Origin of the sequence: Pantoea sp. Acro-807, assembly GCF_011752675.1 — a bacterium.
Lineage (GTDB): Bacteria > Pseudomonadota > Gammaproteobacteria > Enterobacterales > Enterobacteriaceae > Pantoea > Pantoea eucrina.
The window spans coordinates 1-56,331 of sequence record NZ_VWXE01000011.1 but is presented as its reverse complement, the minus strand read 5'-3'; the positions used below and the strand labels follow the sequence as shown (position 1 = coordinate 56,331).

The window sequence follows — 56,331 nt, the reverse complement described above, 5'->3', positions numbered from 1 at the left end:
GAAGAAATCCGCGACGAAATCAGCGAAGCCGCCACCGTGAGTGATATTCGCAGCAGGACTGGCGATAAGGCGTAAATATGGGAAAAATACTGCGAATTGCGAGCCTGGAAGAAAGCGGCATTCTTAATAGCCACTTCCAGAAGGAATATGACAAGCTGCCGTCAAATGCTACCCGGCGCGCGTGTCTGCATTCGGTTGTGCGTTCAGGTCACGCTGCTGAATTGATGGGGCTTGCACCGATGATCGCCATGCTGGAGGCGAACTTAGGCCAGAAGTTCCTGAAAATGTCTAAACAGGAGCGTCTGCAGCGACTGCTGACGTTAATCAGCGCCGTTACGGGTGAAGATGTACCTGTTGTGGCTCCTGCCCCTGCCCCTGCGCCAGCAGCAACAGCAGAACTGGTAACGCCACCAGCTGAACCAGCCCCTGTGACGCGGGTTTCTTCTGTACAGGAAGCGCCACCAGCGGCTGAACAACCCGCTGAGCCTGTGCCAGAAGCCAGCGAACTCCCTGTTATTACACGGGACGAGGAAACGAACTCAACCGAAAGGCTGGATAATCCGCCTAAACAGGTTCCGTCGTCGTTAACCAAAGCCCGCAGGTTGCACCGCAGCGGCCAGAAGTAAGCAAATCAGACACCCCGTTCACATGAGCGGGGTGTTTTCCATTCTTCCCCGCATACATTTGTCCATCAGTTCCCTTGCCATAACGCATACAGAACGCTGCTCAATCTCTTTCGTCTGGCGGCGGTGTTTCGTGGCGCTGGCGACAATCAGCGAGTCGTAATCAATATCCGAACGTCCGCGTGCTTTGAAGATGTAGCCGTTTACCGCATCCAGCCTGTACTTACGCGGATAGGCTTCAGGATGTACCCGGCATTGTGCAAACGGAGAGCGGACAAAGGAGCGCAGGATATTAGAGACGATACCGGGGTTTACTGTTAAATGCGGGTACTCTGTTTCCACCAGCCTGGTTACTTCTGCAACCGTCATGTAGCAGCGACGACGAATTAACAGATCGGCTATCTCAATACTGCTTACCTTTTTGTCCATGTAGCGCTCCGGTTGAATTAAAACCACGCTATTCTAAGGTTTGTCTAATCCGCACAAGTCTTAACGTCGTCGATTTTGGATTTTTTGACAGGGCTGGCGTGTTTTCAGGAGCAATCTGACTCGGATTTACAGATGCCTTTACTGGCTGGTGGTGCAGCATTACAGAATGGCTTTGGCTCTGCATTCCCGTACAGCGGCATAATTACCGCCCGAATCAGAGCCATCATTTAATGCAGGTTTGGCGCTAATACACGCGATATCTGGAAGGGGTGTTTTAGAATTGCGAGTGTTTTCAGAGTATGTAGGATGCAGCAACAGGCGGGTAAGAAAGCGCCCCCATTAGGGGGCTTAACTTTCTACTTCTTCTTTGGAGCGGTTTTAGCATGCTTCTTTTGGAGATCTTCGTTTGCCTGACGGGCATCTTTCATGGCCGTCGGCGTCAGCGCACCCATAACAGGGTTTGTAGGCTGCGGGATTTTAGTCTTGGGTGCCGGAGCACGGGCAAACCATTCAGTGGTATAGGATAGTTTTACTGTGTTAGCCAAATCGAACTTAGTATCGAACTGCAGTCCGGTGATAGCAAAATCGGGATCGTTTACCGTGATGATAAACTCACCCGGAAAGCATTTATCCGTTCTGGTGGTTCCGTATGCAACAATGACAGCGTGATCTTCAGGGCTGTTTTTCAACACCAATGCTGGCCGGAGCTTGCCCGGAGCGTCTGGCGTATCATGGTTTGGGATCATAGACCATACGATCGAACCAGGCGTTGCCAGTGGGTGAAAAGGGTTACTGGTTAAACTTTGATTATTATTAGCTGCCATGTGATCTCCATTAGAACAGGCTATTTACAAATCTCTCCTCCGGTATATCGCTGGCCTTGCTGGCTTCACGGATAATCTGGATTTGAGCTGGTGTAAGCTGCTCATCGTCAGGCTGATAGGTTGGCAGAAAGTTATCCGCCAGCGTTCGCAGCGCGAGATGTGCAACTTCGGTTTGGCTCAGGCCTAACCCGTTCATCAGCAGATTCATTGTCTCTTCGCTGACGCCTGTGGGTGAGTCCTGGCGTTTTAATCTAAATAAAAAACTATGTGCTTGTTTTTCTGCGGTATGCATACGTGTCGTGGTGTTCTTGGTCATTTTGGTACTCCGATATCTTTTAGGTCGTTAAGCGGGCAGCTTGCTCAAGAGGGAAAAGAGATAAAACACTCCTGAGGCCGTTATCACGCTTAGACAGCCAGGCATTGCGCCAGACCTATTACTTATGGGAGAGCACCTACTGTCAGGTGCTGATCTGATTTCCTGCATCGACGTTTAGAGGTTTCATAGCTGTTTCCTATTGGGGTGTGGGATATAGTTTTAATGTGCAACTAAAAGATATCAAAAGTATATGCCCTAGTCAAATGGCAGATATACTTTTGATATAGATTTTAGCGGTAGCTTTTTAGCAGATGGCTGACAGTGTTCGACCAGTTGGTTACAGTGTCACGGGCTAAGCGGTGGATTACCTCACTGTAAAGGTTATCCGGTAACGGTTCCCCGGTTTCATCCTCAAACCGTAATCCTTCTGTCGTGCCTGACTTACTCATATTCACGCTGTAATCAAACTTGCCCGTTGCCTCGTACATGCCTATCTGCTGCTGAGCCTGCCAGGTAAAGCGCACGCCACAACCTTTCCTGATCTCAAACACTACGGTCCCTTCCACCAGCATCGCTGACTGCTTCTCACCTGTAGGCAGTGACTTATTGCGGCATGCCACCGATGTGACTTTGCAGTGATCCGCGCGCCATCCCAGCAGCTCCAGCCCTTTGAGTTTTACCGTCTCCATTAAATCAGTCTCCAGTCACTTGCCAGCAGATCGGCGGTTACGGGCGTCCAGTCAGCCGTTGTCAGCTGCTCGGTGTTGGTCAGAACGAACTGAGGCATGCGCGTTACTGACGCCTGCGGATCGTGGTCAAAGAATCGCGCCGGCACGCCGTACATATCGGTGCCGTTCAGCGGGTGCCGTGTGGTGCCTCTGTTAAGGCGCAGATGCGTTCCCTCTCCCCACGCTTTACGGGCCACTTTTGCGCCGTCAGAGAGCCACACATGCGCGACGGCCATAGGTGCGCCCTCTTCCCTGAATTTCAGCATGCCCTCGTCTATCAGCTGCTCACTGCGCAGGATCAAATCGTTAAGTTTCAGCATGGCCAGACAGGCAGCATGATTAAGCGATTCCCCGCGGGCGGTCATGGTCAGTGCGCCTTTGCTCACCGTGGCTGACCAGTCTGTTGCGGTCTGTGACTGGTGCGTTACCACAAAGCCCAGGTGCTCCAGAACGTTCAGCAGCGCCATATAGTCGCCGGTATAGTTGCCAGCAGCGCCGGCAATCATGCCAATCATTCCGTTTATTTGTTGATCGTTCATCGTTTAGTAACCCCGCTTGCTTTTGCGCTTGTGGGCGCTCTGTCTGCGCTTCTGCGCGGTCAGCCGTTCACGTTCGCGGTGCTGATGCGCTTCTTCCATGCTGGTGGCCAGCCGCTGTATTCCTTCCTCGGCGGTCAGCTGCGGGCGGTCCGGCAGCTGCAGCGACCTGACCTGCAGCACGGGAACGGTTGGCGGCCGGCGCGTCAGCCAAGTGAGACTTCCCATTAATGCGCCCATCAGTGCGATCTTTTTCATGCTCTCTCTCTGTCGTGCAGGCGTGAAGAATCCCCGGCGATTGCCGGTGATTAAAATTCACCTGATTAATTCCGGCGCCGGGTGCGCACGGGGATGTTCTGAGACCTGTCCCGGCGGCTGGCCGGGTGGCTATGTAGGCATTGTGCTGGCCGGATTTGAACCGGCGACCTTTCGCTTGTCCCTTTCACCGCCCTGCAGGCCGAATAAAAGAGCGAACGCTGCTGCCGCTGAGCTACAACACAACGATAAAAGCCCGTCTGCCGGCGCTTTTACCGTTGGCCTGTATCAGCTGGCCACCAGCTGCGCGATCAGCCATTTATGACCGGCAAACAGTCCGGCATTCAGCAGCAGATGAAACATGACAAACTGCATCGCTCTGACTGTTTTGGTGTACATGCTGGTGTCCATACTGCTTAAACCCTGATTAGCTGACTGAATTGCTCTAATCATGCCTGAATTTTCATGTCAGCGCTTATGCGTGCGTATCTGTTATGCGTTAGTGGTGGCCGGTGCCATACCCGGCAAGTAACCTCTCAAGCGACTGGTCAACTCGGTTACTGGCGGCTTAAACCCCTATGCGGTGCGATTGATGAAGCGGGGGCCAGTCTTGCGATCGCAGCAGCAACTGCGAATGCACCACAACGGAAAGAGCACTGAGCGGCTAATGCGCTTTCCTGTTGGGTTGTTGTGCTATTTGCGGCGCTTTTTCTTCGCGTCGCGGCGACAGGCTTTAATAACCGTTTCCAAGCCGTAGATGACCACCAGCGTGTAAATGATGGTGAGGACTGGATGCTCTGCAGTAAACGCTAAAAACGGCATATCGTGTCCTGTTTGTTAGGGATGCTGTCTCTTCCAGCTGTCAGAACTACTCGCCCCGGCGCTCAACCGGAAGATGACAGAAGTATGGCTGGATGACATTACGTGTTGACCGGATAACCTGTTAGCTTCAAAGGAATTAAAAGCCAGACTCCGCACTCACATATCCCAAGTGACCCACTTTCGACCACCAGCAGGGGGCGCTGGCTTTAATGCAACTGGTCTGTACTGAAACTGGCAGTGACGGCTGGATTTGAACCAGCGACCTTCCGTACTCCTGAGTTAAAGCCGGACGCTCATTCCCCTGAGCTACGTCACCATAAACGAGTTGCTGTGATCGGTTTCCGTTAGCGCGATTGTTCAATGAGGCGGGAGTGATACCCGCTTTGCCTTCGCAGCCCATCGCTGACTGCCGGCGTCGATTCGCCGGCAGGGCTTTCGCCCCGTGGATTAACTCCACAACTCCTACGGTGTGTTAAAGCAATCACCACAACGGTCGAGAGCACTGGCTAACCAGGCGCGTGGCGTCATCTGTCATTCACCACTCAATACTCTCGCCGTTGTGTGCTGGTCTTTCCCAGCTGCCACGAACTTTTTTTAGGTCTGCCGCTGACCTTGCCCTGCCACCAGCCAAATTAGCCGGTAAGCAGCGCGTCGCCTGGTGTTGACGTGTAGTGCATGGGGGCTGGTGCCTTCAGCTGTCCGATACGGAACCTACGGACGGGGATATTGACTGCGTACCAGAAGCTAATGCCTGAGTTCCGCCCCGCGTGCGCATAGCCGCATTCCCCCATTTGTGAGCGTGCTGCCAGAGGTAGTTACACCCGTCGCCAGGCAGCAAAAGGATGCCAGCACGCTCACAAATGGCGATCCCTTACGGGGATCAGGCGGGAACTTGTTTAAGCCTCACGGGGCGTTCTATGCGCGGGATAGTCCAAAACCGCGTTCACTGCCGTGACAGGAGGGGCTACATGCCGTTCACCCTACTCATAACACGCCCGGAAAATATGGAGACTACCGGGAGCGGCCCGTTACGAACTGGTGCAGGCTGGCGGAATTGAACCGCCGACAATGAAACACTCTACCGACTGAGCTAAGCCTGCTGAATTAGTGCCGGTGCATACCCGGCGCGGACACTTAGGCATCTGGTCAACCTGTCCGCTTGCGTAAACAACAGGGAAGGAACCACCCCTGCCAGATTTGCAATGCGTCTGCCTCGCTGCTGAATCCTCTCTCCGATTCAGCCGTGAGCACACGTCATGCACTCACGGTTAAACCTGAAAAAAAAGCCCGAAAACTATCGGGCATAAATATCTACTCACAGCGCAAAAACCACTCGGGAATGGGCTTTGCGCTGTAAAAATTGCGGACTCAACATAGGTTTAATGCTTAATCCGCCAAATACCAATTCAGATAACTATCAACGATTATGGGCGTTGCCAGCGGGTAGGAATGTACACAATGAGGAGATCTGAATCAATTAAAATCTAAGATATCTCTTAGATTTTCATATTTAATGAATGCTGGTAATTACGTCAGGTTAGCGACGTTTGAGGTTGTTATTTTTAATAGGCTCAATATCACCATTGGATTTTGACCAGGTGATGCACCAGCTGTTAACCGCAGCGCGGATCTCGTCTACCGTGGCCTCGCTCAGCCCTTTAACCTTCACCAGTTCCGGCGGCAACTCACCGCCCACCGCTGCCACCGTGTCATAACCGGCTTTTACCAGGGCGTTAAGCGCGCGCGCCGGGATAGCCAGCTCGGAGACCGGCGCGGCCTTACCGTCTATGATGCGCTGGTGGAGTCGCGGGAAGTCCAGCGCCAGGCGGGCCATGATGCGTACATGCAGTTCATCGTTGATGGCCGTGTCCCACATAGGGAGTAAATCAGGCAGAATGCGGAATACCGGATTACCCCATATACCCGGCACAACATCCATTGCCAGCATCATCGCCGTGCGGATCTGATAGTGGAAATTTGCCGTCTCAATGGACACGTCACGGATGCCGTGAAATACGCTGAGCCCGAAGTGGTAATTGTAGATATAGCAGCCCACGTCGCCGCTGCCGTCCGGCAGCTGCAGAAGGAATTGCGCCACATCTTCCTGCCCGTCGTGAAACTCCACGCGCTCTTTGAGATTGTTATGCAGAGCCGTCAGTTTAATCAGCTCATTGGCTGTTTCAGCCCGCATGCGGCGCTCTTTACCTACCTCTTTATCTGCAATGTTCAGTTTATGCTGCAGCTCCTGAACCAGCGCGCTCTGCTTTTTGCGGTCTGCGCGGTGCTGGGAAATGGTTTTGTCGCGCTCCTGCAGATCTGCCGCCAGGCGTTCAGGATTCTTGCGGCGGTAGTGTGCAAATTCCTGATTCAGAGTGGTCAGCGCCAGCTGCGCGGTAACCAGCGCATCTGAGTTGCGATCACGGGCGTTTTCAGCATTGATAGCGCGATTTTCGGCCTCACCTTCACGAATACGGGCTTCCTGAATGGCTTCATCAGCGGCGTTCTTCGCCTCAAGGCGAATCTGAGCTATCTCTGCGGCCAGCACGGAATGACTGTCCAGCTCCTGCTGTACGTGCTCCAGCGCCTCTGCCAGCACGTTGTAGGTATCAGCTTCGTGGTTAAGGCGCAGGTTGATATCAATCTGCACCTGTTCCAGCGCGGACAGGCAGTTATCCAGCAGGCGTTTTTCAAGATCGTCGAGTTTCAGGCGCTTGCGCATAGAACTCAGTTGGCCATAGGCCGTTACAAACGTCTGGTGAAGTACTTCATCGTCAACGGGGCATTCAGGGAGTTTCTGCAGCTGCTGGAGAACATTTTGAGAAGTCATGGTTGGTTTCAGTTCCGCTGTAAATTTGCGGCAGATGATAACCTGGAATTGACCACTCTCTAAGAATTTTCTTAGATTTTATTTATAAAAACAGAAGAGCTAAAGCGGTGGCAAAGCAGAACGCCCTGCCACCAGCAGGGATTACACCAGTTTAAGCGCCACCAGCACGCCTGCTACAGCAACGGCCATCAAAAGCATATGCAGCAGCGCGGACGGCGCTTTGATCGCTCCGCTTTCATACTCTGCCTGAGACATACGCCCCAGGTAACTGTGCGACACCAGAACGGCGTTTTCATCAAAGCCCAGCTGCAGGCGCACGTCCTGCAATGTCGGGCGCGTAACCTGACGCGAGACAAGCTGTACCACGCCGGAGCGCATCTTACCGTTATCACCCATATAGCAGATCGAATGGTAGTGAAGCTGTGTATTACGCCCGATCACTGAATGGCCACCCAGTCATGAACACGCATATCGTCCACGCTCAGGCAGTGAATTTCTTCACCGCCGTCAGGGCGAGTCAATCGCAGCACGTCGTCGCCTTCGTGCTCTTGCTCCAGTGACACGAAATACCCCGCTGGCCAAGCCTCGCGGCGCATCAGAAGTTCGGGATCTTCTTTCATCTGAAGTAAGGCCTGACTGTGACAGCACGCAATGGCACCGATACCAATTTTCCCCAAACCCTCGATCTGTGCCACCGTCATGCGTGCTCGTCCTTCTGTAAATGATTTTCGTAAGATATAGCCGATACCTTTAACGCCACCGTAGTAGTTCAGCTGGCGATTGTTCATGCCGCATCGCGCCATGAGTTCCTTTTTCGGTACCCCGAACATGCCTGTTTCCAGTGCCAGTTCGGCAAATACTGCGAGCCCCAGCCCTAAGTTGCTGCGCGTCTTAGCGCGTCGCGCATAGTGTTCAAACGTGGGGCATCCGGAAAAAAAGTCCGCGTCAAAAAGCACTTATTCGCTCCAGAATCCGTCGTTTTCGTGCGCGGGCATTACTCCGCCTGCTTCAAGTGCTGCGTACTGCTCTGTCACCCTGATCGTCTCTTCCGGTGAAAATGATAAAAGGACGTAAAAGCCCTGCGCTTTGAGGCGCTGCATCCACTCTATCTGCTTCTCAGAAGGCATGCGCTTACCGTGTTTTTGCTCTATGCGCATACCGTGATAGACACCAGATGGCATTTCCAGACACATATCAGGAACGCCACGCTTTGCCCCTTCTGCCTCAATCGCTGCAGCGGTTTTTTTTAGGCGGAATCCTCCGTTGGGTACGGCGTACAGGTGATCATAAATAACCCTGTTATTGCGGTGAAAATGGTCAAAAATACGAACCTGGTCGTAATGCTCTTTTTTGCCTGCCAGCAGGTCGGGGTTTTTAACGAGTGCGGCTAACGCTTTTGCGTGAACCGATACTTCTGTCAGTGCGGTTAACCAGGCGGACGCTTTGACGGATTTTACCGACGCGACACCCTCAGCTTTTTCTGCTGGTTTACTGCGTGTTTTAGGTTTTTTCTTGTAGGAGTGAAACCACTCTTCACTGAAGCGCATATCCGGAATTGTCAGCCGATGATTAAGTATTCTAAAAGATGGATTTGCGTCGGGGGGTATTTTTAACGCTGGGACGGGAAAAAACAAGCCTGTAATTGGCATCTTTCAAAGATAATGATTACAGGCCTTTATCACATTACTGGTGTGCCATCCACATCAGCATGAGGCAGCAGACGATGCCAATTGTGCTGAAACAAAGCGTGAGGAATTTGCCGATCGCATTAGCAATAGCGTCAGTGTTGACGTCATTTTCTTTGATTGAAGTGGTATTAACAAAGTCACGCTGTGCAAAATTTTTCATGCTATATTCTCTTCGTTATGTGCAGAGATGACGTCGCCAAACACAGTCTCTGCAGGTAAAAAAAAGCCCGGCCATCTGGTCGGGCTTTTTTCATGCTTACCGCCTGAGCGGATATGCAAAATCTAAGCTGTTTATAGTTTTCAGTCAACAAATATCAAAAGTTTTTGTCACTTTTCAGCTGTGGCGCGGCCTCAGCCTCTTCTTTAAGGCGTTTTAACGCATCGTCCAGGGCTATCAGCCAGCTGGCTTTATCCAGATGACGTATTCTTTCTATCCGGTATTTTGTATACGGATTAAGCACCCATACCCATCGCTTTTCATCCTGGCGATCGCGCAACGTAAATACCCCGCTCGGGTGATAAAATTGCAGGTCTGCACCGGCAGCACTGGCGTAGGCCTCTAATTCCTCCAGTTTTAAATATTTATTTTCTCGTGCCACGGTGTCTCCTAAAGTCTTCGTTTTTCTATGGACTCGTCATAGCTGACGTATAAATACGGCTCCGTATCGTCCGCTGATAACATAACGGGCAGCAGATGGTTTGCACTGTATACCGCGTCGTTCTCAGTGCGATCGTCAGCGTACAGGTGCGCTGCTACTACCGTCAGGGCTGGCCGGGAGAGCGAGTATATTTCGGCAACGTCACTTTCGACTACCTGCCCGAATTTAGTAATAGCACTTTCCAGTAAAAGTAGCTTGATTGCAGGCCACCACGGGCCAAACGCGCGGTACGCAAAGCGCGCGCTGCTGACGCGCTTCACAACGTTCTCCAGGTAGTATGCGACAAACGCCACTTCGGTACGCCCGTCCAGGGCAAGCGGCAGCAGGCTTTCTATGTAGGTCTCGGTTGGCTTAATGGTATCAATCAGTGTCGTCATGTGTGACGGCCCTTGCGGGCCGCTCCTGTGTTATGCGTTTTCGATATCCGCGCGCAGCGCATCGAGATCGTGTGAGGAAGGGATAAGCCATGCAGGCTGTGTAAACTCGTTCCCGGCTACCGGATCGGCTTCAAAGTTCCAGAATTTCGCGCCGTACTTCTCTTTCATCAGGTCGCGCACCGCTTTACGCTTGAGCACCGGCTTATCGCTGGTGTCCGTGAGCACGTAGGCGCCGCCGGCCGGGAAGTCGATTTTAAAGGTGCGGTTCATCCACTTGCGCGAGGCCACCAGCTCCTGCTCGTTTTTCAGCACCTGGAAACCGGATGCCTGTTTCTGCGCCTGCTCAGCCCGCACGGCGGTTGCCGCTGTGGTGGCCGCAAGGTTCGCTGACGCGCGGCGCTCTGCCAGTTCTTCAGGCGAGAGTTTGCCGGTCATCAGCGCCTTATAGTCCGTCCACGTCGGCGCGTGATCCCGATATCCGCCCTCCTCCATCTGCTCCAGGAAGGTATAAAGGCTGCCCACCAGCGCCTTAACCGTCCGGGAGGACAGGAAGGTTTCAGCCGTCACGTCTGATTCGCTCAGATCGCCCAGAGCCACGCTGGCGCGCAGGAACTGTGCCGCAGGCGACTCGGTAACGTTGGCCGCGTTATCAATATCGCCCATCGCTTCGTGGCGCGTTTTATCCAGCACCGTGGCAATGGTCGCCTGGATGCTTTCCGGGGTGTACTGGCGGAACTGCTGCAGCGCTGCAGCGGCGTACTGATCAGCCAGCGCCCTGACGGCTTTAACCTTGCTTTGCCCCATCCCGTCGCGCAGCTGGTTAAACATCGCCTCGTACTCGTTGCTGTTGGAAAAGCCCGACATGGCATTACGGAACTGACGGATGCTGATGCTGTTGCTCCAGAAATAACTGTCCTGGCTGGTGCCTAAGAAATAAGCCTTTGCCTCAGCGTCCGTTGCGCCGGTCACTTTGCGCCCCTGTGCGTCGCCTGCCTCAAATTCCGCTACCAGCTGGCTGAACACCTTAACGACGTCCTCCATGCCCGCCTGCTCGCCGTAGCCCTGCATTGCCGTGTTGTAGTTACCGCCAAATACAGCCTTAAATACGGCCTGCACTGAATACAGGTTTCTGGTCAGGCTGTACTGATACAGCTCGCGCTTCAGCTGCTCATCGCCGTGATCCGGATAGAGCCAGTCCTCCGCTTTAATGCTGTCCCGGACGGTAATGCCCGCGTGGATATATTCATGCTTCAGCTCGCCGGTTGCGTCGCGGTACATCCAGGCGTCCGCCTTCACGTTCATCACGCCAGCGCGAATGGCGGCGTAGAAGTCAGCGCGGCTCAGCGTGTCGGCCAGCGATACCGGATCGATACCTTTTGCCGCCTTCTGCAACGCTTTCGCCTGGTCAGTCGTGATTTCCACGCGATCGCCAACGAGATCCGACGGCATTTCCGCGAATCCGCCAATGTCCGGCCTGGTATAACAGCGAAGCGGCTTGTGGATCAGCTCAACCTCAACCGTGCCTTTTTCCGGGAAGAATTTGCGGATCTGGAAAACGCCCTTTTCCTGCTTATCTTCATCCATCCAGATTTCATAGCACGCCCCGATGCGTACCAGCTGCCCGCCGGCCAGCTTCATATACTGCTCTGGCGCACGCAGCACGTCCGGATCGACTTCCAGCGCGCCGGACAGAATGGCACGCTCAACCTCACCGCGTGAGCGCTTAATGGTGCTGGCGGCGCTTTTAGAGCGCGTCAGCGCCTTGCGTGCGCCGTTCAGCTCCTGCTCCAGCTTCTTCTGCTTCGCCAGGCCTTCTTTGAGCGCGGCACGCGCGTTACGGCGATCCTGCCCGCGCCAGTTGTCCGCAGACCGTTTGCCGTCTCTTTCGAGCTCAATGTTATAGGCCGTTTCGGCGTCTGTGACGTCTGCACGCAGCCCGTCAATGCTGCCGTTGATTTCATCAAAGGCGGCTGACAGGTCAGCGATATTCGCTTCCAGTACCTCTGTCGGCGTGGCGGCGGCAACGCTCGCTTTCAGGTAGATATCCAGCGCGGCGGCGGCTTCGCGCTCAGCCTGCTGGCGCTCCGCTTCGCGTTTAGCCTTCAGCTGTGCGTCCACGCGCGCGCGGCGTTCTTCCGGATTTGCGGCCAGCAGCAGGCTCTGCTCCTCTTTGGATTCCACATCGCCGTTTTTCATGCTGGACACGTCAGACTTCATGACGTCGTTGATCCAGTTTTTCTTACGCTGCAGCGTCTCAAGCCGGAACTCGTCAAACGAACCCTTACCGCAGTAGTAATGCACACGCATGCTGTCGCGCTCGGAGCCCACGCGGGCGCCGCGCCCGTTGCGCTGGTCAATACTGGCCGGCGTCCAGGGCAGCGTAAGATGGTGCGTGTCAGCGGTGCCTTTATGCAGGTTGATCCCCACCTCGGCCTTTTTGTTGCAGATGATGATCGGCGTTCGGCCTTCGTTGTAGTCGGCGGCGATCCCCTCCATCCCGGCAAGCGAGGCGTCATTCAGCGCGGCCTGATAGTCCTCATAGCGCGCCAGCTCCTGATAGTACTTATCCCACGCGCCCTCCTTAAAGCTGCCGTCCGCTTTTTCCACCGGCTCCACCGGCTTCTTCACGGGCTTCACCTTCACGCCGGATGCTTTCGCTACCGTTGTGGCGTTGATGATGCCTATCTGCTGCTCCTGCAGGCCCAGGGCGCTTGCGATGATGCGGCGCAGTTTATTGTGCTGCGTCTTTTCATCCATGAAGATGATCTGCTTACCGTCCGACAGGCCAGCTTTAAGGTTTTCTATCAGCGCGGCGTACTTCGGCGGGACCGGGTGCGAGACGTGCTGCATATCAATGCCGGCGGCAGCGATCGCGTCCAGCACCTGCTGCTCCAGCGTGTCGCTTACCACCAGCTCCACGACGCCCCCGCGGTTCTTCAGCGTGGTTTTGACAACCTTGCTGGTGCGCGTGTCGGTCAGGCCACTCTCTGCGTCCTCCGCCACTTCCTCCTCGTCGCCCGCCAGCAGCACGCCGCCCGCTTCGCCCGGGAGCGCGCGTGCAACCTGCTTCACCTTTTCAAGATCCTCTTCACGGAAGCGGAACGTGATAGCGGAGCGATACAGATCCGGGTCAATCACCACCTTATCCATGTCGCGGATCACGGAGAAAATGAAGTCATCATCGTTCTGCACGATGGACACGGTGCCGTCGCCGTTATCCTGCACGCTCTCTTTCTGCCCGATGCGGCTGGCGCGCACGCGCAGCTCCTCATAGAGCGCCTGCTGATCGCGCGTCATCGGCACGCCCACGGTTTTCTCGTCCAGACCGGGGATTTTCACGCTGTCTTTCACGTCAGCAGCAGATTTAAGCGTCGTCCAGCGGTGGAAGATGCCGCGCAGGCCATCAAGGTTTTTAAAGCCCACCAGCCCCTGCTTATCCTCGAGCTCGCCGGAAATTTTCTGCACGGTTACGGTGTCGGTTTCCCCGAACACCCGCACAAAGTCATCCGGCGTCAGAATCCCCATCGCCTTCCACTCTTCCAGCGACACAACGTGAGAGAGCATGTTGAATGCGTCGATCGGAGAGTTAACCAGCGGCGTTGCGGTCAGCATCACCACCCCGCGCCCGTTGTACTTTTTCATCATGTACTGGCTTTTCACGGCCATATCTCGGGCTGTTTTGGAGACGGACGGATTAGGCAGGTAAGCCAGCTGGCCAGCTTCACGGCCGGCGCTGTGCGAGTTGCGGTAGTTATGGCCTTCGTCTGCGATTACGCTGTCAAAGTGCATATCTTCAAAGTAGGGGATCTGGCTCTTTTTCTTCGTGCCGGTATCGGCGGCTTTATCACGGAGTTTGTTGCGGGACGTGGCGGCGCGGTGCGTGGACTTCATCAGATCCGTGCGGCCATTCTCAATCTGGTTAAAGACTGCCTGGTTGGAGTTTTCTTCAATCGTCTCCGGGCGCATCGGGATATCGCCAAACTGCTCTTTGGTCATCACCACGGCGCGGTAGTTGGAGACCGGGATCATGTTCATGCGCTCAAGCACGGTCGCGGCAGCGGACTCTTTTACCACGTTGCGCATGACCGGCTGGCCATCTTTGTCCAGCTTCGGCTCGTTGTTTTCGTCGCGCTCCGGCGCCTGCATGATCTGGCCATCATCGCCGCGCACTTCGTCCAGGCCAACAAACAGGATTTTCTCAAACGCCTCGGCGCTGTAGAAACCGTGGGCTTCGTGATACCAGTTCTGCAGCACGGCTTTAGGCACGACGTACACGGTACGCTTGCTGCGCCCCACCTCGTAGTTATAAGCCTCCAGCGCCAGCGCGGTTGTGGTTTTACCCAGCCCGGTACCGAATCCCATAATGCCCCGGCCATCTTCCGACAGGCGGCGCACTTCGGCGTTCTGGTAGCTCAGCGGAATGCGCTTGCCGCTGATCTGCTGCAGCTGCAGGGACGAGGACGAATGCTCAAACGGCACGTAGCCGTTAAACGCGTCGTTGTAGTCGCTGACAACCGATTCAACGTCCGGATGCGTGCGCAGCCAGTGGTTAAACTGCGCCTCCAGGCCGCTGATGCGCTTCAGATAGACGTTAGCGTTCACGCCGCGCGGCTTCACGCCGTTCAGGTAGTTTTCCAGCTGGTTATAGAAGCCGTCTTTGTAGCTGGCGCGCTTAAATTCAGTCACGCCGCCTTTGCCGGTGACGGAGCGCACCTGATAGCCGGAAAATACGCCGTCTTTCCCCGCGTAATTATCCTCCGCGGTCAGGTAGCCGTTTTCGTTTTCCAGATCCTGCGTGTACTTGAAGTCATCAAAGCCCTGGTCAATCAGGAACTCTTTGATAAGCCGGCGATCCAGCCAGCGTGCGTTAAGGTTGACCGTAATATCTTCAATCGGCGTGTGGTTGCGCTTCTCGTTGATCGTTTCCAGCTGGCGAACGTAGTTAGCCTTAACCGGCCCGTCCGGCGCGTCGTTAATCAGCGCCGCCAGGCGAGACACCTTGCCGCGCACGTTGCCGGTTGTGGCGCGCGCCAGTGGCATGATGTTGCCGTTACCGTCGAGCGCAATCTCCGGGAAGGTCGCCAGGTGCGCCAGTAGCGCCTCGTCATCTTCCGGCAGTTCGCCTTTAAACGCGGCGCGGAAAGCGGCCAGTGCCACCGGTACCAGATCCACATCGCTGAAAAGGTGCGATACCACCTGCTCCGGGCTGGCAAAGTCCACCGCCACCGCCTCGCTGCGGTCAATGGTTCCGTTCAGCAGCGCGGACAAATCCCCTTCGCGGCTGACGTTGGCCTGAAAACTCAGCCAGCCTTTGGCGCTCGCATCAGAGAGACCGGCCAGCTTCAGGCCCTTCGGCGTGCCGTACTGCCCGACTTCCTCACTTACCAGGCGCGCGGCGTCAGCAATAATGCCGCTGGCGTCGCCGCCCAGCATCTGAGTATCGAGCGCGTCGTTGATGCGCAGGCCGATAATGGATGCGCGCATAACACGCCAGCGATGCCCCGGCTTCTGCTGCATCGCAAAGCGAATGGCCGCGTGAATACGATCGTCAAACAGCTGCGGGTATTCCACGCTGGCTGCGTACAGGGCGCGGCTGTCCAGCGAAAGCATGCCGTTAATCGTGCGCGTTTTCGTCTGCAGGTCGCCAAACGTGGCGGCACCGAACCGCTTCGCGTCGATCCCGCTCGATGCTGTGGTGGAATCCTTAATAAACCGCGTGCCGTCGTAGGTGTGCCAGACGCCGGCCATCAGCCGCTTATCACCTTCTACCGGCGACTGCCACACGGCAGCAGGCGTACCCAGCCGATCCCAGTCAATACGGCTGTCAAAGCGGCGCGATAGCGCGGCTTTCATGGCCGCATTGGTCAGCTGGCCATCTTTTTTGACCACCAGGATGTTATTGAAGTCAGACCGCTCGGTTTCGCCGTGAACGAAGTGCCGCCCCTCGGTTTCAAACCACTTGCCCCGGATAAACGTTGGCCACAATACGCTTGCCGCCTCAAGTGACTGTTCATCGCTGTCATGCACCAGCTGCGTCAGCGCCTCGGTGTGCTTTCGCAGCACCCACACATCCACTACCGTTGCGGTACCGCTCTCGGCAAACGTGCCGGACGGCATGCGGTGTGCGCCCAGGAACTCCGCCACACGGGAGACGCGATCGCGCAGCTTTTTGTTGGCGCCGCCGCCATCGGTCATGCCGTTTGGCACCACCAGCACCACTAGCCCGCCGTATTTCACCTTGTCGATGGTGCGCATCACGAAGTAATGACCGACGTTGGTTTCATCCCGGTAGGCCGGATCGAGCTCGGCAAAGCCCGTGCGCGAGTCGCCAAATGGCACGTTGCCAACGGCGTGGTCATAGCTGTTGTCCGGTACCGACGCGGCCAGCTTCTCAAACGCGCCCATGCGCACGTCATCTTCCGGGTGCAGAAGCTGGTTAATGCGCCCTGACGTGTCGGAGATCTCTGCAGACGTCATCATTGCGCCGGCGGGCTTGGTTTCCTGAAAAACGCCCGTGCCGGCGGACGGCTCCAGCATGTGACCGCCGGTAATGCCGTAGTCCGCAAACAGATCCCATATTCCCTCCGCCATAAACGGCGGGGTGTAATATTCGTACTGACTGCCGCCGCCGCCCTCCAGACTGCCCTCACCGCTGTACCCGGCCAGAATCCGGCGCTGTTCATCGGTGAGTTTGTTTCCGTCAAAACCCGCCGGCAGCGAGTTAAGCAGGCTGACCGCATTATCATTAGCGGCGCGGCGTTCGCGCTGCAGGCTCACCCCTTCCCGTTTTGTCACGCCAAACGCTACAACCGTTCGCTGTTTGTGCAGGCGCATTACCAGGCGGATCAAGTCCTCAACGGACCCTGCTTCCTGGACCGCTCTGTTTTCTCTTTTTTCCACTGTGTGAATTTTCCCCGGATTGCATAAAGCGGTTATGGTTATATAAATTCTAAGGGTTTGTAAAAAGGACACTATACATTGGCTAAAAGAAACAAGGCGCTTTCTGTACTCGGCGCACTCAGGCAGGCATTCAGAGGCTCAACCGCCGACGTGCCTGATTCACTTGCGTGGACTAACGGACATAACGTTGTGGTGTCCCGATCCGGGCTGGCAGCACTGGCATATCAGGAAGGTAAGGCAGGTGAAATGACCACGGCCGGCGACAGCCTGTACCTCGGCGCAGAGCTGCCGCTGGACCGGCTGCAGCGCTACGCCATTCTTGAGGAAATGGCTAACAGTCCAACCTGCTCCGCCGCGCTAAATATCCACATTGGCCACGCGCTCGCGCCGGACAAAAAGACCGGGCTGGCGTTCTGCATTGCCCCGGTTGACCCGTCGGACAAAGAAGGCGCGGCGCGCGCAAAAGAGCTGCAGGATGATTTGGGGGCGATGATCAATAAACATTTGCCATCGCTGGCTATGACTATGGCGATTTTTGGCGTCTCCTACGTGCGTCCTTATGCCCGGACCGGCAGCGGGATCACCAGCCTGGAAAACAGCTATTACTCGCTGCCCTACTTTGTGCAGGAGTTTTATAAGGGCGATCAGCTGGTGGGCTTCGGAGGGGATTACGTGCTGTCACCCGATACGCATACGCGCACGCTTTCTTCGCCGTGGTCTCTGGTACCCATGAAAAACCCTTACTGGACACCCACACGCAACGTGCAGCCGGTCACATCCGGCAACCGGGGCTATTCTCTGCTGACTGAGGAGGAGGATAAGGAAATCGCGGAGACGCAGAACTACGGAACCAGCTTCCTCGCGCACGCCTACGAGCCGTTCCTCAATCTGACGGGCGCGCTGAATGCGCTGAAGGCCACGCGCTACAACGCCGCCAAAATTGACCGCCTGATTGCGCTCACCACCAACTCGCTCGATCCGGTTGTAGGCGCCAACTACACCCGCACCGTATCGCAGACGCTCAAACGCCACGGCGAGGCGCTGCAGAAAAAGGCGGTGAACGGGAACACCATGCCAACCGTGATGAACCATGTGATCCCGGTTATGGGGGATGGTAAAAACGGGATCACGATTGATACGCAGTCGATACCCGCGGACATTACCGGCATCGAGGACGTGATGTTTCACCTGCGCCAGCTGTGCGCCGCGCTCGGTATTGATTCAACGATGCTGGGCTGGGCGGATCAGATGGCAGGCGGGCTGGGGGAAGGTGGCTGGATTCAGACGGCCATTCAGGCGGCGCTGCGGGCGCAGTGGCTCCGCCAGGGCGCGCAGGAGATGATTTACCGGCTCATAGATATTCACCTGGCGTTCAAATACGGCAAGGTATACCCGGAGAATGACCGGCCCTACGTCGTGCAGTTTAACTCCATGAACACGGCAATTCAGGAAGAAGAAAGCCGTGAAATGGACGCGCGCGCCAACTTCATTACGCTCATGGTGCAGGTCATGGACGCGCTGCAGGCCAACAACAAGCTGGCGGAGAATGACACGTTCATGCGCTTCCTGTTCAGCGATCAGCTGAAGATGGACGGCGGTACGCTGGATAAAATGCTGGCGGAGTTCAGCAAAAGCCGCGACAAGGCCGACGCGCAGGAAGAAGAGAACGGCAGCATGATGAACGAGTCAGCGCCCGACGGCGACGATCCGGCCAGCTGGACGCATGAGGAGCTGGTGGCGTTTGCCCGGTATGTTGTCAGACCGGAAAGTTAGTTTCCGGAAAAACTAAAAAGGCCGCACACAAATTCACAGGGGAGTGTGCGGCTTGATGAATCCAGTCATCTAAAGCAGATATAAAAACTGAAGGAAAATATATCTGCGCTCCGGGATGATTAATTGCCCTGCCGTTATTTGTTATCCATATGTTTTACCGGTCTGAATACTTTTGGCTCGGCAGTTTTTTTAGGTTTCTTCGGGGTATTTAGGACCAGAATTTCTTCCTGCCCCTCTTTTTCGTCAGGCTTGATGATACAGAACGGACAAACCTTCACCCCTGAAAAATGCATGCCGGCTACGGTCAGCGCCTGATTCAGCGTATAGCAACTGCCGATAAAGGTGCGCTCCTCAATGGAAGGCAGTTGCGGGCAGTCTATGCGGTGCAGGAGCAACCCGGACGGGAAATGGTCGCTGACGTAAAACTTCATAGCCTTATACATGCTTCATCCTCTTGCTGTGTGCATAAAACTTCCATGTTGAATATGAAACTTTTCAGCGTAAATTTACGCGGGAAAGTTTCCGCAAAAGCTACGTGATATTTATTTAATTCCGTCAACACATTAACTTACTTGCGTTAACAGAAAATAACATCATTAATTAAATTTAAAGAAGCACTTTTTATCGCACTAAATTAATGCTCAGCCCTTAAACGGGGGGATTAAAATGTTTCTTTCAACAGTATACAATCAATAAGCTCATGATTTTTACTGCTTCGTTTATCAGTACTGCGCATAATAAATCGGAAGCATTAGGAAAACACCCGCTTAAAAAAACCACATCATCCTGAGTGAAATTTATTCATGTGACCTGAGATGCTAAATCACTCAATATTTCTGACATCAATACCAGTTTATGCTCAGAAAATTTGCATCTTTGCTCGTTTTTGACAAAGGTGATAATCCACTACAGCAACAATCTGTAAGCAAAACAGGTTTGTGGTCAGACCATCTGATTAGATAAATTTTTCACTTATGCAGTCAGTCTGAGAGCGCGATAACCTGCCAGTCAGCAGAAAGCATATCTTCAGGTGATGGACAGTAGAAATTCAGTGTCCCGACGTCATTCATGAAAACGTACTGAATCTGGTCGTCAGCATCAGGCAGTATGGATACGTGGTAAGCCGTATCGCCCCACTTTGCACGGCGGCAAATGGCGTCACTGTTCTGACTGATGGTTAACATGGCATAAGCGAAAGTGTGCGCTGCAGGGGATGTCGCGCGAGGGATATCAGGCATGGTGTGCTCCCTGTGCTTAAAGAAGCGTCACTACAGGAGGTTCCAATCTCCGGGTGGTGACGTTGACAGGGTTGGAACTACCGGCGCACAAGAAAACCGGCCTACCCGAAGGTAGCCCCACCAACGCCACCATAGATACGCCCGGAATAATCCGGACGTGGTAGCGCCGAAGGCACTATGTGCCAGCTCTCGTGCTTTTACAGGGTTCCAATCCCGACCGCTGTTTTGCAGCGGCGCGCACACTATATCCACCGCACTGATAAATACAATATGTCTAATGTGAAATTATCCACTGGTCATTAGATCCACGCATGGATCAAGAAAAGTTACCTACGCAAATTACAACCTTTCTACCATCAGTCCGCGCTGACAACCGCCAGCGCTGCCGCCGCTTTGCGGGGCATTCATTGGAGTTATGAGGACAATATGAAAGCACTCCGCACGGTAACGGATCGTTTTTCACTCATTGATAAAATTCGTCGTTTCACGCCGCAAAACGATCGCAATTACCTGCTGCGCTCGGTCCGGGAAACGTTCAGCAGCCCGGAAACGCAGGAACGTATTCAGCTGGGGGAAATGTTCGGCTACTACGGCCACGGGCGACGCGCCGCCTACTATGCGAAAACCGGACGGCTGAACCTGCCGGAATTTGCCGTTGTCATGGTGGATGGTAAGCCGGTGACGATCGAAAACGTGCCTTCTAACCGGACGCTTGAAGTGAGCCTGGACGATAACGGCGTAGTCACCCACGTTCAAGAGATTCTGGACACCGATCCGGGCAACATCGTTGACGGCATGAGCCGTTCCCGCGCCGGTGGCTGGTCATGGGCGACCGGCGGCGATGATAGCGCGGTCTCCAGAGTCAACAGCCTTCACGGCTTTGATTACGTGACTTTCCCTAACTACATCAGCTTGGATAACGCCTCAGCAATGCTGGAGTCCGCCAGCGATCGTGAAAGTATGATTTGCGCAGGGCTGGTGGAAAAAGGGTATTCGGAGAATCAGGCAGCGGACATTTTTCAGCACTTTGAAAGTATGCGCGGCCAGGCGGCAATGTTTGAGTCGGGAGACGCGTCACTGCTGGAATCGGCGCTACACATCGAGCACGGCAAGCGGCTGGAGTTGGAAGATCGGCTGCGCAGCGCCAACCTGATGATTGAGAGCGCCGGCAACGTGGCAAAGTCCCGTCGTAAAATTATGAAAGAGGCGCTGGCCAACATGCCGCTGTTTTTCAGTAAAGAGCAGACTGCTGCGCTGTGCCGGATGGACACGCCGGAAGATGCGATGATTGTTGCGTCCATGCTGGAATCTATCGGAGCAAAAGCAACTGCTTCACTGCCTATGGGCGCAGGAAAACAGCATGCTCTGCCGCAAAAAAAGAGTACGACTGCAGAAGAAGGACCGCTGTTCTGGATTACAACAGGGAAATAAATTAGGGAGGAGATACCGCGCCCGGTGAAGGGCGCGGTTATGGTTTCTCTAAAATTAAGAAAAACCTTAATCTTGATCCTTAAGCTGATCAAGTTTATTATCCGCGCTCTGACCAAGCCGGCAAGCCTGGTCAGAACAAAAAAAAATCGCCTGCTGGACACAGTCGATTTTTCTACAACTTTATGTGGTTAGCGCCACAACGGCATTGCGCCGTACTACACAAACAAGGTAAATACTTACAAGGAGTAAGTAGAGATTATGGTAGCTAAAAACAGCGATCACGGCAACTCTTTTCCCTTGCATCGCTCAGATAATAAGCAAAATCCTGTACGAATTACCGGGTATGATTTTACCCACGTTATTGAGCTTTCACCTCTTCCAAAATCCCTCACTCGCGTACTGAAATTCGCGTGTAATTTGGCGTGCTCTACGTCCAGATTTGAGATCATCAAATCCCTCAGCACCCTGGCAGAAGAAGCAGGCGTGAGCGTTTCTACCGTACAGCGCGCATATCGCCTGGCAGTGAAACTCGGCATCCTCACTCATGAGGAGCAGCGCTGCAAAAACAACCATAAATGGAGTAAGCCCAGCAAGTACACGTTCACCAGCAAAGCACTGGCTTTTGTAGAGGCAAGTCTGGCTGAACTTAAAGCGGCTAATCTTCAGCCTGCGGGGCGTCAGAGCCTCGTCCGGAGAATCGTTGCTGACACCTTCTCAAAATTAAATTTCACCCTCGCTACCCCTGGTCAGAATGAACAGGCTACCCCTGGTCAAAATGACCAACAAGAAGTAAGAGATCTCTCCAGAACAAGAGAAACACAATACAGTGAGTCAGCAATTTCGGAATCGAAAGAGATTGCGTCAGAGCCATCAGCGCCAGAGAAAAAATTCGGGATTTATCAGGAATCACTGCAAAGCTTGGCAGCAGGATCAGCAGCAGCAGACAAAGAGCGCCGCGCAGAGGCATACCAGCGCAACGGCCAGTTGATGCACAAGGTCTACGGCTATATTAAATCCACGTTTAAGCCCAAAGCAGCTGCAGGCCGGAAACCAGAAAGCCGCCGCCAGACGGGTGATTTCGCTGGCGACGGTCTGAAGCACGATAACTACGCGATCCCGGAAGGGTTCAGAGGCGCTTAATCGGTAACTGTGCCACCAGCATCACGATAGGCAGTCAGCAGCGTTTCGATAGCGTGCGTTTTCTGACCATATGGCGAGCCGGTGAGCGACGCCCAAATATCGTTGGTTTTGCCAATGGCCGTGCGGATTCGTCCGGCGTGGACGTCGGCATACGCGCCCTGCTCTTTCAGCAGCTGGTCAAGCAAGCGCTCCTGTGACGCGGGGCTGAAGTCGGGCAGTTTCAGCTGTTTTTTGTAGACCGGCCAGTAGCGGTAAAGCTGCTGATAGCGCCCTGCTGCAGTCGAGGCCAGACCATGCTTATTGAGTTTTTTCGGGCTGCGATTTGTGAACGGGTGATCGGTGAAGTCGGTGAAGATTTCGCCCAGCTTGTCGCCCAGCCCGGTCACGATAACGTCATAGCCACGCATGCGGGTTAACGGGTGAGTACTGGTGCCTTCTGAGAACGCCAGCATGTCGCCAAAGGCTTTACGGTTTGCGGATTGCTCCATTGTGATACCACTCTGTAATGATTGAGAGCGGGACTGTATGGAGTTTGTAATTTGCGGTGGGAAGAAAGGCCACATAGTGAGGCCGTTGTGTGTTAGCTCATAGCGGGCATTAAGCACTTATAGTCCGCTCTGTGCCACAAGCGGACATTAAATTTAGTAGTTACCGCGCTCTTGCTCATGGCCTAACGGAAGGGTAGACCTGACCAGGTAAAGTGCTGTTCCCAGGACCACTGCTAATGCGCCAAGCATAATGACTACCAGTGACAATTCTTTCAGGTAGAGATAGGAAATAACGGAAGTTGTCAGCCAGATGAAAATGCTGATAGCACTTAGAAAATAGCGGTGATTCTCCAGCATTATTACAATGGTAATAAGTGCTGTACCAATTACTGATAAATCAAAAAACAGTGCAATGTTTTCTGGAGTTATATATGTCATAACCTTTACCTGTTCAGAAATTCGCAGATTAACTACAGAGCTTTATTGTTTATCTGCAAGCCTTTTTCTCGCCATCAGCTGGATGATGTCTCCGGCAATAACACCCGCAGCAAGCGCTGTCACTTCACCACTGTCATATTGCGGCGAAACTTCAACAATATCTCCGCCAATCACGTTCAGGCCCTCCAGATGCCGCAGCACCTCGCGCACATAAGCCGTGCTGGGTCCTCCAGGTACAGGTGTACCGGTACCGGGTGTATAAGCAGGATCGATACCATCAACATCAAAGGTAATATAAACAGGTGCATTACCGGCATTCTGGCGGATTTTTTCTGCTACTTCTGAAGGCTGAAGATAAAAAGTATCTTTAGCATACAGTATGTTATAACCGTTTTCGTTTGGCATATCGGTGCGGATAAACACCTGCGTCGACCGAGACGCATCGACCGTACCTTCTGCGGCAAGATCATGAGAAAACGTGCCGTGGAATATTTCTTTTCCGTTTTCGCCGTCCAGTGAGTCCTGATGACTGTCAAAGTGGACCAGCGCAATTCTGCCATATTTTTCTTTTGCGGCACGCACCAGGCCATATGGAATAGTGTGATCGCCGCCGAGCGTAAACAGGAGCGCACCGCTGTTAAAAATTTTGCTGGCGTGATGGAAAGTATCTTCAATCATGTAAGACGTTGCATTCCCGCCTACGCTCATCCCGACATCGCCGTAATCAATAACCCTCAGCTTTTCGCGCACATCATAATCCCAGGGATGGCAGAAATTACCGGTATGAAGAGACATCTGACGTATAGCCTGCGCGCCAAAACGTGCGCCTGGACGATTGCTTACGCCACAGTCAAATGGCACCCCCATAACGACAATATCGGCACCACTCAGATCCCGGCTTTCTTCTGTGCGCCAGAACGTAGGAATACCTGAAAAAGCGAGATACTTACTGTTTTTGTCAGACATACTCTTTCCTCTCAGATTTACGGTTGAACCATCGTTAGTGCTTATTTGCTGCCCGTTGATTTTGTCCGGTACGTGCAGCCCTAAGCTGTCCAATAACCTCACGGGTATGCTGATTCAGGTTCATCCTGAATCTGAAACCAATGAAAAACATTGAAACCATAATGGCTATGCTGAAGGCTGAAATAATGACGAATATATTGATACCTTGTCCTGCTGCTAGACTGTACAGCACGCCAATCGCAAGAATGCAGGCCTGCTCGTTAAAATTCTGAACGGCAATCGATCGTCCTGCTCCCATAAGATGGTGGCCGCGATGCTGCAGTAATGCGTTCATCGGAACCAGCAGATAACCGCCAATGCCGCCAAGGGCGATCAGGATCGTTACCGCTTGCCACTTTTCGCTTACCAGCGTAAGGACCAGTAACAGAAACCCCATCAGTGCACCCAGTGGAATAAAGCGCGGAGCCTGGTCAAGCCTTGTGTTTACTGAGGCAGCAAGCGCACCTAAGGCCGTACCTACAGCGACTGCACCCATCAGAACGGATGCGCCGGTAACACTGTATCCCAGCGCGACAGCGGCCCATGTCAGAACGAGATAGCGAAGGTTGCCGCTTATGCCCCAGAAAAGCGTCGTAGTGGCAAGAGTCATCTGACCAAGCTTATCCCGCCACAATAACTTGTTACACGCTCTGAAATCGGAAAGCAGCACCCTGAAACTGCCCGGCAGTGGATGCATTAACGCACCGGTTCGTGGAATGTAAAGATTGGCCATCGCGGCACCGCTGTATACCAGCGCAACCAGCAGGCAAGATATCAGAGCGCTATCATGCTGCTCTGGAGCTGGCAGCAGTCCGATCGCGCTGTAGATATTCATAGTGGTACCTGATATCAGGAGTCCCCCACCCGTTACACCCGCAATAATAGAAATAATGGTCAGCCCCTCTATCCAGCCATTAGCTCTCACAAGCCCGGACGCGGGCAGCAGCTCGGTGATAATTCCGTATTTCGCCGGAGAATATAGCGCTGCCCCAAAACCGACGATGGCATAAGCCAGCAGAGGGTTAACACCGGCAAGCATCATCATGCAGCCGGCAATTTTGATGGCATTACTGGCGAACATGACGCGGCCCTTTGGCCAGGCGTCTGCCACCACACCTGAAACAGGTGCCAGCGCGACATAGAACAAGGCAAAAATGGGAACCAGTGCGGGACCCTGCCATTCAGATGCCCCGCGTGTACGAAGCAGTTCCACCGCAATGACGAAAAGTGCGTTGTCAGCCAGCGAAGATAAAAACTGCGCCGTCATAATGGTTTTAAAGCTACGCATCCGAGACCTGCAATCTGTTTCAGGAACACCGGGCCATCTGAACGACCCTGTTCACATATAAGTTATTTTTTAATCTGGGTAAGAAGGCGCTCTATAGCAGCTGCATTTTGTTCCCATTCGTCCGGACTGAATTCCATCAGCCTGAAATAGCGCAGAAAAAAGAGCCCTTCTGTTGCCAGAAACGCTATCCTTTGCATATCACCTGCTTTATCCTGCCCGGTAACAAATTCTGCCTGACGCGATGCATACCAGGTTTTTATCCATCCCAGATAATCAGGAGACTGCAGTAGCGCTGAGAGCAGAACGGCAGAGCGAGAGGAGCTGTTGTCTGTATCACTGATGGTTGTCTGCAAATGCGCTTTCAGCGCATCAAACGGGCTGTCTGATTTCCCCTTCAGCATTGCTACCTGTGCGTCGTAACGGTTTCCCCAGCGCATAAGCATTGCTTCAATCATTGACTCCTTGTTACCAAAGCAGGACTGAACGCCCCCCTTTGTTATGCCAGCTGCTTTCGCTACGGCGTCTATTGTCAGGCCCGCCGCACCGTGTTCAGAAACCACATCTTCAGCCGCATCTAACACTGCTTCTCTGTCAATAGTCTGCTTTCTTCCCATAATAAATCCTCTCTGTAGCTAGCCGTATCAGTGACCGGAAGTGAGCTTAAGCCCGGCTACTGACCCAACCAGCACCAGGATCAGCAGCAGCCTGATAAGCGTGGCTGGCTCGTGATACCAGATCATGCCGATAAGTACGGTGCCAAGTGCGCCGATACCGGTCCAGACGGCATACGCAGTACCTATAGGGATATTCCGTGTACCCATTTCAAGAAAGAACATGCTGCCAGCGATGCAAGCAAGGAAGGCCAGTGTCCAGGGAACGTTCCTAAAGCCGTCTGTGTAACGCATACAGGTTGTGAAGCCGATTTCAAGCAGGCCGCCAGTTAAGATATAGATCCAAGACATGAGGCAATCCTCAATCAATAAAAATACAATTGTATTCCAATTTCCAGTAATATCAATACGAATGTATTATAAAATTGAAATGGCAATGCAACGTCCGCTTGTCGCTCAAAGCAGACGGTTAGATTTAATGATGTGCAGCCAGTGAAAACCGTCAGCTCAAGTCTGAGCTGACATATTATGAGCCAGCTGAATTAGTTCGTTGCAGGCGTGCAGACAGACTCAAACATGGCAAAGTTTAACCCCTTACCTTCGCCAAATTCCTCCTCAATTTCTCCTGATACCGCCGTCAGCACGTCATTAAGCGTCAGCTCACCGCCGCCGAACATATCCCCCAGCGCCTGCTGCTGGTGTAACAGTTCGTCGTTGATCTTCTGCGCCATCTTTTTAAACGCTGTGCCGATCCGCTTCGCGCTGCGGTTGTTGGCCACGATAAACAGCGCCAGGGCTTCGGCCTCTTTACTGGCCTCCTCAAAGAGCCCCTGCTGCGCCAGCACTTCCTGTATCGCCTGACCGCTGTCCTTCTCCTGGCGCACCAGCTTAATCGCCTCCTGCAGCGCGGCTATCGCCTGCTGATCCAGCCCGTTCACCGATTGCACGCCGTCCACCAGCCCGGTAACCGCCTGGCGGTGAACGTCTCCGGAGAGCGTCTGCATCTGCGCAAACTCACTGGCCGCGGTATTAAGCGCCGTCAGGATGTTGCGCATATCCGGATCGGGTTCCTCAGATACCAGCTTTACCAGCCGTTCATCCTTATAGGCGCGGGCAAAGATCGCATTCTGAATGCGGTCAATCAGCTGCTTTGTCGGGCGCCCGTCGTCGGTCAGCAGGCCTGCTGTTGCCGTGTCGCCTATCTCTTTCATGAATGCCCGGATAAAGCCGTCATTTGAGCGCGCCAGCAGGTTGCCGTCATCGGACGGATTGAAGATGGCCATCAGGCGTTCGTCGAGCATTTCCGCATCCACAAACGCCTTTTCGCTCGCCGCCATTTCCTGCAGATCGGAGAGGTTGGAATCCTTCGCAAACTGCGCCCGGTCAACGTCCGTCAGGCGCTCGCGCACCAGCACGGGCATATCCATCTGCGCGATATCCGACGCCTTCAGGCCATAGTCTTTCGCGTGCTCAATCAGGTACTGGCGGTATTCATCGGCCTGCCCCTGCTCATAGGCGCGCGTGATCCCCATTGAGCGCCCGTTGCCTGACTCCACCACGTTATCCGCGCCCACGATTGGCGCGCCGTGGCTGCTCATGCCGGAATCGGTCAGCTTCGCCGGCCGCAGGTTGCCCGCAATTTTTGAAACCTGCACTTTACTGGTCAGGCGCGTGCGGTCGCGCGGCTGCAGCTCTGCCGGGAACGCCGGATTAATGGTACCGTCGAGGTTGTTTGAGATAATCAGGTCGCGGGCATCCACTACCTTAAACGCAGTTTTCACTTCCTGACCTTTGCCCGTCACGACGTAGGATGATCGCCCGGTTTGGGTCTCTGTTTTGCGCAGTGAACCCACGAGCCCAATCAGGGCAAATATGCTGCCGGCGTCGCCCAGCAGGCTCTTTAATTTCTCGTTAAGCATTGTGATCCCGGTAATAAAAAACCCCGCCGAAACGGGGTTGCTGATTAAGCTGCGAGGCCGCTGGCGGCTATCCAGCTGGCGGTTTGCTCTTTCGCGTCGTCCAGCGCCAGATAAACGCCGATGTAGTCACCGACTTTGCGCAGCGTCTCCACAAAATCCAGCTGTGCCTGATTCGTGAATTTCCCGGCCAGAAAGTCTTTAACCACTTCCGGGACAGGCTGATCTTCTTTAACAGGGTCCGGCTGTGGCTCCGGTTCCGGCGCCGGGGCGGGCGCTGGCTCCGGTACCGGATCGGGAGCGCTGGTGGCTGGTGCCGGCGCTGCGCCATAACCCAACTGCAGCATGATTGCTTCCATCTGGTCATTAAGATCCAGAAGGTCCAGCCCCTTTACCGTCGGGGCTTTGATAATCAGTTCGTCCAGCTGGTCGGCTAAATCCAGCTTTTCAAGGGCGGTTAACGTCATGCTGCTACCCCTTTACGCTGCACGGCCACCAGCAGATCGCTCAGGTGCTGCACCGCGCCGTTCACCAGCGCTTCGTTTTCATCAAACACGCCTGCAGCCGTCAGCGCGGCAATCGCCTCGCGCACCTGATTGCGGCCGGCGCGGATCACGTCCATGTCGTCGGTATCAAGTGAGGTCAGCCCCTGCAGGTAATCGATCGCCTTCTGCGCTTCAGAGTCTGCTTCCGGCACGGGCTCCGGTTCCGGCTGTGGGGCTGGCTCAGGCTCAGGATTTGGCTGTGGTTCTGGTTGTGGTGCCGGTACCGGGGTGTTCAGTTCCTCCACCAGCGGAATACGCTTGCCGGTGATCATCGCGGTTTGTGCTGCCTTCAGATATTCAGGACTCTGATTAGCTTCCACGTAGTCCGCCGCCTGCTTCAGCTGCTCACTGCCATAGCCCAGCGTCTCAGCCCAGGCGTTTACCAGGTCAGGCGCCCAGCCCACCAAGTCGCCCAGGCGTTTAGCAGCAATCCAGAACGGGTCTGTAGTTTCACGATCGTCAGTCACGTTGGTCTCTTCTCCTTCGCCTGCTGCCAGCTGCTGCAGCGCGGCTTTGATAGCGCCCGTGAAATAGGCCTCATCTTCCCCTTCCGGATATGCCACGCCGGTCAGCTGCTTACGGGCCACCATGCGCACCTGTTTGGCGTAGGTGTCCGGATCTTCTTCTGACATTTCCAGATACTGCGCGGCGTAGTCGCTCATTTTCTCCGCCACGGTTGCGGCCAGCGCATCGAGATCCGCATGCGTCGGGATCAGCTTCAGCTCAAAGTCAGCAATCTCTTTGTCAGTCAGCGGACGGTCATAGGAAATGATGCCGTTACGGGCAACGCCGCTGTACGGCTCGCCTGCTGCTGGCTGATCCGCCACGGCGGCAAAGTTCGGCGGTACCGCCCCAATACCTGCAGGACGGTTAACCAGCGCATAGCGCCAGACGGTTGCCGGCGTAACGGGTTCCGGCTGTGGCTCAGGGGCTGGTGCTGGCTCAGGTTCCGGCTGTGGCTCTGGTACTGGCTCTGGTTCCGGCTGTGGCGCGGGTTCCGGCGCCGGGGCTGGCTCAGCAGCAACGCGGTACTTTGCCGCCGCGCCGGTGCGGTATGCTTTCAGCATCTTTGTTGCCGTTTTACCCATCTCCGCACCCTGGCTGGATTTAGAAGGCATTTCATACGTGGTGCCGTCGGCTTCTGTGATGATCACTTTGCCTTCCAGTTCGCCGTTCTGGTCATCGACGTGATAACGAACCGTCGCGCCGTTGCTCAGCGTGGCCTGCCCGTCCATGTTCAGGCGCGCTTTAACCTGAATAGTGCGATCGCTGAAAGTGTCCGTGTTTTCCGGCTCGCTGGCTTTTGCCTGCTGCAGCGCGGCCAGCTGCCCGGTAAGGTCGGCATTCAGCTGTTTCTGGCTGGCGAGTTTGCCGCGCAGCGTCTGCTCATTGCCCTGCATCTGCTGCGCGCGTGCGGTCTGAGTGTCCACCTGCTCCAGCAGCGCTGACTGCTGCTCTGCCAGCTGATCGGTCTCAGCCTGCGTGGTTTCCACTTCCGCGCGCAGCTTCGCCTGTGCGTCCTTCTGCTTCGTAAATTTGCCGCTGTTCTTCTCGATCAGGTTGGAAAGCGCCTGCGTCACCTGCTGCAGCGACACGTCACGCCCGCCAATCGGCGCAACGATGTGCGTCACGTCGCGCTTGTTGATCAGGAACTGGAAGGCTACCAGCGTGTCCTGATTACGGATCTTGCCGTTGTCCGCGGTCGGTGAGTGGAACACCAGCGACACGGTTTGCCCGTCGGATAACGGGATAAGCGCGCTCAGAACCAGAATGCTGGCCACGCGGCGCACTTTGCCGATCACCGCGCCGCCCACGGTTTTCTGCCCGGTCGTGTCCGCGCCGGCGTCGTCGGTCCCGGCGGTAATGTCGGTGCCGTTCAGGCCACGGTTCAGCGCCTTCACAAATGCGCGCATGGTCTGCGCCAGGCGCATACGCTCCGTGCTGATCGCCTCAAACATCGCGCCCGGTAACACGCTTTCTTCACCCAGGTAGGCGTGATCGATATCGTCGATAGTGGCGCTTTCCAGCATCATGTCCGCGCTGCTGCCGGTCATCAGGCCGTCATACACCGCCTGCGCCAGCTCTGCGCCCTGCGTGCGGCGCTGGAAGTCCAGCACCATACGGTTTTTAAGGATCTCACTCATTACGCTGCCTCCTCCAGTTGGGCGATCTGCTCTTTAAGCTGCCGTGTCAGTGCCTGCTCCTGATTAAGCTCTGTCTGCAGGCTGTCCGCGCTTTTCTGCGCTTCATCCGCGCTGCGCGTCAGCTGCTCCACCTTCGCTTTGGTTTCCGCGATGCCTGACTTATAGGCGTCACGCTGCTGGCGCACTTCGGCCAGCAGCTGCACCGAGGATTTCACGCCGCGTTTGGGCTGCGCAGTGTCATCGCTGGTGGCAGCAACGCGCGCCATCTTGCGCGCCAGGGCTTTCTGAAAAGCCGTTGAGCCTTTGCTGAATAGCGTGGCCAGCTGGCGCCCGAGCTCAGGGATCGTGGTGACGTGGGTAAACGGCACGTTTTTGCCGTTCAGCTTCAGGCTGGAAATGTCGCCGCTGTCGTTGACCTGCACGGTCATAACCTGCTCGTCCATACCAGTGAGGCTGAAAGTTTTGGTCGGTACGCCGTCTTTCCTGCGCGCGGTGCCGGCGGCGGTGACTTTGGCAATCTCATAGCCGCCGGTGGCGATCGCCTTCTTCAGCTTCGCCAGGCCTTTATCGTTGAGTTCGTCAAAATTCAGCAGCACATAACCTTTAGGATTCGACACGGAATGCCCCCTGCTCTGACTTGCTCAGCTGGTACTTTCTGGAAATGGTGTCCTGCAGCGGGAAGATCCGGTAAAGCGGGTTCAGGCGGCTATTGCCGTGCGTCACGCGCACGGTAAGCAGCCATTCACCCGGTTCAAGGTAACGCGTGTCGATCAGCAGAAATTCCTCGCTCACACCTTTGGGCGAGAGGTCGAGCGTGCGCTGCTTGCCGGAAATAACCACCGTCGGATCGTTGCTGTCGCGCAGCCAGTACTCAATTTTTGCGCCCGCCAGTTTGCCGGCGCAGGCGATGTTAAGCCGGACCGGGAACGCCAGCGCGTTATCACGCACCACGGCGGTACCACACCCCAGCAATTCCACCTTTTTACGGGCAAATACGCAGCGATCCGCCACCATTGCTGCAGCCATCGCCGTAATAAACAGGTTCTGATAATCAATCATTGGCCGTGGCCTCCTTTTGACCCAAGCACGCCGTTTATTGCCGCAATGAGTCGTTCTTTGAATACAGTTGAAAGTTCACGCCAGTTGTTGCTCGCCACCAGCACGGCGAGGTAAATCACGATTTCGTCCAGTCCCTGCTGCCGCGCAAAAAAGTAGGCCGTGAGGCCGGTAATCAGCGCCAGCACCAGCTCAGTGACAAAGTTGAATACGTTCGGTTTGATCCGGTATTCGCGCACTCCCAGCAGGAAAACGCCAGTGCCACTCAGCAGGGACAGGAGAAGCGAAACCGCGAGCATTTTTTCTACATCGGTCACATACCCCCCTTTGGTACCTGGTTATCAGGTGGCGAGAGGGTAAGCAGTCTGTAATTTAGAGAGGTAAAGAAAAACAGCGCCCGCAGGCGCTGTTTTTTGAGGAGGTTAGCTGGTGGGCGGTACTTCTGGCCAGGCTGCGCTGTCAACCGGCCCCGGTTCCATGCCTTTAAGTGCCCGGATATAGCTCAGCCAGCGGACAAGCAGCGCCTTTTCATGATCAGGCAGGATATCCAGTGATAATTCCGCCTGCCATTCAGTAATTACTGCCCGCGCCTCTTTTAAAAGACGATCACGCTGTTTATCGAAGCGCTCCGTGATTTCTTCCTGAAGCAGTGCGCGTGGTGCGATAACGCCATTTTTATACGCCCACTCGCCGTTGGGCTGAATATCAGCAGGTACCAGGCTTTCATCCACCTCTGTAACGGAAAAACCGTCCGGCCAGAGTTTTGATGCGTCTTTATCCAGCGCCCAGATACGATCGTCAGCACATACCATGAGTTTTACGGTATGTTCCTTAAAATGTTTCTGCGCCTCATACCAGCAGACGTTATTGGCACAACGTGTAAAAGCAATATTGCGCTCAAGCAGAGAGCTCAGTAAGTGGGCTTCTTCTTTTTGCGCATCCGTTGATTCATCAGTAATAACCGCTGGTTCTGGTGTATAGGGTGTAAATTCAGAAAATTTCATTAGATATCTCATATAGACGAAGCGGTATACCAGCTGCCATTAACGCAATACTGAAGGGGGCGGGCATAAATGGAATCAATGTATTCATCTCTATTTCCGTTCGTGGCAGCGGTTAAAACATACCCACCAGTATCATTCCACGCGGCCCCCTTCCACGCCTGTGAGGAGCGTGCAGAACCGAGGCGGATAGCAGTCACCACTTTGGTAGAAAGCCAGCCGCCCCATGCCGTGCCATAAACATTGCCGTCAAGTGCCACGCGTGCAGAACCAACATACAATCCTCCGGAGCCACCAATAAAAACAGCACCATCATGTAGGGACACCGAGCTATTACCGATGTAATTGGTAAAGGCAATATTATCGGAGTTAGCTGAACCCTGACCTAAATACCAATGGTTTGAACCGTCGTATTTTTCACCTCTAATCCAGTACCCCTGATTAACCGTAGCCGGTCTCAGTACGACGCTTTCTCCATCCTTAACATGGCTCGTATGAGCGTTAATGACTACGTTGCCACGCATGGTGACCTGATGCCCGAATACGGCCTCGCCAGTGCGGGTATTAAAAGAAGCCGGTCTTAAAGCATTAAAGCTGCCTTTTTGATCATCTGGATCGGTAAAGAGCAGGTAGAAATAATCGCCGTCTATGCGGAAAAATGAACCAACATCACCATAAGTTATACGGTAGTTATCTTGTATATTGCTGGACAGTTGCAGGTTGAGCTCAGCACGCGGCACATCTGGACTGATAAAACTGATGTACTTTGAATTATTGAGATAAAGGTCAATCGTGCCTTCAGCAGAGCCAACGAATCCGCTGTCGGCATCACCAATGTTTATAGACGGCGCAGCATCAGCAAATACCCCTGCGGCAATCTTGCCAAGACTGATACTGTCGCTTTTCAGATTGCCCCGGACTTCCATCGCATAAGAACTGTCAGGCAGGCCATAGCTGATGCCACCAACAATCGTCTGTCCCATCAGAAGGTTTGGCGCAGTACCCTGCATGCAAAGGTTCCAGCGGGTTACGCCTTCGCGCGCATTCAGGCGCCCGTCAAATGCGACAGCCGAGAGGATATTTGCGCTGGTTTTATCGTATGCGCGGAACGACGAGAAATTGCTGATTTTCGTGGTGCTGTTGACGGTACCGGAGTTCGCCCAAAACTCCACCGCGTCATTCAGGGTATGCGCTGTTTTCCCATCGCCAAACGTTAACTCAGCGCCAAAGCCCAGCGCGCGCTCTGTCGCGTCTGCGCCAATATTCGCATACGCCATAGCCACCAGCTGCGTCGTGCCAGTCAGGTTGCCGTTGCCGGCGAGACCGTTACCCAGCGTCAGCAGCCGGGAAGCGGACGCGCCAGCCCCCAGGCCGACAGACAGCTGGCCTCTGGAACCAAAAGCAGCACAATACTTACTCCACGTTTTCCCGTTATCCCGGTTATCTGCTTCCAGCAGCAGGTTAGTGCCGTAGGTTCGCCAGCGATATGACGGGTTATTTGTAGTGCGATCAATGAGCGCCAGCGCAGGCGAAAAGCTGTTAACGGTGATGCCCTGGCTGCCGTCACCATTACTGCCGTTCACCACCATCGCCGCACCGGTAAGATCGCCAATGGCAGTTGAGCCTTTCGCCAGGACGGTCACCGGCCCGGTAAAGTCAGCGCCGGCCGCAACAGTCAGGCTACCGGCGACTGAAGCCCCGCCGCGAAACTTCATTGTCGAGACGTTGATATCGCCCGTGCCGTCGGCAGAGAGGCTGATCCATGTATTGGGTATCGAATTGCCCCAGGTCACGGTATCGGTGTTATCGACTGACTGGCCTAAATACCAGTGCAGCGTATTATCCTGCTTACGCCCGCGCAGGTAGTAAGCCTTGTCTCTGGTTGCAGGCTTCAGCTGCAGCGCGATTTCATCAGCCGTAAACAGGCCTGCGCCATCTGACCGGAGACCGCCGCCGCCAAGCACTGAAAGCCCGCCGGACCCCTGCAGCGTGGCGGTACCGTCGCCGCTGTTGAGAGCAAAGCGCGCCGTGGTCGCGCCGGAACGCGCGCGCGCATCGAGCGCAAGCTGTCCGCCGCCGTGCGTCATGTTCGTGATAGTGATACTGCCGAGCACCCTTCCGCCCCAGGTATCGGTCGTCGTGGACGCCAGACGCCCGAAGATGTTCATCACGTCGGTGTCATACGCCGTCGGCGTATCTTCAGGCTGATCGGTGCGCACAAACGTCATGACAGGCGTTGACGGCTCAGAGCGGATCACACCGATACGGAATCCGGCCTGAATCTGTGAATTAACCTCCAGATTCTTTGCCAGCCTTACCTTTGCCGTATTGATATCTGTCAGGCTGTTCAGGCTGGTAATGTCGTTGTTCCAGCCCGCCCTTGCGGCGCCCAGGTTCAGCAGATCGGTCAGCGTCATGCTGGCCGTGTCCATCTGTTTACGCCAGCCGTTTGCATCAGCACCGCTTGTCAGGCCATGCCACGCCCAGGAGCCGTTACCGCCGCCTGCGGTGCGGATATACACCGTGCCGTTCTGCGCGGCCAGCAGCTGCACCAGCGACGCGCCGGCATCATAGCTGCGGCGCATGTTAATCAGCTGCCCGCTCAGCGCCAGTGGCGCTTTACCAAGCTCAGCCGGACCGTCCGTAAAGCTGCCGCTCAGCGTCCAGAAGGCATTCAGGCGGGTGACGGCTATGTTAGACAGTGAAGTGATTTTGCTGTCCAGCACGGCAGACGCGGCGCCCAGGCCAAATGCCCCCACGGCCATCAGCGCGCCGGCCGTATTATCAGTCGCTGATTGCTGGACGTTCGCCAGCGCTGCGGTACCGAGCCCAAGATGTTTACGGGCTTCCGGAACGTCCGGCAGATCCCCCAGGTTTTGAGCGGCCTTCAGCTGCTTGTCATTGGTTACCTGGTCGAGTTCGATGTTCTGACGAAAAAGGGCTTTGTCCTCAATGTCCGAGCCGTTGTTGGCGCTGACCATGTTGTTATCGATCAAGGCCTTCAGGATTTTCAGCCCCTTCAGATTAGCGGCAATCAGTTCGTCGTCGCTGTCGTTCACCGAGTCGAGCGTGATACCTACCTGCCGGTTGATGCGGTAGTTCGTGACGATCATTGCCTGCGTCACCTGCGTGGTGCCGGTTGGCACAAGCACGCGGCAAAGCTCCAGCTGGTTCGGCGCCAGCGCAACCGACAGATCCTGCGCAAAGACGCGCGCGGCCTTAACGGCGGAATCGCGGTTAACCTGCTCTGTCACAGTACCGACTTTGTAGTTCGCCTCCAAGACAATGCGCGTGGTTTTGCCCGCCACTACCGGCAGCGTGAGATCCGCCAGATGCTGTACCGTGATCTGGTGCGCGTTCACGTCAATGGAGGCGGCGCCCTGCCCGTCCTCCGCCCCTTTTGAGGTGACGACAACATTCAGCCCGGTCCCGGCAACCGGCGAGAAGCCCAGGTAAAAGCCGGGGCGCACCACACCTTTTAACTTCCGGTTAAGCGCGGAACTGGTGTAGGTCTCCAGGTACTGCATATCCGCCGACAGCGGCGCGGAGCCATACGCATAGCCTGACATAACGCCTACGTCGGTAATTTCGTTATCAGTCATGTGCGTTACGCCGTTTTCTGTTCAATGGTAACCAGCAGGTTATAGGCCTTGCCGCGAAATACCGTGTCCTGCTGCAGACAAAGCACGGCAAAGGCGTTGCCGTCGCCATCCACCAGCGTCAGTGTATTAAGGTCATAGGCCTTGTCAGCGGCAAGCTCTGACTCGTTAAGCTGGATAGAGACAGAGATTTCCGCGCCGGAGCTGGTGAGGATCAGCGGCGTCTCAGTAAACTTGCCGGACAGGTTGGCATTGCTGAAGGTGGAAGGAATATCCGCAATGTTCCAGCCGCCGGCAGCATTACTGGTGACCAGCGCAGACTTGCCCCAGTAGGCTTTGACCATCTGGAAGCGGTTTCCCTTGCCGATGGATGATTCAGCGCGACGGATGTAGTAGTAGTCCAGCAGCTTCGCCTTAAACAGCTTGCTGCTGACGGAGATGGTATCAGCCATAAAAAAGCCTCTCAGAGTTAAGAGGCCAGAGGGTAAGGAGTTTGTAAAATCCGCAGGTCAACTATGAGACAAATTGCTCGTAAAAAAGCATTGTAACCGTGCTGGTGTCGCTGCCATCCGCGGGCAGCGCCAGAATAAACTCCGGCGTCCCATCGAAGGGAAACGCCACTGTTTCACTGCTGCCGTCGTCACGGGTGACCGTAACGCCCTGATAGTCACCCTTCAGGATAGCGATGTACTCCACGCCTTCCTCCGTAAATAACCGGGCGCGGCTGTCACCGCCGGCGCTGGTAATAACAACCGGCGCCGGAGCGGCGTCCGGTTTGTTCTGGTAGTCATTCCACCAGGCATCAGCAGGTAGCGCGTCATAGCGCTTAACGTAGCGCGCTTCTCTGACGGGCTCAGGAGACATGACATGCAGCTGTTGTGACGTCATGTGCAGCGTCTTTATTTCCGATTGCAGATCGGCGTAGGACATTTTGGCCCGGTAGTCGATACCGGCACTAATCAGCCGCACGCGCTCTGAATCAGCGGTAAGTTCAAACGAGATAAACAGTGCCACGCCGTCAAACACAATATGCAGCGGCAGCAGCGGCTCAATGATCTGGTCAAACTGGCTCAGCAGTTTGTTAACCGCCTCCGTCTGCTCCACGTAGCCATAGCGCTCGTACAATTCGTTAAGCGCCACCGAAATTTGGGCGCGAGACGTCAGAAAGAACTCGCCATACTGCTCCTGCGCAACCTCCACGCCCTCTTTTGTGGTGAAAAATGAGCCGTAAGGTGCTTTCTCCTGGTCCACCGGTGCATAAAGCGGTTGCCAGGTCACGGGCAGGTTATCGAACTCGCGCCAGAACGTTGATGTGATCGGCTTATCGGTACCCTTAAAATGCACTTCGTCCAGGCGCTGCGCCAGCAAAACCGGCCTGCTGGTGTCCGTGGTTTCCGCCACGACAAAAAAGCGGCCATACTCGCTCATGCGCAGCGTCAGATCGTCTTTGTCCATCGTGAAATAGCTTTTGCGGTTGGTAATGCGTTCAAGCGTTGGCTCTACCGCCTGCTCAAATACTGACTGCAGGATATTTGCAAAGCCCGACCACAGCTCTGACGTGCTTTTCTCTTTAGTGAGCCGGTCTTTTACCCAGTTTCTGATCATGGCTCAGCCTCAGAGATAGTTAATTTCGATGCTGGAGTTAGCAACGTCGAGATAGATAAAGTCATTCAGCTGCACGGCAGTTTTCAGATTGTTTGTCTGCACGTCATAGGAGATAAACAGATCAAGCTCCTCAATGACGCGCCACAGGTCTTTTACCTGCACCTGCGCAAACTGTTTGCCGGCGGCGACATCACTCTGATAGCTGTCGCCAAACGTAGTCGCGTCGCGCCCGAATTGCGCTTCTAGCAGCTTCTGCACCTCGTCTTTCGCATCAGAAATAATGACGTTCTTCTTCGCCACGGCGTTAATGCTTACCGTGAAAGGCTCCTCCTGCGTGCGCACGTAGCGGAAGGTTTTATTCAGCTCGTTGGGTACCGACAGGACGGCGGTCATGATCAGTTCTTCGAGCTCTGCCTGTGTATACCCCGGCTTATGGCCACAAAAGAAAATCGTGTTGATGTTGGAGAGCGATTTAACGCCGGTTGACTGCTCCTGCTCCTTTTCGCCCCAGGCGCTGATCCACGACATACCCGGCACTTTGCGATTCAGGAAGTATTTGTAATCACCGCCCCATACAACCTGCTCATCATAGGTAACGTAGTACTGCGCCCGGTTGCGGGTCTCCTCGGTTGATTCAAAACCGCTGCCACCGGTGATCGGCGTCATAGTCACCACCTCAATTTTGCTGCTCATATCGGCAATGTTGCCCGCCGGCGTCAGCTTCTGGCCCTGCGTCAGCGTGGTGTCACCCCGGCTGCACCACACGTCCAGATCGACCTTGCTGCCCGTCTCCGGCATTTTACCAATTGCGCCATCGCCAAAGCGCACGCCCAGCTGCTCGGACGGCTTATAGACCATCACGTAATGCTTACTGGTGCCGCGCGACAGGCGAAACAGCGGGTTATTTTCCCACAGGGTTTTGTTCTCGTTTTCCGTTACAAAAACGTCGAGTGAAACGGCCTCCTCGGTAATGTCACGCGGCAGCATAACCGTGTAAAACGCCGATTCAGCCTCAATGGTGGTGGACACGTTGACGTACTCCATCTGGCGCACGTCGTTCACCGTCACGCTTTTGCCTGCCGGGATATAAATCACGTCGGTTGTGACGTAGGGCAGCTGCGCCAGCGACAGAAACTCTGCGTAAATCGGCAGCTGAATGTCCTGATCCGTTTTATTGGTGATCTTCACGCTGCCCCATGACGGCGTGATTAAGTGGCCAATGTAGTTACGATCTTCGGCTGCGGCGAGAATGCTCGATCGCTTCGTTGCCGTGGAGATAAAGCCCTCAGTCAGCCCGCGTTCGGCGGTGCTCTGCGCGGCGTAAATGATTTGCGCGCCAAACACGGCCATCATCTGAATGAACTGGCTATTGGTAAACTTTCTCCACCAGCTGTTGCTCTGCAGCAGCCCGTTAAATTTGTCCTGTAATGCCTGAATGTTCACGATATTCCCCGGTTAACTTTTGTTCATGGACACGGCCAGCGTGCCGTTTGATGTGACGAATGTGATTTGCCAGGTATCAACGTTCTCCGGGGCGCAGCGGATAGCGCGTAACCCCAGCCCCGGCAGATCGATACGCAGCTTGCGCAGCAGCGCCGCTTCTATGGCGACTTCGGTTAAATGGCCGGTCTCCGATCCGACTGGCTCATGTTTGTAGTCCTGCATGGTGTTCCCCCAGCCAGGCAGGCCATAGACGCTGCCCTGCGGGGTTCTCAGCCACTCTTCAAGGCGGGCAAGCCACGCCTGAGAATCGCCCTCTTTCAGCACGACGCCGCCCTGATCCACGCGCATCAGGCAGTCAATTTCGTTTTGCATGCGTTAGTCCCTCAGTAATTCGTTGAGCGCCGGATCGCTGATGCTCAGCGACGACGACTGGCGCGGCGCCGGCTGCGCGGTATTGACCACTTTGTCCGGTGCTTCTTCGCCTTTTTTCTTGGTGACGCCCAGCAGCGCCTCCAGCTGCGTGCGCATGGCTTTCAGCTCTTTGAGCATGTCCGAATCCTGACCGGCGCTGTCGCCCTTCATCATCGGACGCATGCCGCTGGCGCCTAAATCAGTGACGTTCGGGATTTGTGCCGGGTGACTCAGCAGCGGCTGCTGCGGTGCGGAACGTGCCGGGGATGCGCTGCCGCCTGCAAAAAATGACTGGCCGGCGCTGGCCAGCGACTCAATGCCGCTGTCCAGAAAACCGCCCGCTTTGCTGGTGAGCGGTGACACGGCCCTGAGAATCCCCGGATCGGTTATGCCCGCCTGACCCAGCACGCCGCTTATCATGTCGTTACCGCTGAAGCCTCCCAGCGTCTGGCTGAAGGTGTCGCCCAGGGCAGGCATGACGGCAGAGCCAACGGCTTTCACGCCGTCCATCGCGCCACCCATCATGCGATCAAAAAATCCGGCTTCTGCTGCAGGCTGCGCTGGCGCGCTGTCAGCCGCCATAGCCCTGTTGATGACCTGCTCTTTTGCCGCATTAACAACGCTGCCGGACGTGGCAGAGTTCGGACGGACGCGGGCGCGGCCAAACGATGCGCCTGACGTAGCAACGGGACGTGAGCGCGTGGCAATCTGGCCCGGTGAAAGCGCCGCCAGCTGCAGCCCAGCCGGGAGCGAATCGCCGGCAGGCAGCGAAAGGCCGCTGGTTGGACGGTTGCGGGCCAGACCTTCCACGCCCAGTGATTCAGCTGCGCCCTGTAACTTGCCGTCAGCCCACTGGTTGAGGCCTTTCACGCTGCCCCAGGCGGACGACGCGTCCTGTTTGATTTTGTCGGTTAAGCCCGTGGCAGGTTTATCTTTGTCAGATTTCGCGGCGGCGGCGGCAACCTGTGAGCCGGTTGGCGCAGCGGGCGCATTTACCACGACGGCAGGTGCTGCAGCAGGTGTCGCTGGCATGGCAGGTGCGGCAGCGGGTGCCGCTGCACCAGGCGTTACTTTTACCTTGTCGCCGGCCGAATAAAGCGAATCGGCGGCAACGGGTGCCAGCCCCTGCTTTGTCCGCGCTTCGTTTACCGACTTCAGTGATTCATCACTGAATTTGCCCCCTACCCACTTGCCGTTTTCATTGTGGCCAATGGCATTCATCATGAAGTCATTCGTCACCTGCGGGTTGCCGCCCTCGATGGTGGCGATACCCCGCATCATCTGCGTCATGACTTTGGGATCTTTGAGGTCAAGCTGCTGATTGCTTTTCACACCCAGCTTTTTAGAGAGTGAATCGACGTAATTCGACGTGTCATTTTCACTCTGCGGGGCATACAGCTTGATAATGTCCTCAACGGTATTGAGCTTCTTGTAACCGGCAGCTTTAGAGGTGCCTTCGGAATAGCTGGTAAGCTGGTTGGCCAGCGCCCTGAAACCTTCCTCCGGCGTGTTGAATTTCGCAAAGCGCGCCTCGCCTTTGGCGTTCTTCGCCTCCAGACTTGCGCCCTCCTGCCCGACAAAATTCAGGTTGCCGAAATTGTTATTGCGGAAGGATCGGGTTTTCGCATTCGCACCGCCGATGTTGAGATCCGCGCCGATGCTGTTTTTCGCCACGTCGGCATAGTCAGCTGTGCTTTTACCCTGTGCACCTACGCCATCCTCGCCCCATGTTCCACCCTGCAGCTGTGAGCCCAGCCGGTTGATCGCCGTAACGGTTTTCTCGGTCCCGTCCGTGATCGCCTTCGTCTGCTCAGCGCTGGTGCCGGTGAGCTTGTCATAGGCGCTGACAGCGCTGGTGGAAAACGAGGTGAACACGTCGCCTACCTTGCTCAGCCCCGAATCCAGCCCCTTAGCGATATCCCCGGTGTCAAACGTCAGCGCCTTAGCCGCACCATCCATACCCAGCGCGCTCGCGCCCTTCGCCAGCAACCCGGTACCGCCCGACAGCAGCCCGCCCATGTTCAGCACGTTAGCAGCGGTGTATTCGCCTTTCTGTCTGCCGCTGACAGCCTGATTCTCTTTCAGGCCGAACGCCTTTTTCTGGCCGTCGGTATCGTGAAAGCCTTCATAGGCGTCCATTCCCGCACCTATTGCGGTACCCACCAGCGGGATCGCTTTCAGCGCGGTTTTTCCGGCGACCTTCCCGGCCACTTTGAGGCCACCTTTCTCAGCGGTTTGCTCAGCGGCGGCGGCAGCGGCTTTCTCAGATACAGCAATGCCCTCTTTAGCTGCTACCTTGCCTGCGGTATCTGTAGCGGCTTTAGCTCCTTCCTTTGCGGCGGTTTCGCCTGCTGCTTTCGTACTGGCAAGCACGGTTGCGCCGGTGGCCGCTGTTGCAGCTGCAGCGCCAGCGCCGGCAACGGTTGCCGCTTTTTTGCCGCCTTTCAGGGCTTCCATTGCCTTTGTCAGCAGGCTTTTCTTTTTCGGCTCAGGCCGGGTTTTTTCCCCATGAGGTTTTTTCTTGCCGTCCGGCAGCAGATCGCCTGCGGTATCAAGCGCCCCTGCAGCGGCAGTAAGCGCACCACGCTTTCGTCCGCGGGAGCGTCGTTTACGCCTGCCGGGTATGAGCGAGTCCAGCAGCCCGCCGTCTTTCCCACCCGACGCATGCGCGAGCTTTTTGATTTCGTCGCGCACGTCGTCCAGGCCGCTGATGATGCGATCGTCATTGGCGGCGAGTATTTTGGTCTGCTCCTGCGTGACCTGTACGGCCTTTGCCTGCTGCGCGCTCTTATAGCCATCAGCTGATTTTGGCTTGCCGACGGCCGGCGGCTGCTTCGCTGCTGCGGTAACTGGCGGGTGCGTCACCGGCGGTTCAATTTTCAGCGCGGCGTTGCCTTCGGTTTTTCCCTGCATGAAGTTTTTCAGCGAGACGACGTTTTTACCGACTTCGGCGGAAATGTCGTACATGCCTTTACCCATCATCCAGAGCGGCCCCCCTGCGGCGGTACCGGCAATGTCTGTCCCTGATGACATGGCATCGCTGTTTGTTTCAGTAGCAGATTTCATCATGCTGGTAAGTGAGCGATAGAAGCCCTGCTGCTGCTGCTGTTCGGCGCGACGGGCATTTTTCTCCTGCTGCGCAGCCGATGCATCGCCTGATTCAGTACGCGATTTGAAGCGCCCGCTTGCGTCCCTGCGCGGGTTTTCTGTTGTGATTCTTTCCTGATTTATTTGTGGTCCATTTTGGTTTCTTTCATGCTTTTTTTGAGGTTCTTGTGTGCTTTTTTTTGACCTTTCTGTGACTTTTATCTGTTTCTTTTGCGCCTGTGGTTTTTTATCGCTTCTGTTGTGCTCTTTTTCAATCACATCAGTGTCGTTTTTAGAGCGCTTATCCGCACTTTCTGAAGCGCGATTGCGCCCGGTAACAGAGCGTCTGATTGTGAGGCCTGAATCCTTGCTGTTGCTGGCTTTATCCGGTTTTAAATCGCCAGTAAGCGCTTTCCGGATAAGTGTCAGTTGCTTTAATTCAGCTTCGCTGGCGTCCTGAATGGCGTCTATTATCCGGGCCTGACTTTCAAGATTCATAGTTCGGCCCTGTATTGTGTTCTTTTCAGTTGCTCAATTAGCGTGTTGTTCATCTGGATAGCTCGCCACAATGGTAAATTGTCCACATCTCCGACAGGCTGGCGCGCAACCAGCGTCAGGTTGTCAATGATGGTTAGCCATCCACTGAGTTGAAAATTTCGGAATAAATAATCCAGAGCGAAAGGGGATAAACAGTTGAGTGGTGTTCATCTGCATGCCCTCCTTTTCGCATGGTGTTGGCGGAAGCAGCAGGCGCACCTGACCCTGTGTGATCTGCATGCGCAGACCGTGACGCAGGTTTCTCTGCATCAGCTGGATATGCGCCACCAGTGGTGCAAACTCCAGATCCGGAACCATGTTTTCCATAATGTCGAAGCGACGGTTTGCGGCAGCTTCAAAATCCTCCGGATCGTCATCCAGCGCGGTGCAAAGCGCGAACTCAGCAATGCGCATGCGTACAAGCGCTGCCTCATACTCCGGCGCGTCTGCATCCGGCAGGCTCACGCGCAGGCGCTCCAGCATCTCCTGACCGCGCCCGGTAAGCGGCTTTAGCGTCCAGTTGGTTGCCACGCCGTTGACCGGCACGCTCACGCGCTCGTATGGCTCAATGGTCAGCAGCTCGACGGTTTCCGCCAGGTCTGACAGGTCAAAGTCGTAGGTATGCACTTCTTTGCAGTGTTCGCAGGTGTAGTGAAACGCCTCAAGGTTATCTGCGCGGCTGTTAATCATGATCCACCAGAGCGCGGTGCGCCGCTCCTGCGCAGTCCAGTCGCGGCTGTCGCTCAGCGGGCCTTCCTGCAGGTGATTGAGGTATTCAGTCACGCGGCGTTCGTCACTGATCTCATCCTGCGTGCTGTATCTGAGCGCGTCTTTCATGACCGGCTGACGAAACTGGATTTCGGTACCGGGACGCGAGGCCAGGGGAAGCGGGGGAATATTCACGGGAGTGTCCTTCAGAATTTAATGAGGTTTGATACGGATGATTGAACCTGGTTTGTAATTCCTCCGGTTAATCCTTTTGCCAGTCCGTTCAGCGCGCCGCCGGCGCTGGTGTACTTCACAAAGGTCACAGGGAAGGTGGCAAACTCGCCCACGGCATCGCGCGCGCGGGAGATCTCGCCAATCGTGGTAATGAAACCCTTCATTTCTTCTTCCTGTGAGGCCTGACCATCCTGCGTCACCCGGTAAATCCGGATGTTTAACAGGTAGGCAGGAGGGAGGTTAAAGGTGCCGTCGCCGTTGGATATGCGCGCCCGCTTCTCCTTGAATTTCTGCAGCAGTTCGCCGCTTTCGTTGTCGCGGAGCGTCATGGTGACAGAGCCCGCCGTAACGTGGGTTGGCTTCACGAACTCCACGCCGCCAATCAGCTTGCTCTCGGTCTCCACGTTGTTAGCGCTGTAGGTGATATCTTTCACGTACATATCCACGCGCGAGAAGCCGTCTATTTCGATGTTCCATTGCCAGCCCTGCGCGTAGCGAATGCGCATCGCCATTTCCAGAATGGCTTTAGCACTGGAGAGCTCAGGCGGCAGGCCTGCATAAGACGCGCCACCGCCGCCGCTCATGTTTGAGGAGGCACGCGCCAGAATGTTGGATATCAGGCTGCTGCCAGCCTGTCTGGCCGTACTTGAGGCCAGGCCTTTGATGTTCCCGGCCAGCCCGTCAAAAAAGCTCATGCAGTCTCCTTACCAGGAACTCATTGCGGGGATAATTGCCCGGTTAGCGGAGATCTGCGCTTCCAGATCGGTTTTGCGCTGGTGCAGCGTGGCTTCATCCGGCAGAAACGTTGCATCAAACTTTCCGGCGATGTGCAGCCGGCGCAGGCGCTCCACGTTAGGAATCGCTATCAGCGCTTCAAGGTAATCTTCAATCAGCCCGGTAATGTCCGGCGGCAGCGTCGCCACGTCATAATCGCAGTCGCGGATATTGCGAAAGTAGAGCAGGGTGAGCGGCCATTTTTCGCGGCCAGTCAGCTCAAGCTCTATGGTGGATTCCCAGGGATCGGCGTACACCAGCGCGCCATTGAAGTCGTTCACGTTTACCAGCGAGAGGTAATCAGACGGAAACGGGAGGCTTGCGCCCCCCGTTTTTTCAATGCGTGTGCGACCGGTTACGCCGGCCCGATCCTGATAGACGCCCAGCGCCTGGCGGAGAAGGCTTTGCAGCAGCGGTGCCTCGTCCACCAGCAGCGTCGTGAAGCGCGTTTTTACGGCTTCAAGCAGTTCGGCCGGCGTCATGATTATTCAGCCCAGTTATACACTACGCGCAGCGGCAGCTTGACGGCTGCAGTCGTGTCCTCAGAGCCAAAATCCACGGCGTCTGAGTAGATTTTGCAGTGCAGGTAGTTGCGCGTCAGGCCAGCGTCAGCGCCGCTGTTTGACTCGGCGGCGGCGGCAAAGGTGAGATCCAGATACTCTTTGTTGAGCACCATTTTGCGGACGGCTGCAAAGACGTCGCCCTTAATGGTTTCAACGCAGGTCATCTGGAACTCGCCGGAGTTTTTCAGTACGCCGTGCTGGTTAAACTTCATGCCGCCTGGCGCAACGTCCTCAACGTCCTCACGCGCCATTTCAGGCAGCTGAGTTGTGCGGACCAGAATGGACAGATTCGGGTAACCCTTAACGGTCATCCAGTATTCGGAGCCGATAAGTTTTTCACCGGCGGCAAGGTTCTGGTTAAAGCGTTTTTTCAGAAATGCCACGTCGGGTTTTGTGTTGGAAAAGCCGGACATAAATTGTTCCTCAGATAAACATAAATGGAATATCAGACTGGTTCTGGACGCTCTGGCCGGAGCACTGCAGCGTGACGGTGTTGTGCGTGTAATACCCCTCAGCGGTACGGGGCGCGTCCAGCTGGTAGCTGACGCTTTTGATCACAACGTCCATGATCTTCAGGCGGCGCCCGATATCCAGAATGACGGGGAGAGGACGGCGACCGCCGGGGAGGGCGGCATTCAGTTCAGGCGAAGCCATTTGCTGCAGCGCCATGATTGCGTCCATTACTTCGATCTTCGCGTTCACGGTGGCCATCAGGTCTACCACGATGCTGAACTCTGGCGGCTGCTGGCCTTCCCAGATAAGCAGGGAGTTAAATTCAGACTTTGAGGTATTCCCGGTTGCCGCCTGCGTGCCGCTCGCCAGCTTGCCCGCTGCCGTGCTGACCGCACCGGCCACGCCGCCAAGCGAGTCATTGGCAAAAGGGGATTCCCACATGGATTCGAGACTGGCGCTCGACCCTTCCCCGATATAGCCCACGACCATCGCCGTCTGAGACGTGATGTAGAGCTTCAGGAATGGGCTTACCCCGTCCGGCATGATTGCACCGCAGATCATCGCGCTATCCTCATTGCCGCCGGCGTTAACCGGCGGCTATCCCTTACAGACCGCGCTTTTTGCGCAGCTTCATCGACTTCTTACGGTGCGCGTTCGCCATTGAGCTGTGCGCCTTCATGCGGGCTTTTTTGAGCGCCTGCTTCTGCAGAGACGTCATGCGGCGCTTCTTCGGACGCTTGCGGATAAGCGTTACCACGCCATCGCGCACGGCTTTGAACGTGGCTGACTCAAGCATGGCTTCGCCACCTTTGCCGCCAGCAACGGTGTAATCAGCAATGGCTTCGTCGTCGTCGCTCAGGCCGGAAAGCGCCTCGAATACGTTCTCAGCGGCGCTGTCGTCGTCGTCGTCGATCATGCTGGTGACGTCATCCTGATCCGCACCCAGTGCAACGGCAGCGTTAGCCAGCTGGCCCAGCGCGTCGTTAAACTGATCTACCTGGTCATCAGTCAGATCGTCGTCCTCTCCAATGCCATCCAGACCGGCCAGCACCAGCGCCAGCGCTTCAAAGCTGTCAGCGTCGGCTTCGCCGTCGGCAATCCAGCCCGCCAGCAGGGACGCGGCAACAGAGCGGGCATCCTCACCGGCGCGACGCTCCACGGCTTCAAACATCGCCATGACGCGCGACTCTGCCGCTTCGCCGTCATTGACGCCTTCCGCCATAAAGTCCTGTTTAGCGGGCTCTGCTTCCGGCGCGGCAAACGCCGCGCCCAGGAGGCCATGAGACTTGTGGTTAAAAATGTTGTTCATAATTTCCTCTGTTAGCGAAGCAGGGTTGGCTTACCGACGATGCGGCGTGAAGTGCCGGTAGGGCAGACAGACCAGGTGACTTCCCACAGGTCGATATCTTTCTGCACAACGGCGATGACAAACGGCTCGGTACCCTGCGTGGCGTCACGCGGCTTAACCAGCGCCTCAGCGGCAACGAAGCGCTCCAGAACGTCTTTCAGGCCATCCGTGAGGCCTTTAAAGGTGATACCGTCCGGCTCATGCTTGAGCGCTTCCGCCACGTCGTAAAAACTGCGTGCAATCGCGTTCATCAGCGAACTGATGTGCTGCAGGCGCAGGTAGTTGTTTTTGGCGAAGGTGGTCAGGGAATCGTCAATGTACATATTCCCGTTCTTATCCAGGCTCACCGGGTTAATGCGCGCATTCACAAAGGCTTCGCGGTCGATTTCATCCAGGCTCGGGATCGGCTTGATGTTCTGGCGCCCGATAATGCCGCGCGACACGCCTGCCGGCGCGTAGTGCCAGCCACCGACGTCGGAGACCAGCGCAACGCCTTTCGCTTTCGCCACAAACGCATCGCAGGAGATCCCCCAGCTGACGTTGGTACCGGTAAACGCATCGCGTGCGGTGTACGGCCAGTAGTAACGCGCCGCCTGATGCGAACCGCCGAAACTATGGCTCTGCGCTTCGGCAATAGCGGCGGCTGACAGCTGCGCCCCGTGAATGTCATAAAACATATCGGTACGGGTATCTTCAGCCAGCTTCACCAGCGCGGCGAGGATGGTCGGGTCATAGCAGCCCAGCGACAGCACGGCGGTCCAGGTGAACATGGACTTGCGCAGCACGGTCAGCGCTTTGGAGTAATCCGCCGTTTCAATCGCAGACAGATCGCCGTCGGTACCGCCGCTGAACTGCATATCCTCGAAGCCTTCGGTGATCTGCAGCATCTGCGTTTCAACGTCATCAGCTACCACGGCGCGCAGGCGGGTAGAGCCGTTTTCCAGCGCGGTCGGCAGGAACGCCGGAGATCCCATATCGCTGGTGGCGTCGGGATTAAAAGAGATCTGGTGTGACTCCAGCTCCGTTTCACCGCCGGCCGCGTCAACCTGCTTCAGCGTCAGGATGTAGAAGCCCGGAGCGGTTTTATCCGCCTCCATGCTCAGCGTGCGGTCTGCAGAGGCGTCGCCGTCCTCGATGTAAATCATGGCCGCAGCGCCAGCCGCCAGAACCGGATCGGTTCCCGGCGCGAAGTTGGTGGCAACCACGCTCAGCTCCTGCATGGTGGTATCAGCAGTCAGTGACAGGGCGGGGATCTTCATTCCCGGCGCCGGCACGCGTACCACATAACCGTCGCCGCCGTTTACCGCCGTTGCAACGTGGCGCAGAGGTTCAAAGGCCGCGCCGCTGCGCGGGTGAATAGGCGCGCCCAGCACCGCCTGAAAGTTGTCAGCCGTAACGCGCAGTACGGAGCCGATTTTACCGCGGCGGGAAATGACCAGGCCTGCAAAGACGGACGCGCCGCCGGATGTGACCGACGTCGTTGCGTCAGCATTGACTTCGCTTATGCCGACGCCAGCCGCCTGGCCTACTGCAAAAGGGATCTTATTCATGTGATATTTCCATGAAATGCCCCCTTAACGGGGGCGTTAAAGGGGATTAGCTGGCAGTACCGGTGGTGACAGCTTCAGGTGCGGTTTCGCCCTGAATTTTCTTGCCGGTCAGCATGTCGTAAGCGCCTTCTTTCGCATTGGTCAGCGTCAGCTTGGCGAAGTAATTCTCACCATTGCGCGGGTGCAGCTCGTTGAGGGAAGAACCCCAAAGCGTGGTGCGGTTGACCAGAGACGGGTTGGTTTCGTGGACATACGGGATTGCCGGAACGGCGTCACCGGCGATCAGGCCAGCATCACCGATGGAATCACCACGGCCATAAAACAGAATGTCCTCTTTGCTCAGTGCCACGCCGTTGGCCACGAACTGATCGCAGATAGCGGTCGGTACTTCGTAGATCGGATAGATGCCAAACAGGGTGCCGATGCGCTGAATGTATGGCGACTGGACGAAGTTCGGATCGGCCTGGAACACGTTAGCCGGAAGGCTTTTCAGGAAGTTTGCCGCCTCGCCACCTGCAAAACCGCCACGGATGCCCGCCTTACGGGTACGGTTCACCATGTCAGTGCTCAGCTGCGTAACAGCGTGCTTCAGCAGCGTTACCCACGATTCGTAGGTCTGGCCTTCCGGCAGCGCCACGTCAAACTCACGACCGTATACGGTGTGGAATGCCATAGTGCGCAGACGCATCATGTCCTGCTCATGGCTCAGCCAGTTACGCATTGCAGTAAACTGCGTGGACGACAGGTTGATGCCAAATTCACGGCTCAGATCGGACGCAGACATCACGGTATGCTCAGACGCAATAACGAACTGCGACGGCTTGATGGTGAACTCACGCATTGACTGGTTGATAACCGGGATCAGGCCTGGCGCTTTTTCAACGTTGATCTCGACCTGTGCGGCCAGCTCAGTACCTTTAGCCGGCGCATCAGTAAAGGTTACAGCAATGGTGCCTTTGTCGTAATCGACTTTACAGGTAGCCTGGAACTGGTTGCCTTTGACGTCTTTGTCGGAGAAAAACAGGTTGCCGTCAGTATCATCGACTTTACTCGGACGACGGTTGATCAGCAGCTTGGTGCGGCCAGCACGGATCGGCATATCCGCATTCTCAATCGCCTTAATGCTGAAGGTGAAGGTTTTCTTGGTGCCGTCCGGCTGCGCTGCAGCAGGGAACAGGTACAGGCGTTTCATCTGCGAGTAAACCGCCGCAGACTGCATGTGCATTTCATCGCCCTTCTGGAAGGTGCCAAAGCTGGTACCGGCCACGTTCATCAGCTCATAAATCTTCGCTTCGTCGCGCTCGCACGGAACAAAGGTACATGCGTCGCTGGTGGCAGCGCCCAGCACCGCAGGCAGGATCAGCGCGGCAAACTGCGCCTGACGCATTACGCCGTCAGAGGTGCACATATCAGCAGCCACGGACTCAAACATCGCTTTGCCGTTGCCTTCATGCTTTTCAGCCGCTGATTCGATCATCAGGTTTTCAAGCGCGCGGCTGGCGTTCGCCAGCTGATCAGCTGGTGGATAGGTGCCATTACGCTCTTTGTACTCGATCATGCTCGACGCCCACGCGGTGCCTACCAGACGGCAAAACTCCGGGTTAACGCCTTCAAACATCGGATCACGGCCAGCCGCCGCGCCAATACTGACGGACATAGACTGGCGGTCAGAAATCATTGAGCCATCTGCGTTGCGCTGTGCGTCAACGGTGAAAGCCATAACGCGCGATGCACGCTGCATAACGTCCTGCTCGCGCTGGCGAGCCGGGGCAATATCTTTACTCACAAGTAGACCCTTTTTTCAGGGCGCGGCTGCGAGGGAACTTTTGACGAGGGTGAATTTAAGCGGTTTGTAATTTGCGTAGATCGGGATGCAAGAGAATTATTTAAATTCTAAGGAAAATTTTAGACAAATAGTGTAAATTGCGCGAATGAATTTGACCACTGGTAAACCTCATGGCTTATAAGCTCTACTTTCAATACGCAAACGGCTCCCGCTCACACATGCTTTCGACCGGCAGCCGGCGCGACGCTCAGCAGCACCTTGATTACCTTCTGAGTGAGGCCGAACCCCGCTCACTGGCGCAGCAGATCATCATCATGTACGGCTCAGAAATCATTATGGAAGTCAGCCCGACATTAGGAGATGACGAGATCCGCGCGCTGCCTCGCTGGCGCAAAGCCGGTAACACGCAGCAGATGCATAACCCGGTTACGGCGTCTATTTACATGCCGAGTGCGGCGCGTGATTTTCTGCTGCTGGCGGGTGAGGGCAATCTGGCGGCAGGAATGCGTAAAATCATGCTGGAAACAGGCAGGCCGGAAATCGCAGCAGCGTATATGGCAGACACAGCGGGTAATTCTGAAACTACCGCGCAGCCAGTGAATTGAAAGTCTGAATAAAATAAAATAGCCACACACTAATAAATCATAAGCCGCTATGTCAGCGGCTTTTTTTGTGCGCGTTTTGCGCCTTGCAAGGAACACACATGGCTATTATTTCCACTCAAAAGAAAAATAAATACCAACGCAATTATTGCAGTCGTCTTTTACTCATCGCGTCATTCGTGACTACTTTTACAGGCACCCCTGCTATATCAATAGCTGCGCAGAGCGAACATAAATTTCCAAGTGCTGGCCGTGTTGCCGACAGTCCTATGGTCTGGAGTAATCCAGTTACGCACAACACTTTCGTGGTCGATCCAGTTTGGATACTAACAACTAAAGTTGACCTCGATCGCGTCACTACAACGTTTGAAAACAAAGCAACCAAAGAGGCAATTGGCTTTTCAACAGACTACTTACCGGTAAATCTCGAAACATACATTGAAGACATAAAAAAAACTGACGCTTTTTCTGATATACAAACGTCCGGCTATGAGGATTTAAGGGGCATTAAGACGTGGCGGGCATTTGGTACAGTTAGTACAAATCCTAGATATAAATATGTTGTCAGCCTTCATAAAGCAGGAGATACGATGTTTAAAGTTATCGGCTCTTTTGATGGGGCTGCTGGTTCGTCAAATGCTTTTTTTGAACTTTATGCATCCATTCTTTTATCCTCAATAGAATAAAAACAGCCCCGAAGGGCTGCTTTCAGCGACTGGCGTTATAGTCTGATATCAGACCGTTTCGCCTGTTGCATTCATCGACTGAGGCCAGTATTCCCGCCACGTAAGCGGGTAGCCTGTCGGTGAAGCCGGGGATGTTTTCATCCACCTGGCACGGCTGATAGGCCAGCGCCTTTTGAGGCGGCAGCTCCACCAGCTTTGTGACCGTCACGACTTCGGGAATTAACGGCGCGGGCTTTGTCCCGGAGCATGCGAATAACGCTGGCAGGCAAAGCAGTATGATTAACACCGGCAAGCAGTATCGCCCGGTTAATTTCATCAATTTCATTCTGACTATCCTCTTTAAGTTTCTGCAGATCCTGCTCAAGCTGCGCCTGCTTCTGCGCATAGTCCTGGCGTTCTTTTTCCCGTTTCTCCAGCGCCTGCTGCAGCGTCTGCAACTGCGCCTGCTGCTCAGAGAGCGAGGTTTTAAGCGTGCTGTTATTGCCGGTCAGCGTTTTGTTGTTCGCAGTAAGCGTGCTGTTTGCCGCCTCCAGCTGCGCAACATGCGCAAAGTGATCCGTGACAATCACATATCCCTTATGGCCTGCGGTCAGCAGCACGACGCAGAGCGCCACGGCTACCGCACGCTTGAGCCAGCCGGTCAGGGTGATTTGACTGAACATAGTTACTCCTCGTTGAGCGCAGCCAGAACGGCCGCGGGCATAATGGCGCTGACGGCCTGACCCATAACCGGATCGCCGCTCAGGCCGGACGTAAGCGCGATGGCCACCGCATCCGACATGGCTTTTTTTGCCGTGCTGGTGGACGCGCTGACCTGATCCGCCAGGCGGGAAAGTGCAGACGTACTGGCGGGAAGGGGCAACAGCAGCACATCGAGCGCGCTGGTAGCCTCGCTCAGCGCGGCTGTTTCCTCTTCGGTAAACGCCAACGCGGTTGCGGCACTTCCCGTTGCGCCCGGTGCTGCAGCAGCACCTGCTTTTGCGTTAATTGCCCCCATTGCTCCGGAGAGCGCGGATAGCGATACGGCCTGCAGCAGATCGCCCACTGCGCCTGTAACGGCTTCATCCCCCATTGCGGCCACCAGCGCGAACGCCGGGGCTGGAGAGAGGCGATTCCCCTTTACGTGACACTCCCATCCGGTTTTCAGCTGCAGCAGCTCAGAAGGGCTGCTGAAGGGTTTAACCGCTGCCACGAATCCGGCAGCAGCGCCTGCTGCAGCGTCCAGGCTCGCCGCATAGCCTGACAGCTTCTCGGTATAGCCGGAGACCTCCGCCGGATAGGTGACGTTCGGCAGCAGCAGCGCCCTGACGGATGCGGCCAGCTGCTCAGTGTGCGCCTGCGCCCCCTCGCACACCAAAACCGGCGCTGGCGTAACCATGCCGGAAGCGGAGAGGGCAGCAAACGCGTTGATCTGTTTGTCGTTGTCGAGCATTACTTAACCTCAAACCCTGCTTCGCCCGTGGCGACCACCGATCCGCACGAAACCGGATCGTTGACGCACACAATGCCTTTGCCGTTGATGGTGAACCACGGACGGCCCGTAACAGCCGTGCCGTTGTGAGTACTGCTGCCGTCGGTGTGATCCGGAAACAGCTTGCCGTCCACCAGCACGGGCTTGCCGTTGATAGTGAGCCCCGCGTCAGCCTCAGCGGTCTGACGCGAGGGGAAGCCATCGTGTCCGGAACAAACCGAGTCCAGAGTGCCGGCGGCAGGCATCAGCCCGCCCCGGCGCCGGAGCGCGTTTTATTCGTCATCAGGTATCAGCTCCAGATCCCCGCGGGTGTAGTTAAGCGGGCAGGTGTAGTACGGGTGTTTCAGCACGTAGCGCTGCCCGTTCTCCAGCCAGTCCACCCGGTCAACTACGCACACTTCACCGTTAAACAGGTTGCCGCGTATGCGCACGCGGGAACCCTTGCGGATCGGCTTCTCAGCTATGGCCATCAGGATTCCAGCAGCTCGTAGAAGTCATCAGGGATATCGCTGAACGACATGAACATACCCAGCCAGACGGCGCGGCTTGCGTCGGTGATATAGCGCGACATTTTGACGGTAGACAGCACGTTACTGACCCATTTGGTCTGAGTACGCTGGTCAATCGGTGACATTTCATCCCACTTATCCGTAGCCATTTCGCGTGCCAGGTTAAGGGCGTACATGGTGGCCCACATTACCGGCATCAGATCGACGGTTTCCGGCTCGTCCGGCAGCTCTGCCTGCGCTTCCAGATAGAACTCATACGCGACCTGGCGGACGTAGGTTGGCGTCAGCATGTAGCGCGATTCCGGGCGCATGGCCATCAGGCGCACACGGGTATCTTCTGCCGTGGCGTTTGCCATGATCTGCTCAATCATGATGTTGCGCGTGGCGCGCTGCGACGGGGTAAAGCGCCAGTAAGGCGTTTCCAGCAGCACGCGGGTTTCAGGGGAATAGTTATATTCGTACTGGAACTGCGGATCTTCGCGCAGCGCCATGCTCAGGTTGTGGAAAAGCTCAAATGCGGTGGGCTTACGGTTACTCATAATTCACTCAATGGTGTTAAAGGAAGCGGCACCTTAACCAGTTTGTAATTTGTTGAGAGCACCCGGCGCTGATACTTTGGGTTACTTAATATCTAAATTTTTAAAAAATAATTATAGAAGTTTTTGACACTTTTCCCGTATAGTCTGGCCTGCGGGTAGGTAGTGCCTGCGCATAAGAAAAATAAGGATCATCAGATGAAAACCATTTTTGGAAACGTTGTCCCGGCAAATGGGTTGCCTATCGACAAAACCGTGCTGGCGTCGTCCGGCAAATCCGGCGTGCAGCTGCTGGACTGCGGCGAAGAGTTTCAGGGGCGTTATGAGGTAGTTTCTCAGGGCGTGCTGGTTGCCTGCACCGACAATTATGCGAAAGCGAGTGATTACTACTTTAAAGAGAGCGCACGCATCAGGGCTGAAAGCCAGGCCAGCTATAACGCTAAGATCAGAGAGGCGGAGTCAGCAGGGCTGAACGGATATCGCGTGCAGGACTATGCCAATGACCGTATAAGCCTGAATGACGCGCTGGCGCAGCAGAACACACCTATTGAAATCCCGGTAGAGTATCTGCCCGCTTGAACAAAAAATTTTTGATTGCCAGTGCCATACTTAGTACTATAGTTATAAGTATACGGGAGCTACCTATGAATATAAGCAATCAGCGTGAATCGCTTAAAGATTTCCGCTCCAGAATGAGCGCAGTAAACCACATGAGCGGCAAACAGATTAAGGAACTTCGTGAACGCTTTGAACTAAGCCAGGCAATGCTTGCAGAGTTTATGAACCTTTCGGTTGTAACGATTTCAAAGTGGGAAAGAAATGAAAAAAGCCCAAATGGCGCAGCTTTAGTTTTACTCAATGCTTTGGATATAGATGGTGTACGAGCCTTTTCGTGGCGTGAAAGGAAAGGGGGTAGCTATGGTTAAAAAAGAGTTAGAATCACATGAATCATATATTAAAGCTGAAGAAGAAATTCTTGATGAGGCTGCTGCTAGTGTAGCTGCTAACAAATTGGTTACAGGTTCACTTTCGTTCAAAGCTTTAGAGGAAATTAATTGGCAGCTGGAACAACAACAGCTACAGCAGTTAAATCAACTACGTCAATTGGAATCCGAAATTAATCTAAAAATTGAAATGGCAGTAAAGCAGCATCAAGATACTATTGATGCATACGAAGATAATTACGAAAATTATATAGCCAGCCACAATAAGGCGATATACGAATATAGTAAAAATTCAGCATCATTTGAAACGCAGGAGAAATTAAAAAGCAGGGCGGAAGCTATCCACAAAGATAGCTTGGAATCTTATGCGCATTACAAAAAAATCCAAGAAAATGCGTTAAAAACCCATGAAGCCCAGATGGAGAAT

At 55.1% G+C, this 56,331-nt stretch carries 59 protein-coding genes and 2 tRNA genes (1 of these 61 only partly in view); 10 read left to right on the top strand and 51 right to left on the bottom strand.

The genetic code is table 11. The annotated features are described in order from the left end of the window. Together F3J39_RS17980 and F3J39_RS17975 are read left to right on the top strand one after the other, a co-directional pair. On the top strand, positions 1–75 hold the final stretch of the coding sequence (locus F3J39_RS17980; RefSeq protein ID WP_104086129.1) for a ParM/StbA family protein. Its footprint begins 1,053 nt before the window's first position; 75 of the gene's 1,128 nt are visible here — the last part of the coding sequence; the start codon falls outside the window, past its left edge; the stop codon is at positions 73–75. Between the two features lie 2 nt (positions 76–77). Beyond that, positions 78–626: a hypothetical protein gene (locus F3J39_RS17975; RefSeq protein WP_166714534.1), complete on the top strand. Its 549-nt coding sequence runs from the start codon at positions 78–80 to the stop codon at positions 624–626. Between the two features lie 18 nt (positions 627–644). On the opposite strand, the gene F3J39_RS17970 is transcribed toward F3J39_RS17975, so the two are convergent. From F3J39_RS17970 to F3J39_RS17895, 17 genes are all read right to left on the bottom strand, one after another. Then, positions 645–1,052, bottom strand: a complete 408-nt coding sequence (locus F3J39_RS17970) for a late promoter activating protein (protein ID WP_104086131.1) — start codon at positions 1,050–1,052, stop codon at positions 645–647. Between the two features lie 356 nt (positions 1,053–1,408). Further along, positions 1,409–1,876 carry a hypothetical protein gene (locus F3J39_RS17965; RefSeq protein WP_166714533.1) on the bottom strand — a complete coding sequence of 156 codons (468 nt, stop codon included), beginning with the start codon at positions 1,874–1,876 and terminating at the stop codon, positions 1,409–1,411. Positions 1,877–1,886: 10 nt separating this feature from the next. Next, positions 1,887–2,192, bottom strand: a complete 306-nt coding sequence (locus F3J39_RS17960) for a hypothetical protein (protein ID WP_247648287.1) — start codon at positions 2,190–2,192, stop codon at positions 1,887–1,889. Positions 2,193–2,482: 290 nt separating this feature from the next. Beyond that, entirely contained in the window at positions 2,483–2,881 is a 399-nt protein-coding gene (locus F3J39_RS17955) for a hypothetical protein (protein ID WP_166714532.1), read from the bottom strand. Beyond that, positions 2,881–3,459 (bottom strand): MW1434 family type I TA system toxin, encoded by a 579-nt coding sequence (locus F3J39_RS17950; protein ID WP_166714531.1) that lies wholly within the window; start codon positions 3,457–3,459, stop codon positions 2,881–2,883. The genes F3J39_RS17955 and F3J39_RS17950 overlap by 1 nt, the downstream gene beginning before the upstream one ends. Before the next feature lie 3 nt (positions 3,460–3,462). After that, positions 3,463–3,714, bottom strand: coding sequence for a hypothetical protein (locus F3J39_RS17945; protein ID WP_166714530.1), 252 nt, complete (start codon positions 3,712–3,714; stop codon positions 3,463–3,465). Between the two features lie 140 nt (positions 3,715–3,854). Then, positions 3,855–3,956 (bottom strand) — tRNA-OTHER (locus F3J39_RS17940). A 448-nt stretch (positions 3,957–4,404) separates the two neighbouring features. Continuing rightward, positions 4,405–4,533, bottom strand: a complete 129-nt coding sequence (locus F3J39_RS18960) for a hypothetical protein (RefSeq protein WP_282097901.1) — start codon at positions 4,531–4,533, stop codon at positions 4,405–4,407. A gap of 1,036 nt (positions 4,534–5,569) precedes the next feature. After that, positions 5,570–5,633, bottom strand: a tRNA-OTHER gene (locus F3J39_RS17935). 437 nt (positions 5,634–6,070) lie between these two features. Beyond that, on the bottom strand, positions 6,071–7,360 hold the full coding sequence (locus F3J39_RS17930) for a DNA-directed RNA polymerase subunit alpha C-terminal domain-containing protein (protein ID WP_166714529.1): 1,290 nt from the start codon (positions 7,358–7,360) through the stop codon (positions 6,071–6,073). Positions 7,361–7,501: 141 nt separating this feature from the next. After that, positions 7,502–7,801, bottom strand: coding sequence for a hypothetical protein (locus F3J39_RS17925; protein ID WP_166714528.1), 300 nt, complete (start codon positions 7,799–7,801; stop codon positions 7,502–7,504). Next, positions 7,798–8,316: a hypothetical protein gene (locus F3J39_RS17920; protein ID WP_166714527.1), complete on the bottom strand. Its 519-nt coding sequence runs from the start codon at positions 8,314–8,316 to the stop codon at positions 7,798–7,800. The genes F3J39_RS17925 and F3J39_RS17920 overlap by 4 nt, the downstream gene beginning before the upstream one ends. Next, the gene (locus tag F3J39_RS17915; protein ID WP_247648286.1) at positions 8,317–9,009 is read right to left on the bottom strand and encodes a VRR-NUC domain-containing protein; all 693 of its coding nucleotides are present in this window, start codon (positions 9,007–9,009) and stop codon (positions 8,317–8,319) included. 34 nt (positions 9,010–9,043) lie between these two features. Continuing rightward, positions 9,044–9,208, bottom strand: coding sequence for a hypothetical protein (locus F3J39_RS17910; RefSeq protein ID WP_166714526.1), 165 nt, complete (start codon positions 9,206–9,208; stop codon positions 9,044–9,046). A gap of 154 nt (positions 9,209–9,362) precedes the next feature. Continuing rightward, positions 9,363–9,647: a hypothetical protein gene (locus F3J39_RS17905; protein ID WP_166714525.1), complete on the bottom strand. Its 285-nt coding sequence runs from the start codon at positions 9,645–9,647 to the stop codon at positions 9,363–9,365. An 8-nt stretch (positions 9,648–9,655) separates the two neighbouring features. After that, complete coding sequence (locus tag F3J39_RS17900; protein WP_166714524.1) at positions 9,656–10,084, bottom strand: olxA; 429 nt, start codon at positions 10,082–10,084, stop codon at positions 9,656–9,658. Positions 10,085–10,114: 30 nt separating this feature from the next. Then, the gene (locus F3J39_RS17895; protein WP_247648285.1) at positions 10,115–16,918 is read right to left on the bottom strand and encodes an SNF2-related protein; all 6,804 of its coding nucleotides are present in this window, start codon (positions 16,916–16,918) and stop codon (positions 10,115–10,117) included. Positions 16,919–17,062: 144 nt separating this feature from the next. Here F3J39_RS17895 and F3J39_RS17890 point away from each other — a divergent pair, with 144 nt between their 5' ends. After that, entirely contained in the window at positions 17,063–18,757 is a 1,695-nt protein-coding gene (locus F3J39_RS17890; RefSeq protein WP_166714522.1) for a phage portal protein, read from the top strand. Between the two features lie 134 nt (positions 18,758–18,891). On the opposite strand, the gene F3J39_RS17885 is transcribed toward F3J39_RS17890, so the two are convergent. Together F3J39_RS17885 and F3J39_RS17880 are read right to left on the bottom strand one after the other, a co-directional pair. Next, entirely contained in the window at positions 18,892–19,188 is a 297-nt protein-coding gene (locus tag F3J39_RS17885; RefSeq protein ID WP_247648284.1) for a hypothetical protein, read from the bottom strand. Positions 19,189–19,737: 549 nt separating this feature from the next. After that, a complete protein-coding gene (locus tag F3J39_RS17880; RefSeq protein WP_166714520.1) occupies positions 19,738–19,995 on the bottom strand; it encodes a hypothetical protein in 258 nt (85 codons plus the stop codon). Between the two features lie 426 nt (positions 19,996–20,421). On the opposite strand from F3J39_RS17880, the gene F3J39_RS17870 reads away from it, so the two are divergent. Both F3J39_RS17870 and F3J39_RS17865 read left to right on the top strand, forming a co-directional pair. Further along, complete coding sequence (locus F3J39_RS17870) at positions 20,422–21,426, top strand: head processing protein (protein ID WP_166714519.1); 1,005 nt, start codon at positions 20,422–20,424, stop codon at positions 21,424–21,426. Positions 21,427–21,684: 258 nt separating this feature from the next. After that, on the top strand, positions 21,685–22,566 hold the full coding sequence (locus tag F3J39_RS17865) for a hypothetical protein (RefSeq protein WP_166714518.1): 882 nt from the start codon (positions 21,685–21,687) through the stop codon (positions 22,564–22,566). Here F3J39_RS17865 and F3J39_RS17860 read toward each other — a convergent pair. From F3J39_RS17860 to F3J39_RS17715, 27 genes are all read right to left on the bottom strand, one after another. Further along, entirely contained in the window at positions 22,563–23,054 is a 492-nt protein-coding gene (locus F3J39_RS17860) for a glycoside hydrolase family 104 protein (RefSeq protein ID WP_166714517.1), read from the bottom strand. The two genes, F3J39_RS17865 and F3J39_RS17860, sit on opposite strands and share 4 nt — an antisense overlap. A gap of 153 nt (positions 23,055–23,207) precedes the next feature. Next, positions 23,208–23,492, bottom strand: a complete 285-nt coding sequence (locus F3J39_RS17855; protein WP_166714516.1) for a hypothetical protein — start codon at positions 23,490–23,492, stop codon at positions 23,208–23,210. A 42-nt stretch (positions 23,493–23,534) separates the two neighbouring features. Next, a complete protein-coding gene (gene speB / locus F3J39_RS17850; RefSeq protein ID WP_166714515.1) occupies positions 23,535–24,458 on the bottom strand; it encodes an agmatinase in 924 nt (307 codons plus the stop codon). 34 nt (positions 24,459–24,492) lie between these two features. Then, the gene (gene lplT / locus F3J39_RS17845) at positions 24,493–25,785 is read right to left on the bottom strand and encodes a lysophospholipid transporter LplT (RefSeq protein WP_166714514.1); all 1,293 of its coding nucleotides are present in this window, start codon (positions 25,783–25,785) and stop codon (positions 24,493–24,495) included. 62 nt (positions 25,786–25,847) lie between these two features. After that, positions 25,848–26,399: a TetR/AcrR family transcriptional regulator gene (locus F3J39_RS17840; RefSeq protein ID WP_166714513.1), complete on the bottom strand. Its 552-nt coding sequence runs from the start codon at positions 26,397–26,399 to the stop codon at positions 25,848–25,850. Positions 26,400–26,426: 27 nt separating this feature from the next. After that, positions 26,427–26,747 carry a multidrug efflux SMR transporter gene (locus F3J39_RS17835; protein ID WP_166714512.1) on the bottom strand — a complete coding sequence of 107 codons (321 nt, stop codon included), beginning with the start codon at positions 26,745–26,747 and terminating at the stop codon, positions 26,427–26,429. Between the two features lie 191 nt (positions 26,748–26,938). Beyond that, entirely contained in the window at positions 26,939–28,315 is a 1,377-nt protein-coding gene (locus F3J39_RS17830; RefSeq protein ID WP_166714511.1) for a hypothetical protein, read from the bottom strand. Between the two features lie 44 nt (positions 28,316–28,359). Further along, positions 28,360–28,779 carry a ddrA gene (locus tag F3J39_RS17825; RefSeq protein ID WP_145339941.1) on the bottom strand — a complete coding sequence of 140 codons (420 nt, stop codon included), beginning with the start codon at positions 28,777–28,779 and terminating at the stop codon, positions 28,360–28,362. Then, the gene (locus tag F3J39_RS18785) at positions 28,776–31,001 is read right to left on the bottom strand and encodes a hypothetical protein (protein WP_211049790.1); all 2,226 of its coding nucleotides are present in this window, start codon (positions 30,999–31,001) and stop codon (positions 28,776–28,778) included. Before F3J39_RS18785 ends, F3J39_RS17825 begins: the two co-directional genes overlap by 4 nt. Next, the gene (locus F3J39_RS17800) at positions 31,001–31,618 is read right to left on the bottom strand and encodes a hypothetical protein (RefSeq protein WP_166714510.1); all 618 of its coding nucleotides are present in this window, start codon (positions 31,616–31,618) and stop codon (positions 31,001–31,003) included. The genes F3J39_RS18785 and F3J39_RS17800 overlap by 1 nt, the downstream gene beginning before the upstream one ends. Continuing rightward, on the bottom strand, positions 31,605–32,060 hold the full coding sequence (locus F3J39_RS17795; protein ID WP_166714509.1) for a lysis protein: 456 nt from the start codon (positions 32,058–32,060) through the stop codon (positions 31,605–31,607). The genes F3J39_RS17800 and F3J39_RS17795 overlap by 14 nt, the downstream gene beginning before the upstream one ends. Further along, positions 32,057–32,374, bottom strand: a complete 318-nt coding sequence (locus F3J39_RS17790; protein WP_166714508.1) for a holin — start codon at positions 32,372–32,374, stop codon at positions 32,057–32,059. Before F3J39_RS17790 ends, F3J39_RS17795 begins: the two co-directional genes overlap by 4 nt. Before the next feature lie 105 nt (positions 32,375–32,479). Beyond that, a complete protein-coding gene (locus F3J39_RS17785) occupies positions 32,480–33,061 on the bottom strand; it encodes a tail fiber assembly protein (RefSeq protein WP_166714507.1) in 582 nt (193 codons plus the stop codon). A gap of 8 nt (positions 33,062–33,069) precedes the next feature. Next, positions 33,070–36,660, bottom strand: coding sequence for a hypothetical protein (locus F3J39_RS17780; RefSeq protein ID WP_166714506.1), 3,591 nt, complete (start codon positions 36,658–36,660; stop codon positions 33,070–33,072). 5 nt (positions 36,661–36,665) lie between these two features. Further along, positions 36,666–37,109, bottom strand: a complete 444-nt coding sequence (locus tag F3J39_RS17775; protein WP_166714505.1) for a phage tail protein — start codon at positions 37,107–37,109, stop codon at positions 36,666–36,668. Between the two features lie 61 nt (positions 37,110–37,170). Beyond that, on the bottom strand, positions 37,171–38,262 hold the full coding sequence (locus tag F3J39_RS17770) for a hypothetical protein (RefSeq protein WP_052246525.1): 1,092 nt from the start codon (positions 38,260–38,262) through the stop codon (positions 37,171–37,173). A 9-nt stretch (positions 38,263–38,271) separates the two neighbouring features. Then, positions 38,272–39,705: a baseplate protein gene (locus F3J39_RS17765; RefSeq protein ID WP_166714504.1), complete on the bottom strand. Its 1,434-nt coding sequence runs from the start codon at positions 39,703–39,705 to the stop codon at positions 38,272–38,274. A 12-nt stretch (positions 39,706–39,717) separates the two neighbouring features. Continuing rightward, complete coding sequence (locus tag F3J39_RS17760) at positions 39,718–40,077, bottom strand: hypothetical protein (RefSeq protein WP_166714503.1); 360 nt, start codon at positions 40,075–40,077, stop codon at positions 39,718–39,720. 3 nt (positions 40,078–40,080) lie between these two features. Next, on the bottom strand, positions 40,081–43,149 hold the full coding sequence (locus tag F3J39_RS17755; RefSeq protein ID WP_166714502.1) for a hypothetical protein: 3,069 nt from the start codon (positions 43,147–43,149) through the stop codon (positions 40,081–40,083). Between the two features lie 675 nt (positions 43,150–43,824). Further along, the gene (locus F3J39_RS17750) at positions 43,825–44,643 is read right to left on the bottom strand and encodes a hypothetical protein (protein WP_166714501.1); all 819 of its coding nucleotides are present in this window, start codon (positions 44,641–44,643) and stop codon (positions 43,825–43,827) included. 11 nt (positions 44,644–44,654) lie between these two features. Beyond that, positions 44,655–45,377 carry a phage tail protein gene (locus F3J39_RS17745; protein ID WP_166714500.1) on the bottom strand — a complete coding sequence of 241 codons (723 nt, stop codon included), beginning with the start codon at positions 45,375–45,377 and terminating at the stop codon, positions 44,655–44,657. A 9-nt stretch (positions 45,378–45,386) separates the two neighbouring features. Next, a complete protein-coding gene (locus F3J39_RS17740; protein WP_166714499.1) occupies positions 45,387–45,938 on the bottom strand; it encodes a hypothetical protein in 552 nt (183 codons plus the stop codon). Positions 45,939–45,940: 2 nt separating this feature from the next. Then, the gene (locus F3J39_RS17735; RefSeq protein WP_040113245.1) at positions 45,941–46,432 is read right to left on the bottom strand and encodes a hypothetical protein; all 492 of its coding nucleotides are present in this window, start codon (positions 46,430–46,432) and stop codon (positions 45,941–45,943) included. A 10-nt stretch (positions 46,433–46,442) separates the two neighbouring features. Beyond that, complete coding sequence (locus F3J39_RS17730) at positions 46,443–47,033, bottom strand: hypothetical protein (protein ID WP_040113246.1); 591 nt, start codon at positions 47,031–47,033, stop codon at positions 46,443–46,445. 43 nt (positions 47,034–47,076) lie between these two features. Then, positions 47,077–47,781 carry a hypothetical protein gene (locus F3J39_RS17725; RefSeq protein ID WP_166714498.1) on the bottom strand — a complete coding sequence of 235 codons (705 nt, stop codon included), beginning with the start codon at positions 47,779–47,781 and terminating at the stop codon, positions 47,077–47,079. Between the two features lie 11 nt (positions 47,782–47,792). Further along, positions 47,793–49,370 carry a phage tail protein gene (locus F3J39_RS17720; protein ID WP_166714497.1) on the bottom strand — a complete coding sequence of 526 codons (1,578 nt, stop codon included), beginning with the start codon at positions 49,368–49,370 and terminating at the stop codon, positions 47,793–47,795. Between the two features lie 46 nt (positions 49,371–49,416). Beyond that, positions 49,417–51,156, bottom strand: coding sequence for a capsid protein (locus tag F3J39_RS17715; protein WP_166714496.1), 1,740 nt, complete (start codon positions 51,154–51,156; stop codon positions 49,417–49,419). 170 nt (positions 51,157–51,326) lie between these two features. On the opposite strand from F3J39_RS17715, the gene F3J39_RS17710 reads away from it, so the two are divergent. Then, entirely contained in the window at positions 51,327–51,761 is a 435-nt protein-coding gene (locus F3J39_RS17710) for a hypothetical protein (RefSeq protein ID WP_166714495.1), read from the top strand. Positions 51,762–51,859: 98 nt separating this feature from the next. Continuing rightward, entirely contained in the window at positions 51,860–52,444 is a 585-nt protein-coding gene (locus F3J39_RS17705; protein WP_166714494.1) for a hypothetical protein, read from the top strand. 137 nt (positions 52,445–52,581) lie between these two features. On the opposite strand, the gene F3J39_RS17700 is transcribed toward F3J39_RS17705, so the two are convergent. From F3J39_RS17700 to F3J39_RS17680, 5 genes are read right to left on the bottom strand one after another with little or no spacing between them, the layout of a single operon-like run. Then, positions 52,582–53,106, bottom strand: a complete 525-nt coding sequence (locus F3J39_RS17700; protein ID WP_166714493.1) for a hypothetical protein — start codon at positions 53,104–53,106, stop codon at positions 52,582–52,584. A gap of 2 nt (positions 53,107–53,108) precedes the next feature. Further along, positions 53,109–53,876 carry a hypothetical protein gene (locus F3J39_RS17695; RefSeq protein ID WP_166714492.1) on the bottom strand — a complete coding sequence of 256 codons (768 nt, stop codon included), beginning with the start codon at positions 53,874–53,876 and terminating at the stop codon, positions 53,109–53,111. Beyond that, complete coding sequence (locus F3J39_RS17690; protein WP_040113254.1) at positions 53,876–54,160, bottom strand: PAAR domain-containing protein; 285 nt, start codon at positions 54,158–54,160, stop codon at positions 53,876–53,878. The genes F3J39_RS17695 and F3J39_RS17690 overlap by 1 nt, the downstream gene beginning before the upstream one ends. A gap of 27 nt (positions 54,161–54,187) precedes the next feature. Continuing rightward, the gene (locus F3J39_RS17685) at positions 54,188–54,385 is read right to left on the bottom strand and encodes a hypothetical protein (protein WP_166714491.1); all 198 of its coding nucleotides are present in this window, start codon (positions 54,383–54,385) and stop codon (positions 54,188–54,190) included. Then, positions 54,385–54,963: a hypothetical protein gene (locus F3J39_RS17680; protein ID WP_166714490.1), complete on the bottom strand. Its 579-nt coding sequence runs from the start codon at positions 54,961–54,963 to the stop codon at positions 54,385–54,387. Before F3J39_RS17680 ends, F3J39_RS17685 begins: the two co-directional genes overlap by 1 nt. A 195-nt stretch (positions 54,964–55,158) precedes the next feature. Here F3J39_RS17680 and F3J39_RS17675 point away from each other — a divergent pair, with 195 nt between their 5' ends. From F3J39_RS17675 to F3J39_RS17665, 3 genes are all read left to right on the top strand, one after another. Then, positions 55,159–55,539, top strand: coding sequence for a hypothetical protein (locus F3J39_RS17675; RefSeq protein WP_166714489.1), 381 nt, complete (start codon positions 55,159–55,161; stop codon positions 55,537–55,539). Between the two features lie 65 nt (positions 55,540–55,604). Then, positions 55,605–55,886 (top strand): helix-turn-helix domain-containing protein, encoded by a 282-nt coding sequence (locus tag F3J39_RS17670; protein WP_166714488.1) that lies wholly within the window; start codon positions 55,605–55,607, stop codon positions 55,884–55,886. After that, positions 55,879–56,331, top strand: a 453-nt coding sequence (locus F3J39_RS17665) for a hypothetical protein (protein ID WP_166714487.1), incomplete at its 3' end; no start/stop codon positions are given. The genes F3J39_RS17670 and F3J39_RS17665, both read left to right, overlap by 8 nt.

What these genes read in the sequence shown, in the direction of transcription:
- F3J39_RS18960 (WP_282097901.1), bottom strand. Translation starts at nt 4,533, where the DNA reads ATGCCGTTTTTAGCGTTTACTGCAGAGCATCCAGTCCTCACCATCATT.
- F3J39_RS17915 (WP_247648286.1), bottom strand. Translation starts at nt 9,009, where the DNA reads ATGCCAATTACAGGCTTGTTTTTTCCCGTCCCAGCGTTAAAAATACCC.
- F3J39_RS17710 (WP_166714495.1), top strand. Translation starts at nt 51,327, where the DNA reads ATGGCTTATAAGCTCTACTTTCAATACGCAAACGGCTCCCGCTCACAC.
- speB (WP_166714515.1), bottom strand. Translation starts at nt 24,458, where the DNA reads ATGTCTGACAAAAACAGTAAGTATCTCGCTTTTTCAGGTATTCCTACG.
- F3J39_RS17730 (WP_040113246.1), bottom strand. Translation starts at nt 47,033, where the DNA reads ATGATCTGCGGTGCAATCATGCCGGACGGGGTAAGCCCATTCCTGAAG.
- F3J39_RS17930 (WP_166714529.1), bottom strand. Translation starts at nt 7,360, where the DNA reads ATGACTTCTCAAAATGTTCTCCAGCAGCTGCAGAAACTCCCTGAATGC.
- F3J39_RS17870 (WP_166714519.1), top strand. Translation starts at nt 20,422, where the DNA reads ATGAAAGCACTCCGCACGGTAACGGATCGTTTTTCACTCATTGATAAA.
- F3J39_RS17760 (WP_166714503.1), bottom strand. Translation starts at nt 40,077, where the DNA reads ATGCAAAACGAAATTGACTGCCTGATGCGCGTGGATCAGGGCGGCGTC.
- F3J39_RS18785 (WP_211049790.1), bottom strand. Translation starts at nt 31,001, where the DNA reads ATGAGTGAGATCCTTAAAAACCGTATGGTGCTGGACTTCCAGCGCCGC.
- F3J39_RS17960 (WP_247648287.1), bottom strand. Translation starts at nt 2,192, where the DNA reads ATGACCAAGAACACCACGACACGTATGCATACCGCAGAAAAACAAGCA.
- F3J39_RS17670 (WP_166714488.1), top strand. Translation starts at nt 55,605, where the DNA reads ATGAATATAAGCAATCAGCGTGAATCGCTTAAAGATTTCCGCTCCAGA.
- F3J39_RS17825 (WP_145339941.1), bottom strand. Translation starts at nt 28,779, where the DNA reads ATGACGTTAACCGCCCTTGAAAAGCTGGATTTAGCCGACCAGCTGGAC.
- F3J39_RS17740 (WP_166714499.1), bottom strand. Translation starts at nt 45,938, where the DNA reads ATGACGCCGGCCGAACTGCTTGAAGCCGTAAAAACGCGCTTCACGACG.
- F3J39_RS17770 (WP_052246525.1), bottom strand. Translation starts at nt 38,262, where the DNA reads ATGATCAGAAACTGGGTAAAAGACCGGCTCACTAAAGAGAAAAGCACG.
- F3J39_RS17950 (WP_166714531.1), bottom strand. Translation starts at nt 3,459, where the DNA reads ATGAACGATCAACAAATAAACGGAATGATTGGCATGATTGCCGGCGCT.
- F3J39_RS17775 (WP_166714505.1), bottom strand. Translation starts at nt 37,109, where the DNA reads ATGGCTGATACCATCTCCGTCAGCAGCAAGCTGTTTAAGGCGAAGCTG.
- F3J39_RS17785 (WP_166714507.1), bottom strand. Translation starts at nt 33,061, where the DNA reads ATGAAATTTTCTGAATTTACACCCTATACACCAGAACCAGCGGTTATT.
- F3J39_RS17755 (WP_166714502.1), bottom strand. Translation starts at nt 43,149, where the DNA reads ATGTCATCAGGGACAGACATTGCCGGTACCGCCGCAGGGGGGCCGCTC.
- F3J39_RS17795 (WP_166714509.1), bottom strand. Translation starts at nt 32,060, where the DNA reads ATGATTGATTATCAGAACCTGTTTATTACGGCGATGGCTGCAGCAATG.
- lplT (WP_166714514.1), bottom strand. Translation starts at nt 25,785, where the DNA reads ATGCGTAGCTTTAAAACCATTATGACGGCGCAGTTTTTATCTTCGCTG.
- F3J39_RS17685 (WP_166714491.1), bottom strand. Translation starts at nt 54,385, where the DNA reads ATGGCCATAGCTGAGAAGCCGATCCGCAAGGGTTCCCGCGTGCGCATA.
- F3J39_RS17885 (WP_247648284.1), bottom strand. Translation starts at nt 19,188, where the DNA reads ATGAAGTTTTACGTCAGCGACCATTTCCCGTCCGGGTTGCTCCTGCAC.
- F3J39_RS17680 (WP_166714490.1), bottom strand. Translation starts at nt 54,963, where the DNA reads ATGAGTAACCGTAAGCCCACCGCATTTGAGCTTTTCCACAACCTGAGC.
- F3J39_RS17695 (WP_166714492.1), bottom strand. Translation starts at nt 53,876, where the DNA reads ATGCTCGACAACGACAAACAGATCAACGCGTTTGCTGCCCTCTCCGCT.
- F3J39_RS17720 (WP_166714497.1), bottom strand. Translation starts at nt 49,370, where the DNA reads ATGAATAAGATCCCTTTTGCAGTAGGCCAGGCGGCTGGCGTCGGCATA.
- F3J39_RS17865 (WP_166714518.1), top strand. Translation starts at nt 21,685, where the DNA reads ATGGTAGCTAAAAACAGCGATCACGGCAACTCTTTTCCCTTGCATCGC.
- F3J39_RS17895 (WP_247648285.1), bottom strand. Translation starts at nt 16,918, where the DNA reads ATGCGCCTGCACAAACAGCGAACGGTTGTAGCGTTTGGCGTGACAAAA.
- F3J39_RS17835 (WP_166714512.1), bottom strand. Translation starts at nt 26,747, where the DNA reads ATGTCTTGGATCTATATCTTAACTGGCGGCCTGCTTGAAATCGGCTTC.
- F3J39_RS17970 (WP_104086131.1), bottom strand. Translation starts at nt 1,052, where the DNA reads ATGGACAAAAAGGTAAGCAGTATTGAGATAGCCGATCTGTTAATTCGT.
- F3J39_RS17840 (WP_166714513.1), bottom strand. Translation starts at nt 26,399, where the DNA reads ATGGGAAGAAAGCAGACTATTGACAGAGAAGCAGTGTTAGATGCGGCT.
- F3J39_RS17975 (WP_166714534.1), top strand. Translation starts at nt 78, where the DNA reads ATGGGAAAAATACTGCGAATTGCGAGCCTGGAAGAAAGCGGCATTCTT.
- F3J39_RS17705 (WP_166714494.1), top strand. Translation starts at nt 51,860, where the DNA reads ATGGCTATTATTTCCACTCAAAAGAAAAATAAATACCAACGCAATTAT.
- F3J39_RS17965 (WP_166714533.1), bottom strand. Translation starts at nt 1,876, where the DNA reads ATGGCAGCTAATAATAATCAAAGTTTAACCAGTAACCCTTTTCACCCA.
- F3J39_RS17745 (WP_166714500.1), bottom strand. Translation starts at nt 45,377, where the DNA reads ATGAGCTTTTTTGACGGGCTGGCCGGGAACATCAAAGGCCTGGCCTCA.
- F3J39_RS17955 (WP_166714532.1), bottom strand. Translation starts at nt 2,881, where the DNA reads ATGGAGACGGTAAAACTCAAAGGGCTGGAGCTGCTGGGATGGCGCGCG.
- F3J39_RS17690 (WP_040113254.1), bottom strand. Translation starts at nt 54,160, where the DNA reads ATGCCTGCCGCCGGCACTCTGGACTCGGTTTGTTCCGGACACGATGGC.
- F3J39_RS17830 (WP_166714511.1), bottom strand. Translation starts at nt 28,315, where the DNA reads ATGCTTAACGAGAAATTAAAGAGCCTGCTGGGCGACGCCGGCAGCATA.
- F3J39_RS17675 (WP_166714489.1), top strand. Translation starts at nt 55,159, where the DNA reads ATGAAAACCATTTTTGGAAACGTTGTCCCGGCAAATGGGTTGCCTATC.
- F3J39_RS17910 (WP_166714526.1), bottom strand. Translation starts at nt 9,208, where the DNA reads ATGAAAAATTTTGCACAGCGTGACTTTGTTAATACCACTTCAATCAAA.
- F3J39_RS17700 (WP_166714493.1), bottom strand. Translation starts at nt 53,106, where the DNA reads ATGTTCAGTCAAATCACCCTGACCGGCTGGCTCAAGCGTGCGGTAGCC.
- F3J39_RS17780 (WP_166714506.1), bottom strand. Translation starts at nt 36,660, where the DNA reads ATGACTGATAACGAAATTACCGACGTAGGCGTTATGTCAGGCTATGCG.
- F3J39_RS17880 (WP_166714520.1), bottom strand. Translation starts at nt 19,995, where the DNA reads ATGCCTGATATCCCTCGCGCGACATCCCCTGCAGCGCACACTTTCGCT.
- F3J39_RS17855 (WP_166714516.1), bottom strand. Translation starts at nt 23,492, where the DNA reads ATGACATATATAACTCCAGAAAACATTGCACTGTTTTTTGATTTATCA.
- F3J39_RS17900 (WP_166714524.1), bottom strand. Translation starts at nt 10,084, where the DNA reads ATGACGACACTGATTGATACCATTAAGCCAACCGAGACCTACATAGAA.
- F3J39_RS17735 (WP_040113245.1), bottom strand. Translation starts at nt 46,432, where the DNA reads ATGTCCGGCTTTTCCAACACAAAACCCGACGTGGCATTTCTGAAAAAA.
- F3J39_RS17725 (WP_166714498.1), bottom strand. Translation starts at nt 47,781, where the DNA reads ATGAACAACATTTTTAACCACAAGTCTCATGGCCTCCTGGGCGCGGCG.
- F3J39_RS17860 (WP_166714517.1), bottom strand. Translation starts at nt 23,054, where the DNA reads ATGGAGCAATCCGCAAACCGTAAAGCCTTTGGCGACATGCTGGCGTTC.
- F3J39_RS17945 (WP_166714530.1), bottom strand. Translation starts at nt 3,714, where the DNA reads ATGAAAAAGATCGCACTGATGGGCGCATTAATGGGAAGTCTCACTTGG.